The organism is Vibrio sp. 10N.261.52.C11, assembly GCF_041471405.1.
Taxonomy (GTDB): Bacteria; Pseudomonadota; Gammaproteobacteria; order Enterobacterales; family Vibrionaceae; genus Vibrio; species Vibrio crassostreae_C.
In genome coordinates this window covers 1-57528 of record NZ_JBFROI010000004.1, presented here as the reverse complement: position 1 = coordinate 57528, position 57528 = coordinate 1, and the positions used below count along the sequence as shown (strand labels likewise).

Annotated in this window: 57 protein-coding genes and 1 pseudogene (1 of these 58 only partly in view); 26 read left to right on the top strand and 32 right to left on the bottom strand. The window is 45.0% G+C overall.

Annotated features, from left to right (window positions below; translation table 11 throughout):
* The 3 genes from ulaG to AB4323_RS00300 all read left to right on the top strand — a co-directional run.
* On the top strand, positions 1–787 hold the 3' portion of the coding sequence (gene ulaG, locus AB4323_RS00310; protein WP_017060922.1) for an L-ascorbate 6-phosphate lactonase. Its footprint begins 281 nt before the window's first position; the window shows 787 of its 1068 coding nt (coding positions 282–1068); its start codon lies off the left edge, out of view; its stop codon occupies positions 785–787.
* A 68-nt stretch (positions 788–855) separates the two neighbouring features.
* Positions 856–1098 carry a hypothetical protein gene (locus AB4323_RS00305; protein ID WP_017064006.1) on the top strand — a complete coding sequence of 81 codons (243 nt, stop codon included), beginning with the start codon at positions 856–858 and terminating at the stop codon, positions 1096–1098.
* A 204-nt stretch (positions 1099–1302) separates the two neighbouring features.
* The gene (locus tag AB4323_RS00300) at positions 1303–1764 is read left to right on the top strand and encodes a hypothetical protein (RefSeq protein ID WP_372151351.1); all 462 of its coding nucleotides are present in this window, start codon (positions 1303–1305) and stop codon (positions 1762–1764) included.
* A 43-nt stretch (positions 1765–1807) separates the two neighbouring features.
* On the opposite strand, the gene AB4323_RS00295 is transcribed toward AB4323_RS00300, so the two are convergent.
* The 4 genes from AB4323_RS00295 to AB4323_RS00280 form a co-directional block, all read right to left on the bottom strand.
* Positions 1808–4039 (bottom strand): hypothetical protein, encoded by a 2232-nt coding sequence (locus tag AB4323_RS00295; RefSeq protein ID WP_372151349.1) that lies wholly within the window; start codon positions 4037–4039, stop codon positions 1808–1810.
* 431 nt (positions 4040–4470) lie between these two features.
* Positions 4471–4809 (bottom strand): Fis family transcriptional regulator, encoded by a 339-nt coding sequence (locus AB4323_RS00290; RefSeq protein ID WP_102478785.1) that lies wholly within the window; start codon positions 4807–4809, stop codon positions 4471–4473.
* A gap of 199 nt (positions 4810–5008) precedes the next feature.
* Positions 5009–5983 (bottom strand): Gfo/Idh/MocA family protein, encoded by a 975-nt coding sequence (locus tag AB4323_RS00285; protein ID WP_372151347.1) that lies wholly within the window; start codon positions 5981–5983, stop codon positions 5009–5011.
* 12 nt (positions 5984–5995) lie between these two features.
* A complete protein-coding gene (locus AB4323_RS00280; protein WP_372151346.1) occupies positions 5996–6310 on the bottom strand; it encodes a putative quinol monooxygenase in 315 nt (104 codons plus the stop codon).
* A 106-nt stretch (positions 6311–6416) separates the two neighbouring features.
* Between AB4323_RS00280 and AB4323_RS00275 the strand changes: the two genes are divergently transcribed.
* A complete protein-coding gene (locus tag AB4323_RS00275) occupies positions 6417–7274 on the top strand; it encodes a LysR substrate-binding domain-containing protein (protein WP_372151345.1) in 858 nt (285 codons plus the stop codon).
* Between the two features lie 28 nt (positions 7275–7302).
* Here the strand turns inward: AB4323_RS00275 and AB4323_RS00270 are convergent, their stop codons facing one another.
* From AB4323_RS00270 to AB4323_RS00260, 3 genes are all read right to left on the bottom strand, one after another.
* Positions 7303–8511, bottom strand: coding sequence for a winged helix-turn-helix domain-containing protein (locus tag AB4323_RS00270; RefSeq protein WP_372151344.1), 1209 nt, complete (start codon positions 8509–8511; stop codon positions 7303–7305).
* A 34-nt stretch (positions 8512–8545) separates the two neighbouring features.
* Positions 8546–9193: a DsbA family oxidoreductase gene (locus tag AB4323_RS00265; protein WP_372151342.1), complete on the bottom strand. Its 648-nt coding sequence runs from the start codon at positions 9191–9193 to the stop codon at positions 8546–8548.
* A 180-nt stretch (positions 9194–9373) separates the two neighbouring features.
* Positions 9374–10171, bottom strand: a complete 798-nt coding sequence (locus AB4323_RS00260) for a Cof-type HAD-IIB family hydrolase (protein ID WP_017069716.1) — start codon at positions 10169–10171, stop codon at positions 9374–9376.
* 262 nt (positions 10172–10433) lie between these two features.
* Here AB4323_RS00260 and AB4323_RS00255 point away from each other — a divergent pair, with 262 nt between their 5' ends.
* The 5 genes from AB4323_RS00255 (at position 10434) to arsB (ending at position 14387) form a co-directional block, all read left to right on the top strand.
* A complete protein-coding gene (locus tag AB4323_RS00255; protein ID WP_017064013.1) occupies positions 10434–11597 on the top strand; it encodes a glycosyltransferase family 2 protein in 1164 nt (387 codons plus the stop codon).
* Positions 11594–12256 (top strand): START domain-containing protein, encoded by a 663-nt coding sequence (locus AB4323_RS00250; RefSeq protein WP_017072305.1) that lies wholly within the window; start codon positions 11594–11596, stop codon positions 12254–12256. The genes AB4323_RS00255 and AB4323_RS00250 overlap by 4 nt, the downstream gene beginning before the upstream one ends.
* Before the next feature lie 31 nt (positions 12257–12287).
* On the top strand, positions 12288–12695 hold the full coding sequence (locus AB4323_RS00245; RefSeq protein WP_029235181.1) for a glycine zipper family protein: 408 nt from the start codon (positions 12288–12290) through the stop codon (positions 12693–12695).
* Between the two features lie 192 nt (positions 12696–12887).
* A complete protein-coding gene (locus tag AB4323_RS00240; protein WP_372151340.1) occupies positions 12888–13229 on the top strand; it encodes an ArsR/SmtB family transcription factor in 342 nt (113 codons plus the stop codon).
* Positions 13230–13331: 102 nt separating this feature from the next.
* Complete coding sequence (gene arsB / locus AB4323_RS00235; protein WP_108193720.1) at positions 13332–14387, top strand: ACR3 family arsenite efflux transporter; 1056 nt, start codon at positions 13332–13334, stop codon at positions 14385–14387.
* A gap of 118 nt (positions 14388–14505) precedes the next feature.
* On the opposite strand, the gene AB4323_RS00230 is transcribed toward arsB, so the two are convergent.
* On the bottom strand, positions 14506–15393 hold the full coding sequence (locus AB4323_RS00230) for a LysR family transcriptional regulator (protein ID WP_372151338.1): 888 nt from the start codon (positions 15391–15393) through the stop codon (positions 14506–14508).
* A 130-nt stretch (positions 15394–15523) separates the two neighbouring features.
* On the opposite strand from AB4323_RS00230, the gene AB4323_RS00225 reads away from it, so the two are divergent.
* The 5 genes from AB4323_RS00225 to glpD all read left to right on the top strand — a co-directional run bounded on the left by AB4323_RS00225 (position 15524) and on the right by glpD (position 21740).
* Positions 15524–15955, top strand: a complete 432-nt coding sequence (locus tag AB4323_RS00225) for a PACE efflux transporter (protein ID WP_108093043.1) — start codon at positions 15524–15526, stop codon at positions 15953–15955.
* A 448-nt stretch (positions 15956–16403) separates the two neighbouring features.
* Positions 16404–17258, top strand: coding sequence for an MIP/aquaporin family protein (locus tag AB4323_RS00220; protein ID WP_004732234.1), 855 nt, complete (start codon positions 16404–16406; stop codon positions 17256–17258).
* Positions 17259–17317: 59 nt separating this feature from the next.
* Entirely contained in the window at positions 17318–18838 is a 1521-nt protein-coding gene (glpK, locus tag AB4323_RS00215; RefSeq protein ID WP_017060940.1) for a glycerol kinase GlpK, read from the top strand.
* A gap of 260 nt (positions 18839–19098) precedes the next feature.
* A complete protein-coding gene (locus AB4323_RS00210; RefSeq protein WP_372151336.1) occupies positions 19099–19893 on the top strand; it encodes a DeoR/GlpR family transcriptional regulator in 795 nt (264 codons plus the stop codon).
* A 287-nt stretch (positions 19894–20180) separates the two neighbouring features.
* Positions 20181–21740 carry a glycerol-3-phosphate dehydrogenase gene (gene glpD / locus AB4323_RS00205; RefSeq protein ID WP_372151334.1) on the top strand — a complete coding sequence of 520 codons (1560 nt, stop codon included), beginning with the start codon at positions 20181–20183 and terminating at the stop codon, positions 21738–21740.
* Between the two features lie 253 nt (positions 21741–21993).
* On the opposite strand, the gene AB4323_RS00200 is transcribed toward glpD, so the two are convergent.
* The 6 genes from AB4323_RS00200 to AB4323_RS00175 all read right to left on the bottom strand — a co-directional run bounded on the left by AB4323_RS00200 (position 21994) and on the right by AB4323_RS00175 (position 27300).
* Positions 21994–22890 carry a LysR family transcriptional regulator gene (locus AB4323_RS00200; protein ID WP_102428071.1) on the bottom strand — a complete coding sequence of 299 codons (897 nt, stop codon included), beginning with the start codon at positions 22888–22890 and terminating at the stop codon, positions 21994–21996.
* Positions 22891–23082: 192 nt separating this feature from the next.
* On the bottom strand, positions 23083–23319 hold the full coding sequence (locus tag AB4323_RS00195) for a YdcH family protein (protein ID WP_065606862.1): 237 nt from the start codon (positions 23317–23319) through the stop codon (positions 23083–23085).
* A gap of 266 nt (positions 23320–23585) precedes the next feature.
* On the bottom strand, positions 23586–23708 hold the full coding sequence (locus AB4323_RS00190; RefSeq protein ID WP_258182976.1) for a hypothetical protein: 123 nt from the start codon (positions 23706–23708) through the stop codon (positions 23586–23588).
* A 223-nt stretch (positions 23709–23931) separates the two neighbouring features.
* Positions 23932–24627, bottom strand: coding sequence for an aspartate/glutamate racemase family protein (locus tag AB4323_RS00185; RefSeq protein WP_372057865.1), 696 nt, complete (start codon positions 24625–24627; stop codon positions 23932–23934).
* A gap of 208 nt (positions 24628–24835) precedes the next feature.
* On the bottom strand, positions 24836–25819 hold the full coding sequence (locus tag AB4323_RS00180) for an HAD family hydrolase (protein WP_372151332.1): 984 nt from the start codon (positions 25817–25819) through the stop codon (positions 24836–24838).
* Between the two features lie 236 nt (positions 25820–26055).
* A complete protein-coding gene (locus AB4323_RS00175) occupies positions 26056–27300 on the bottom strand; it encodes an NADH:flavin oxidoreductase/NADH oxidase family protein (protein ID WP_372151330.1) in 1245 nt (414 codons plus the stop codon).
* A gap of 279 nt (positions 27301–27579) precedes the next feature.
* Between AB4323_RS00175 and nfsA the strand changes: the two genes are divergently transcribed.
* Positions 27580–28302, top strand: coding sequence for an oxygen-insensitive NADPH nitroreductase (gene nfsA, locus AB4323_RS00170; protein ID WP_017094836.1), 723 nt, complete (start codon positions 27580–27582; stop codon positions 28300–28302).
* 136 nt (positions 28303–28438) lie between these two features.
* Here the strand turns inward: nfsA and AB4323_RS00165 are convergent, their stop codons facing one another.
* A complete protein-coding gene (locus AB4323_RS00165) occupies positions 28439–29971 on the bottom strand; it encodes a phospholipase D family protein (protein WP_372151328.1) in 1533 nt (510 codons plus the stop codon).
* Between the two features lie 495 nt (positions 29972–30466).
* Between AB4323_RS00165 and AB4323_RS00160 the strand changes: the two genes are divergently transcribed.
* Positions 30467–30964, top strand: a complete 498-nt coding sequence (locus tag AB4323_RS00160; RefSeq protein ID WP_017089512.1) for a hypothetical protein — start codon at positions 30467–30469, stop codon at positions 30962–30964.
* 154 nt (positions 30965–31118) lie between these two features.
* Here the strand turns inward: AB4323_RS00160 and AB4323_RS00155 are convergent, their stop codons facing one another.
* The gene (locus AB4323_RS00155) at positions 31119–32000 is read right to left on the bottom strand and encodes a LysR family transcriptional regulator (protein ID WP_017064026.1); all 882 of its coding nucleotides are present in this window, start codon (positions 31998–32000) and stop codon (positions 31119–31121) included.
* Positions 32001–32281: 281 nt separating this feature from the next.
* Here AB4323_RS00155 and AB4323_RS00150 point away from each other — a divergent pair, with 281 nt between their 5' ends.
* Positions 32282–33469 carry an MFS transporter gene (locus AB4323_RS00150; protein WP_017064027.1) on the top strand — a complete coding sequence of 396 codons (1188 nt, stop codon included), beginning with the start codon at positions 32282–32284 and terminating at the stop codon, positions 33467–33469.
* A gap of 74 nt (positions 33470–33543) precedes the next feature.
* Here AB4323_RS00150 and AB4323_RS00145 read toward each other — a convergent pair whose 3' ends face one another.
* The 5 genes from AB4323_RS00145 to AB4323_RS00125 form a co-directional block, all read right to left on the bottom strand.
* The gene (locus AB4323_RS00145; RefSeq protein ID WP_017064028.1) at positions 33544–34104 is read right to left on the bottom strand and encodes a sugar O-acetyltransferase; all 561 of its coding nucleotides are present in this window, start codon (positions 34102–34104) and stop codon (positions 33544–33546) included.
* A 202-nt stretch (positions 34105–34306) separates the two neighbouring features.
* Positions 34307–35305: a LacI family DNA-binding transcriptional regulator gene (locus AB4323_RS00140; protein ID WP_372151326.1), complete on the bottom strand. Its 999-nt coding sequence runs from the start codon at positions 35303–35305 to the stop codon at positions 34307–34309.
* 99 nt (positions 35306–35404) lie between these two features.
* Positions 35405–36844, bottom strand: coding sequence for a 6-phospho-beta-glucosidase (locus tag AB4323_RS00135; protein ID WP_372151324.1), 1440 nt, complete (start codon positions 36842–36844; stop codon positions 35405–35407).
* A gap of 169 nt (positions 36845–37013) precedes the next feature.
* Positions 37014–37538: a hypothetical protein gene (locus AB4323_RS00130; protein WP_136977973.1), complete on the bottom strand. Its 525-nt coding sequence runs from the start codon at positions 37536–37538 to the stop codon at positions 37014–37016.
* 51 nt (positions 37539–37589) lie between these two features.
* Positions 37590–37979: a VOC family protein gene (locus AB4323_RS00125; RefSeq protein WP_372151322.1), complete on the bottom strand. Its 390-nt coding sequence runs from the start codon at positions 37977–37979 to the stop codon at positions 37590–37592.
* A gap of 197 nt (positions 37980–38176) precedes the next feature.
* Here AB4323_RS00125 and AB4323_RS00120 point away from each other — a divergent pair, with 197 nt between their 5' ends.
* On the top strand, positions 38177–39076 hold the full coding sequence (locus AB4323_RS00120; RefSeq protein ID WP_017059463.1) for a DMT family transporter: 900 nt from the start codon (positions 38177–38179) through the stop codon (positions 39074–39076).
* Here AB4323_RS00120 and AB4323_RS00115 read toward each other — a convergent pair.
* Positions 39073–39975 (bottom strand): LysR family transcriptional regulator, encoded by a 903-nt coding sequence (locus tag AB4323_RS00115; RefSeq protein ID WP_017059462.1) that lies wholly within the window; start codon positions 39973–39975, stop codon positions 39073–39075. The genes AB4323_RS00120 and AB4323_RS00115 overlap by 4 nt on opposite strands.
* 188 nt (positions 39976–40163) lie before the next feature.
* Here AB4323_RS00115 and AB4323_RS00110 point away from each other — a divergent pair, with 188 nt between their 5' ends.
* Positions 40164–42236, top strand: coding sequence for an alkyl/aryl-sulfatase (locus AB4323_RS00110; protein ID WP_372134688.1), 2073 nt, complete (start codon positions 40164–40166; stop codon positions 42234–42236).
* Between the two features lie 195 nt (positions 42237–42431).
* Here the strand turns inward: AB4323_RS00110 and AB4323_RS00105 are convergent, their stop codons facing one another.
* On the bottom strand, positions 42432–42842 hold the full coding sequence (locus tag AB4323_RS00105; protein ID WP_017059460.1) for a LysR family transcriptional regulator: 411 nt from the start codon (positions 42840–42842) through the stop codon (positions 42432–42434).
* Positions 42843–42851: 9 nt separating this feature from the next.
* Complete coding sequence (locus AB4323_RS00100; protein WP_372134686.1) at positions 42852–44225, bottom strand: MATE family efflux transporter; 1374 nt, start codon at positions 44223–44225, stop codon at positions 42852–42854.
* A gap of 446 nt (positions 44226–44671) precedes the next feature.
* Here AB4323_RS00100 and AB4323_RS00095 point away from each other — a divergent pair.
* The 3 genes and pseudogenes from AB4323_RS00095 to AB4323_RS00085 all read left to right on the top strand — a co-directional run.
* Positions 44672–44830 (top strand): annotated as a pseudogene (locus tag AB4323_RS00095) (enoyl-CoA hydratase/isomerase family protein); the annotation flags it as partial.
* A gap of 210 nt (positions 44831–45040) precedes the next feature.
* Positions 45041–45862 carry an SDR family NAD(P)-dependent oxidoreductase gene (locus AB4323_RS00090; RefSeq protein WP_102428080.1) on the top strand — a complete coding sequence of 274 codons (822 nt, stop codon included), beginning with the start codon at positions 45041–45043 and terminating at the stop codon, positions 45860–45862.
* 217 nt (positions 45863–46079) lie between these two features.
* Entirely contained in the window at positions 46080–46955 is an 876-nt protein-coding gene (locus AB4323_RS00085) for a radical SAM protein (protein ID WP_102428081.1), read from the top strand.
* 90 nt (positions 46956–47045) lie between these two features.
* Here the strand turns inward: AB4323_RS00085 and AB4323_RS00080 are convergent, their stop codons facing one another.
* From AB4323_RS00080 to ascF, 3 genes are all read right to left on the bottom strand, one after another.
* The gene (locus AB4323_RS00080; RefSeq protein ID WP_065583747.1) at positions 47046–47663 is read right to left on the bottom strand and encodes a bifunctional 4-hydroxy-2-oxoglutarate aldolase/2-dehydro-3-deoxy-phosphogluconate aldolase; all 618 of its coding nucleotides are present in this window, start codon (positions 47661–47663) and stop codon (positions 47046–47048) included.
* A 31-nt stretch (positions 47664–47694) separates the two neighbouring features.
* On the bottom strand, positions 47695–49125 hold the full coding sequence (gene ascB, locus AB4323_RS00075; RefSeq protein WP_017059454.1) for a 6-phospho-beta-glucosidase: 1431 nt from the start codon (positions 49123–49125) through the stop codon (positions 47695–47697).
* Between the two features lie 71 nt (positions 49126–49196).
* Entirely contained in the window at positions 49197–50675 is a 1479-nt protein-coding gene (gene ascF / locus AB4323_RS00070) for a PTS cellobiose/arbutin/salicin transporter subunit IIBC (protein WP_017064040.1), read from the bottom strand.
* A gap of 242 nt (positions 50676–50917) precedes the next feature.
* On the opposite strand from ascF, the gene AB4323_RS00065 reads away from it, so the two are divergent.
* Positions 50918–51442 carry a gluconokinase gene (locus tag AB4323_RS00065; protein ID WP_017059452.1) on the top strand — a complete coding sequence of 175 codons (525 nt, stop codon included), beginning with the start codon at positions 50918–50920 and terminating at the stop codon, positions 51440–51442.
* Entirely contained in the window at positions 51439–53235 is a 1797-nt protein-coding gene (gene edd / locus AB4323_RS00060) for a phosphogluconate dehydratase (RefSeq protein WP_372104597.1), read from the top strand. Before AB4323_RS00065 ends, edd begins: the two co-directional genes overlap by 4 nt.
* A gap of 73 nt (positions 53236–53308) precedes the next feature.
* Here edd and AB4323_RS00055 read toward each other — a convergent pair whose 3' ends face one another.
* Together AB4323_RS00055 and AB4323_RS00050 are read right to left on the bottom strand one after the other, a co-directional pair.
* Positions 53309–54316, bottom strand: coding sequence for a LacI family DNA-binding transcriptional regulator (locus AB4323_RS00055; protein ID WP_017059450.1), 1008 nt, complete (start codon positions 54314–54316; stop codon positions 53309–53311).
* A 144-nt stretch (positions 54317–54460) separates the two neighbouring features.
* Positions 54461–55162: a lipoyl protein ligase domain-containing protein gene (locus tag AB4323_RS00050; RefSeq protein ID WP_017059449.1), complete on the bottom strand. Its 702-nt coding sequence runs from the start codon at positions 55160–55162 to the stop codon at positions 54461–54463.
* Positions 55163–55347: 185 nt separating this feature from the next.
* Between AB4323_RS00050 and AB4323_RS00045 the strand changes: the two genes are divergently transcribed.
* Both AB4323_RS00045 and AB4323_RS00040 read left to right on the top strand, forming a co-directional pair.
* On the top strand, positions 55348–55632 hold the full coding sequence (locus AB4323_RS00045; protein WP_017059448.1) for a hypothetical protein: 285 nt from the start codon (positions 55348–55350) through the stop codon (positions 55630–55632).
* Positions 55629–55907: a type II toxin-antitoxin system mRNA interferase toxin, RelE/StbE family gene (locus AB4323_RS00040; RefSeq protein ID WP_017059447.1), complete on the top strand. Its 279-nt coding sequence runs from the start codon at positions 55629–55631 to the stop codon at positions 55905–55907. The genes AB4323_RS00045 and AB4323_RS00040 overlap by 4 nt, the downstream gene beginning before the upstream one ends.
* 153 nt (positions 55908–56060) lie before the next feature.
* Here AB4323_RS00040 and AB4323_RS00035 read toward each other — a convergent pair whose 3' ends face one another.
* The 3 genes from AB4323_RS00035 to AB4323_RS00025 all read right to left on the bottom strand — a co-directional run bounded on the left by AB4323_RS00035 (position 56061) and on the right by AB4323_RS00025 (position 57383).
* A complete protein-coding gene (locus AB4323_RS00035) occupies positions 56061–56348 on the bottom strand; it encodes a type II toxin-antitoxin system RelE/ParE family toxin (protein WP_017064044.1) in 288 nt (95 codons plus the stop codon).
* Positions 56345–56626, bottom strand: a complete 282-nt coding sequence (locus AB4323_RS00030; RefSeq protein WP_011080399.1) for a type II toxin-antitoxin system Phd/YefM family antitoxin — start codon at positions 56624–56626, stop codon at positions 56345–56347. The genes AB4323_RS00035 and AB4323_RS00030 overlap by 4 nt, the downstream gene beginning before the upstream one ends.
* A gap of 163 nt (positions 56627–56789) precedes the next feature.
* Positions 56790–57383 (bottom strand): hypothetical protein, encoded by a 594-nt coding sequence (locus tag AB4323_RS00025; protein ID WP_372104594.1) that lies wholly within the window; start codon positions 57381–57383, stop codon positions 56790–56792.
* Between the last annotated feature and the right edge of the window lie 145 nt (positions 57384–57528).

The following is a 57528-nucleotide window of genomic DNA, read 5'->3' as shown; positions in this document are numbered from 1 at the left end:
CCTACGTACCGCGATCTTCCCATTGGACCCTTTCGCTATCAAAGAGATCGATGCAGTTATGGCATCTCATGACCACGGCGACCACATTGATATCAACGTTGCAGCGGCAGTTCTACAAAACTGCGGCGACCACGTTAAATTCATTGGCCCTAAAGCGTGTGTTGATTTATGGATGAAATGGGGTGTGCCAGAAGATCGGTGTGTTATTGCTAAAGTTGGCGACGAGATCAAAATCAAAGACGTGAACATCAAGGTTCTTGACGCATTCGACCGTACAGCTCTAGTGACACTTCCTGAAGGAACATCTTCCCTAGACAAAGAAATTCTAGACGGAATGGACGACCGTGCAGTGAACTACCTAGTAGAAACAACAGGCGGTTCAGTTTACCACTCTGGTGATTCTCACTACTCAAACTACTATGCTAAACACGGTAATGACCACAAGATCGACGTTGCACTGCTTTCTTACGGTGAGAACCCACGTGGCGTAACAGACAAAATGACATCTTCAGACATTCTTCGTGCTGCTGAGTCTTTGAACTGTGAAGTAGTTGTTCCGTTCCACCACGACATTTGGGCTAACTTCCAAAATGACCCGCGTGAAATCGAAATGCTGTGGAACATGAAGAAAGAACGTCTTCAATACGGCTTCGCACCTTTCTTCTGGCAAGTTGGTGGTAAATACACATACCCAACAGATAAAGGCCGCATGCACTACCAGCACTTCCGTGGCTTTGCAGACATCTTCACAAATGACCCAGAACTGCCATACCGCGCATTCTTGTAAACATTAAGAAAAGCACTAACTAGGGAGCAATGCGCTCCCTTTTTTTATCATCGAATAAGGATGTTGATATGGTATTACGTGAGTTCAAAAAACATTTCAGTCGTGGCGACCTGAAAGCAGCAATTGGTGTCGTGTCCCCTGGAGCTAATGGTTATTACTTAATGGTCAAAAGTCATAAGTGGGGAGTAAACAGCTTTCTTGAATCCGACAGAAAAATGCAACCCAGGGTATTCAAGACTCAACAAGCTTTGTTGAACGCCGCTAAAGCAATCGGTTTTTCCTACCACTCGATTGATATCCAACATTTATAATCAAGATGGTTAGATATTGGGTTGATTCTGTTATCGGTGTCGCTTCGTAAAATAACCAAACATTCAGAGCCTGAATACCACCACTCCAAAATCATCTGTTTATCTACTCGATAAAAATAATTCTTACAATTAAGCGTTTATATTCATTAATAATATTGGCGGCGGGCGGCATAATAGCCGCGAATCCTTCTAACGAGTTTGGTTATGTTCTACAAGCGTCTTTTGGTATTGGCTTTACCGCTTACTTTTGTGTTTCCCATCCATGCTGAAACGTTTGGTGAGCGAATGGCGCGTATCGAACAAGAGAATGTACTGGCGAAAACCATGAGTGAAGAACAAGTTGAGTTGATACAAAAAGTCGTACAGACCAATCACTGCGCTAAAGTGGCGTTAACCCATCACCAACGCATTTTGGGCCAATATAAGGTTGAGACATCTTCTTCTGAGTTATTCGTAAAATGGCGTCAACTCGGTAAGCAGTTAGACGCTCAATACGAGATGGATTACCCCGGCTACCCTAAGCACGCTTTTCAAGAATATCCTGCGGCTTCAAGCAAAGTCGATGGCTACCTTTTTGCTCTAATCGACAATGGTTTAAACGAGCAATCGTGGATCGCCAAAGAATTTAAGCAGTGTAAAAAGAATAAGCTCATATCCCGAACCTAAGCTCTAGTCTGCTCTGGTTCGAGAGTGCTCACTCGCATTAGTTCTAATAAAGTAAGAACAGCCCTTCATAACCGCCAATTTCTATTTCACTCACATGGTCACCAACGTTACCGTTAGCATCAACAGGTTTCATTGGAACATCCAGCGCGATGGTGAGTTTTGCCGCGTCATAAAAGCTCGGATTCTTACCGTGGAAATCCGTGCGATACAACACACGACCATTGCTGAACTCTCTCGCTAACACCATGTCCTCAGGGCCACCAGCAACCACCTGATTTTCAGATTGATACATAAAGTACGTGAACGTCGGTAGAACGTGAGTGATACCATTGGGCAGATCAGCATGCACCATTTCGTTCATCGAGGAATCGCCAACGATGGTGTAGTCAGCAGGCTGAGGTGTCGTTGTCGAAAGCATCAAAGGAATCGGCGCAAAGCCATGTGGGATTTGATGACTCGGCTCTCCCAAGTCAACGGCCAATAACGAACTGGGTTGGTAGGCGATGTTTTTAGGGACACCACTTTGCCAGAAAGTGTCAGCCGTCGTATTGCCACTTCCATAGACGTAACCATTGTTCCACTGATTAAAGTAGCTATGTTGAGCGTGTCGATTGAGGTGGTAGATCGCTAGGGTCGAGTATTGGTCTTGCTTCCAATTATCTTCACTATTTCCAAGATACTGAACTCGCCCATAACGCGTTGTCGCCTGAAAAATAACACTTTGCCCATTGTAGGCGAGCGCAGAATTATCCCAGAATTTTGAGATCCCCGAGTAACCACTAAACCCAGTAGACGGAAAAATGTAGTGCTCGCGTAAATACAGAGAGCCCGCCTCGCTAAGATGAGACTGTCCATTTCGACCCAGTAAGTTCGCGGTTCCGATATTCAACCCAATCGACGCATCACTTTCTAAAGCAGAAAAATTTTTGAGAAACGCTGAAAATTGTTGCTTGTAGAGATCATCCGCTTGATTCGAACCCGCAACAGCTCCTAACTCTTGAACATGCCCGCCAGAGTGAACATAGAACTGGTTCGAGCCAATGAGTTTATTTGTGTCGTCGTTGTACGCACCATTCAAACCTTGTCTTGCCCAGCTTTGCTTGTAGTAGCGATGAATAGCAGATAGATAATCCGCGTTTGCGACGTTCGTTAGCGACCAAGATGAGTTAGCGCTCCACATTCGACCAAATGGCACCACTCTTGATTCCCAACGAAAACGTGCTGTCGCGTTCTTATTGGTTCGATTTCGATACTCGCTTGGCGACAAGTAGTTATCACCATCTAGGTCTGCAGACACATCAAAACCACGGATTTTTCGCCATTGGCTGATAGCATTGCCGTCCGGGGTTGAAGTCGGAGCATCGGTTAACTTGACGGTTGGAAAACTGTTTTTGAGTTTTACTTCTTTTAAACGCGGCCTGTCGTCGGCATTCTCACTTTGCCAACGAACTCTCACAACGTATAAGCGCCCACCATCTCTCAAAAAGGTTGAACCAAAATACTGGCCGCCGCCATAACTCGCACCGCTCCCATCATGAGTTGTAGCTCTTAACCAGTTATCCGGAAGGTTCCAGATCACCGATTGGTTTTTGGTCATATTGAGCGTTTTGTCTTTCTTTACATCAAGCCTTTCCCATTGTGAAACCCTACCCTGAGAATCAATAGCAGTTGGGTATTCAATCCAAAATTCACCGCTGCCAGCAAACTGTGAGAACTTAAAGGTCAGCCGTTCGAACTGTTCAGCATGATAGACATACAAAGCCCCACCCTGTTCGAAATTCTCAAACACATCGGCATCCCACGGAGGCTCTTGATACAACCAAAAACCAGCATGGTCTTCACTGGCTGTATAACCCAAGATCATAGGTTTTCGGTTTAAAAGGGTCTTTTCGCCATGAGTTTTATCAACTTCGGCAATGACAGTATCTTCAGAAAAGTGCAGGAAATAGTCTTCGAAATTGAGGCCTTCTAACTCAGCTTGGTTACGGAGATCGTTCTCCAACCAACCCGAGTTCATCGCCATGACTTGGTTGTACATATAACCAATTGTCGTGGCCCGCTCATTGTCGGCTTTGTCGGCATAAGCTCCGAACACAATATCACTGTTGGAAATTTCCCAATCAATGACGGCATTCGTAGATAGTGGGGAGCCCAAAAGATCAACACCAACTTCATGTTGCCCTGGCAGCACAACCGCTGTACCAACAGCAAAAGCGTAACCAGCGATTAAACATGATGGTATGAGTGCGAGCAGCCCAGAAATGTAGGTTTTCATGATTCAAATTTCCTAATCGATACTGTCATGCCTTAAATCACAAAACGAAAAGTCAGCCAACTTACGTGTCAATTTAGGAATCAAAATACGAAAAAAGTATCGACTACATGGCTCTATTGTTCAAGTGCTCGTCTGTCTTGTTTCATCGGTGGCAAGTAAAACGAGCAAATGCCGATTCAAAATCAATGCATTAAGGAAAATATAAGTTTTTGTGATTTTAATTTTATTTGGAAACCAAGTATCTCCGGCTAACGAGAAATCAGCTCAGATTTTCTCAAAATGAGAATAATACGGTTTGGAAGATGAGAAGTTATCAGAGCCTAGAACTCAGAATAGGACTTGGATTTGCTGTATCGAATCTCAGTTTGAGCGCCACACTATTGAAACTCAATTTGGATAGGCTGTCTAAACAAGAACGATGACAACGCTCCTTAAAGCCTCTTGTTCCACTTTCCTTGATGGTCGCGGTCGCAATTTTCCTGCGTATCGTAGCTAACATGCTTGTCGATATTCTTTAATGCAATTCCAACTTGATTGAACGCTTGTTGAATAGACTCAGAGACACTCTGTTGACCTTCGCCATTTAAGAAATTCGCTCTATCCTGATTGGTATCGAATACACAGACGATTTTCAAACTTTGCGGAAATGAAGAGAAGTTGACCGAGTGAGTCACCCACAAAAAACCATCGAAGCCTTTTAGCGTGTCTTCACAAACGTCAGTTAGCACGTCTCTGATCTGATTTTCGATCTTCTTATCTGATTTACGCATACAGCAAACTTCCTATTTAACATCTTAAAAAATAAGGTTTTTCGATCAATGTAGTCTCAACCGATATTGGACACTGCGACTGTTTCAAATGCAAAGTATTTATTGAGGATAATGGGCGAGAAGGATTAGAGAAACACCTCATGCTTGATAGCTTACGAAGCTACCAAGTATGAGGCGTGTACAGGAATTAGCAAAGAAACTAGCTAGCCGCTTGTTCCCAATCCGTCAGTAACTTCATGATTACGCGAGAGTCTTGGTGAGTCGCCATCGGTGCAGCAAGTTGTGTGTCACCTTGCTCAACTGCTTGGCGGATATTACGCACTTGATAATGAAAGCCATCGCCTTGCACTTCGACTTTCACTTCACGTGTCGACGTTTCATAGATCTCAACCGTGAACGTGTTTTCTGCAGTCGGTAGCCATGGGTTGGTGTCGAGTGTGATACAGCCTTTGCTGCCTAGAATCGTGAAGCCATGCTTTAAGCCGTGGTCCTCTGCGGTATGGATTTGCGCAGTGAAGTGGTCGTTGAAGCGCATCATCGCCGATGATTCACAGATATTGCCATCTTGGCCTCGTCGACCGATTGCAGAGATCTGTACATCATCGAACACGCTCTCGCCAAATTGCTGCTGCGCAACAGAATGAATCAGCGACATTGGGTAACAACCCAGGTTGTACAACGCGCCTTTGCTCGCAGGGTTAACGAACTGATCAATCGCCGCAACGTATGAACCTTGAATTGATCGCACTTCGCCAATCTCACCGGTTGCTAATTCTTGATGAAGCTTGGCGATCAATGGATGATTCAAGTACATCAAACCTTCTGCGAAAAATACGCCCGCTTCTTTTACCGCTTGTAGAGCTTGTTCGGTTTTTTCCATATCAACCGACAGAGACTTCTCACACAAGATCGCTTTGCCTTTTTTAGCCGCTTTAATCACATACTCATGATGAACATGATTTGGCAGAGCAATGTAGATGATGTCGACCGACTCATCTTCAATCAAGGCGTCATAGCTGTTGAAGGTTTGTTTTGGTTGGTATTGGGCAGCAAACTCGTTAAGTGTTTTTTCAGTACGACCAGCAACGGCATACAGCTCGCTTTGAGCATCGCCTTTGATCGCATCCGCCATTACGCCTGAGATAAAGCTGGTTCCTAGGATTCCCCATTTCATGTCTTAGATCTCCTACTCTTGTGCTTTGATAGGTCCACGTTGCGTTTCGAATGCTTGAGCCAACTCGGTAATGCCACGCTCAATAAACGCTTTGGTATGAGGCATCACAAAGTGCTGATTGATCGCCTCGCGGTTTGCGTATTGTTCAAGCAAGATCACACGATCGCTTTGGCTTTGATCATAGGTTGCAATTGCTTGGAGGCAGCCCGGTTCGCTTTGCATGTCTAAACAAAACTGTTCGATAGCTTCGAGCGCAGCTGCTCGTTCTATGTTGGTTTTGATCTTAAGTTCGGCAGTAACAAAGATAGTTTCATTCGTTTGAGGCATTGCACGCTCTTATTTTAGTTAATTATCGGTTTGCCATTAATATAATTAACCCCTAATAATTGATAAACTCACGTTTTGTTTATTGTTTATCAACCAAAAGTGTTCAATGGATAAGTTAACCAGCATGAAAGTCTTCGTCTATGTGGTGGAACAAGGTAGCTTTCGCAGCGCCGCAAACCACTTCAACCTGTCGGCGACTATGATAAGCAAACATGTCCATTCCTTAGAAGCCAGTTTGAAGTCTCAGCTGATCCACCGCACCACGCGCAAGCAATCATTAACCGATTCAGGGCAGCTTTACTATCGAGAATGTAAGCGAATTCTCGAAGATATCAGCAATGCCGAAAACCTCATTCAAACCTTAGAAAATCAACCTCAAGGCACAGTAAAAATTAACTGCCCAGTCACTTATGGGAACAAGGTGATTGCCCCTATTGTGGCTAAGTTCCTCGCACATCACCCAACCATAAACGTCGAGCTGATGTTGAATAATGACCTTGTTGATCCTTATTCATCTGACATTGACCTGATTGTGCGAATTGGTGACCTATCCGATTCAAGCTTGGTCGCAAGGTATTTAGGGGATTATGAGATGTGTTACTGCGCGGCGCCCGCTTACCTAAACCAACATGCTGAAATCAGAGTATTGGAAGACTTGACGCAGCACCCATCGCTTGGATTCAGTTACAGCAGCCAAGCTCCTCACGCCACACCGAATAAAGAACGTGTGCGCTTGATGTCGAATAATGGTGATGTGTTGCGGTATGCCGCCCTGCAGGGTGTGGGCGCGTTGTTGCAACCGACTATCTTAGTCGCAGAAGAGATTAATCGTGGAGCGCTGTTGGAAATCCTACCCGGCATGGCGCCGTTACCAAAGCCGATTCACTTGCTCTACAAAACCAAGCAACTGTCGTTGAAGAACAGAACCTTTGTCGAGTTCTTGTTAGCTGCGTTTGCTGAGTAACTAAGCGCTTTCTAAACAACAAAGACCGCTAGACTGTTTGCCATTGGCTCATCAAGCGCTTGCCAAGATCAGAGGGCGTGGTGTTATGGACGATCATCTCATCACATTGGTTGAACACCATGAAGTGTTTTAGTTCATCGCATAAAGCATGAACCAACAACTCATGGTTTTTAATTCGCTCTTCCACAACCAAGTTACGGATATTGAGGAAACCACTCTTCCTGTCGACCTTGCAATCCATTCGTGCCACCAGCTCACCTTGCCACAGAATCGGTAAGCTAAAATAACCAAACTGACGCTTGGCCTCTGGAACATAGCATTCTAGGAGGTAATCAAAGTTGAACAATGATTGCATTCGCTTTCGTTGAATCAGCAGGTTATCAAACGGAGACAGTATCTTAAGCTTGGTTCTGGAAAGAGGTTGATTCAGCAGTTCAAAAGCACCTGGCAGGACATAGTAATCAGAGCCTTGAATATCTACTTTCAGAACCTGCTTATCTTCAAGCATCTGTTGGAGTGCTCTCTGAATCAAAGGCTTTGTGTTCTTGAGTAGGTAGCTCATTTCCGACGCTATTCCAACTCCGTTAGCCTCTAAATAACGTGTTATCAGATGCTCGATGTACTCTTGTTCTGTCGGCTCAGAGGTATCAATTCCACTCGGTAGAACTCGCTCGGTTAGGTCATACACCTTATGAAAGTTCACTCGGCTCGGCACCATTAAGTCACCTTGCATAAACAAAGTTTCTAGCGCCTGTTTGGCAGGTTTACCGCCCCATCCGCCGGGGTTTGGTCTATCCCCTTCAAAGTCTTTCGCCATCAACGGCCCTTCATTCTCAATACGTTTGAGAACATGAGCCATCAATGCATCATCCTTTTTATACCAATGCTTGAGCTTGCCGCTCGCAAACCCATTCTTTCGATGTAGGCTGAAGCGGTAATCTCGAATGGGTAAATACGCGGCGGCATGCGACCAATACTCAAATACTTCTCGACGCTCTAACAGCTTATCAAGATGGTTCAGTTGGTAATCTTGATTGCGATTCCAAAGCGTGTGGTGGTGAGCTCGCTGAATCACAGAGATGGTATCAATTTGCACATAGCCAAGGTTTTCAATCGCAGACAACGTGTTCGCCAAAGCGCCCCCATTGCGTTGCTTTTTAAGTGGCAACTTCTTAGGCGGCAGCTTTTGCGAAAGCAATACCAGTTTTTGCGCTTGAGCGAGTGACAGTGATTCCATGAAATTCAGACTCTAATTGATAGCAATGATCCGTTTATGATTCAGCAATAAGCTCTTGAAGAATCTGCTTGTAGGTTTCTACCGTCTGCGCGCCCGTTACTGCACTCTTACGGTTGAACACCACAGTAGGAACCGCAGAGATCCCCATGCGTTGCCATTCAAACTCTTGCGCTTCAATTTGCTTCAAGTTGTCGGTGTTCTTTAGGCGCTTCAGTGCCTTCGTTGAGTCTAAGCCAACCGCTTCAAGCTCTTGTGCAATGACTTCAAGATCGGACAGGTCTTTTTGCTCTGTGAAGTGAGCAGCAAAGAAGCGTAGCTTTAACTCAGTCTGTTTGCCGTGCGCTAGTGCAAAATCGAGAAGTACATGTAGATGACGTGAATTGACCATTCTCATACTGTCATAGAAATTGAAATCGAAACCAACCGCTTGGCCGCGAGCCGAAAGCTGTTCTCGTGAACGTTGGCTCTCTTCTGCGCTAGAACCGTATTTTCTCATGATATGGGCACGCAGGTTTTCGCCCTCTTGCGGCATGTCAGGGTTAAGCTCAAACGGCTGCCATTCAAGTTCAATCTTGTCTTCTAAACCAAGTTCCGCAACGGCTAGCTCTAAGTTTTTGTAACCGACTACGCACCACGGGCACATTACGTCAGAAATAATATCAAGTTGAAGTTTCTTGCTCATAATCATTCCAAATATCGTTACTAAGGCGTATCCAATTCAAAGTGAATACCCATCTTTCTGGTTAGACTACAACAAGCTGAACACTCGTTCAAATTTAACTCAATACAACAGCAGCCAACAAAAAAGCCAACTCATTTTCACGAGTTGGCTTTGATAAAAATCGAATCTAGCTCAAGAGCGTTACGCTAGCAACTTCTCAAGTACTTGGAACACACCCGCGTCAACGTTACTTGGCGCGCCAAAACGCGCGATCTCTTTTAACTTTGGATGCGCGTTTTCCATCGCGTAAGAGTGGTAGCTCTCTTTAAGCATTTCCAAGTCATTTAGGTAATCACCAAAGCTCATGGTCTGCTCGTAAGTGAAACCTAATGTGTTCTGTAGATGTTTAATCGCCGCACCTTTTGACGCTTCAGCGTTCATCACATCTAACCAAATTTTTGCGCTTACAACCACTTGGTAGTTCTCACCGAATTTGGCATCAATAGTTGGGTTCACTTTCTCTTGTGAACCGTCGAAGTGACAGATAGCCACCTTGATGAAATCGTCTTCTACCGCCAGTAAGTCTTCTACTTGCTCACGGCGATGGTAGTACTTAGAGATCTCCGCCAGAGCACGCTCATCTTTGGTTTCGATGTATGCCGATTTCTTACCGCATAGCACCACATGCGCGCCTTCAATAGCTCGAGCTTCTTTAATGATCTCTTTAATGGCATCGGTATCAAGCAAGCAGCTGTAAAGTTCTTGGCCTTTGTGCATCACTAATGTGCCGTTTTCAGCAATAAACATCATGCGATCTTTAAGCGGGGAAAATGTTTCTAGCAAGCTGTAATACTGGCGGCCAGACGCGGCAGCAAAAATAATATCTTGCGCTTCTAAGCGCTCATAAAGATTGAAAAACTCAGGGTCGAGCTTTCCATGCTCATCGAGTAAGGTGCCATCCATATCAGTCGCGATAAATTTGATGTTTTGTTGGGGCATGTCGGGCGTACCTATTATTGGATTATGATCATTCGTTATCTTGAGTAACGGTTCTGGGTTCGATTATATCGCTAGAGTCGCTGGTGAATACAATGCTTATTTTACCGCCTGTCAGTCACTGTTTCACATCTTTCCAAGGCAAACGCTAACAGAAGCGCATTCCAGTTTGAAGGGTTAAGTCCTACATACAAGATGTGCGTTAGGTCACACTCCACTATATTCTTTCCTGTCTCTCCATCACTTTATTCCGACCACAGTCATTATGATTTTAGCTATTATTACGACCTTGCTTTGCATCGTTACCGTCAAGTTTCTAATCACACTTGCGAACTTAGAGCGCCATCGTATTCACATTGAACCTAAAATATCGTTCAAAAGAACTGAGTGGCCGACTGTTTCCGTCATTATTCCTGCGCGAAATGAAGAAGACAATATTGAAATCAGCCTTGGCTCTCTATTGAAGCAGAGCTACCCAAAAGACAAGTTTGAAGTCATTGTTGTTGATGACTTTTCTACTGACTCAACCCGTGCAAAAGTAGAAGCATTGATCAGTAAGTTCGACGTTAACGCGCGCTGTATTTCAGGTAGAACGTTACCGACCGGATGGCTTGGTAAGAGCAATGCATGTATGGCTGGCGCACTCAACGCGAGCGGTGAATATGTGTATTTCATTGATGCAGATACCGATTCAGCACCCGCGATGCTACAGAGCGTTATCGACTTTGCTATCCAACAAAAAACTGATCTCTTATCGTTTAATCCAAAACAAACTTTTGCGTCTGTGGCAGAAAAAGCGACCTTGCCGGGCATCTTTCTATCGATCGCATCTTATATGAACTTTAAAAACTCGAACGACATGACTAAGGAAGAAGCGATTGCTAACGGTCAGGCGATGTTGTTTACCCGAAAATCCTACGACGCAGTCGGTGGACACGCCGCAGTAGCAAACGCGATATCGGAAGACATCGCCTTTGCAAAAGTCATGAAGGTCAATGGATTTAAGATTTTCTGGGCATTTGCAGACAAACTAATGAGTACGCACATGTATTCAGACTTCAACTCAATCTGGGCTGGCTTTTCCAAAAACATGAATCTTATTGTGAATTGTCAATCGCAAGCACAAGCTTTAAAAGTCTTCATCAAAGCCAACATCATCGCATGGGCGGGACCGCTTTTGATGCTGGTATCGGCGAACGCCTTCATCAGTGACATGTCTGCCATTCATGCTTATTCGCTCATTGTCAGCTCTGTGATGCTCTTGGTGTCGATCGTCACCTACTTCATTTTGGTTAAGGAACTGTTTGTTCCCGCAAAATTTGCGTTAACCGTACCCTTCGGTATTTGTGTTCAAAGCCTACTCGTGCTGAACAGTTACCGCTTATCTAAAACCAATAAAATCAGCTGGAAAGGGCGCTCATTAACATGATGAATAAGATTATTACTTTGCTTCTTCTTGCTTGTTCAGTTTCGGTGTTTGCATCAGACACCGATGGCTGGTCACTGGCACGCGATAAAAAAGGCATCGAGGTTTATAACCGTAAAATTGAAGGCAGTCACTTTAAAGAATTTCGAGCAGAAGGCGACATCAACGCGTCCCTCACTTCTATTATCGCACTCTTTATCGATACCTCTGTTGGCACGCAATGGGTAGAAAACATCGATGACATGGAAGAAATAGAGCATTTTAGTGCGGCGCACACGATCACCAAAACCTATACCAAGGCACCTTGGCCAGTTGCCGATCGTGAAGCTATCGTAGAGAACGTCATCACTCAAGATCCAAAGACGATGGTTGTCACCATTGATCAGCATGGTAGGCCTGATTACCTGCCAAACAATAATAAAAAAATCATCAGAGTGGCTGAATTAGAGGCGAGTTGGATCCTGACACCAATCGACGAAAACACCACCCATATCTCTTATCGAGTATTGAGTGATCCAGGTGGCGATATTCCGTATTGGCTCATTAACATGGTGGCCGTTTCTCAGCCTTACAACACGCTTCGCGGGTTATCTAAGATGTTGGATTCTGGTGAGTACACCGATCGTCGCCTTGATTTCATCGAGAACTACACGTCACTTTAACAATGCAATGAATACTCTAGAGGTCTATATTGTGAAATTTCCATTCTCTCCAATCGCAGCGATATTGCTTGTAGCATCAAGTTCAGTATTTGCTAATCAAATCATTGTCGATACTAAAGGTGTTGATGAAACACAGTATCACGCCGATCTGTATGAATGTGAGCAATACGCTCAACAAGTGAAGCCTGAAGAGGTCGATTCTCTTGGCAGCGATATTGTCGGTTCAACCGCTAAGGGTGCAGCGCTGGGTGCGGTTGGTGGAGCCGTCTCTGGCGGGAGTGGTCATGATGGTGCAAAAATTGGTGCTGGCATCGGTATTATCAGCGGCGCTTTAAAGCACGGTGCTCAAAAAAGACAATCCGCCGAGCTATCTGAGCAGCAGAAGTTTCAAGTGAATCGTAACTGTATGATCAACCGAGGCTATACCGTTCTTAACTAGCGGATAACCGAGCAAAATGGCGTTTAATCGATGTTCACGCCATTTTGCGTAGCTGAGTCAAAGCAGAGTTCAACCATAGTCCCTGAATCGCCACCTTAAAGTTCGTTCAAATAGACAGTGAGCATTGACCCCTATTTAAAATAGGCTTATCATTAATCGTCTTTTAACGATTAATGAAAGTGAGACGTCAATATGAACTCAACTTGCTCGACATCTGGTGGCTGTTCTCTGCCCATCGAACACGGTGATGCTAAAGCAGAAAAGCAAATGGCCGCACTGGCGAAAGCACTCGCTCACCCGGCAAGAGTTCGTATATTGAGTATCCTTTCAACGCTAGAAAAATCGGGCGGCTGTTTGAACAGTGACTTGGTTAGCGAATTAGGTTTAGCGCAATCGACAGTATCAGAGCACCTAAGAATCTTGAAAACCTCTGGGTTCATCACTGCTGAATCGATACCACCGAAGATGTGCTACCGCATTAATCGAGATAATATTCAGCAATTTGAGACGCTAATCGACACCATTTTGAAATAGATTAACCACGCTTAGTTTGTCGAACACAATAAACTAAGCGTATTTTTTGCCTTTAAATATCGTTTTTCGACGATTAACGATATCAACAAAAGAGAGATTATCATGAAACCAAAGTTAGGTTTTCTAGATCGCTACTTAACACTGTGGATTTTTATTGCCATGGGCCTTGGTGTATTGCTTGGTACCCTGTTCCCACAGATCGAACAGTGGAACGAATCTATGTCGGTTGGTACCACCAACATTCCACTTGCGATTGGCCTTATCTTAATGATGTACCCACCTCTGGCTAAGGTTAACTACAACCTGCTAGGCACCGTGGTAAAAGATAAGAAAGCGATCAAGCTGTCTCTGATCATGAACTGGCTTGTTGGCCCAATTCTGATGTTTGTGTTGGCGCTAACATTCTTAGGCGACCACCCAGGTTACATGGTCGGCGTCATTCTGATTGGTCTTGCTCGCTGTGTGGCGATGGTTCTGGTTTGGAACGACATCGGCGGCGGTAACAAAGAATACGGTGCGGCATTAGTTGCTCTAAACAGTGCGTTCCAAGTGGTGAGCTACAGCTTTATGGCGTGGTTGTTCATCAGCGTTCTTCCGCCAGTATTTGGTTACGAAGGCATGTTGGTTGATATCTCGATGATCGACATTGCACACAGTGTACTTATTTACCTAGGTATCCCATTCTTAGCGGGCTTCCTAAGCCGTAAGATCCTTGTGTCGATGAAAGGCGAGCAGTGGTACAACGATGTGTTTATTCCACGCATCTCTCCAATCACACTGATTGCACTACTGGCGACTATCGTTCTGATGTTCAGCCTAAAAGGCGAGATGATTGTAGAACTGCCAATGGACGTATTGTTGATTGCTGTTCCACTGACTATCTACTTCACAGCGATGTTCTTCATCAGCTTCTTCATTGGTAAGAAGATGGGTATTGAATACGACAAGAACGCATCAATTGCATTCACAGCGACAGGTAACAACTTCGAGCTAGCGATTGCCGTTGCTATCTCAGTATTCGGTATCAACTCAGACCAAGCGTTTGCCGGTGTTATCGGTCCACTGATTGAAGTACCTGTGTTGATTTACCTAGTGAACGTGGCGCTTAAGATGAAAGGCAAGTACTACAACGGTCAGACGGTTAAACCTAGCGTCTAGCATCTATATCTATATCTAGAGCTGATAAAAAGCAGCATCACGTCAAACAGAAAGGCTCACACGTTAAACGGTGAGCCTTTTCTTTATTCAGTTTGATCCAATTTAAGTCTCTTCCAGTTTACGTTTCGTCTAATAAGCCTTTCAATGCTTGTTCAAGCCAAAGTAATGCAGGACCTTTAGAGCGTGTTTTAGACAGAACAAGATCAACGGGCGGCGACCATGTTTTGTGATCGAATGAGACATTAATCTCCACTAAACGCTGCTTATTCAGCTCCTCTTCGACAAGGTGCCTAGGTAAGTAGGCCCAGCCAATATCGCTGCCGAGTACCATCTCTTTGATCACAATAAAGCTGTTTGACCACCATACCTTACCGGCAATCAGTGGAAACTGGTCCATCACCTTGCCTTTGTCTCCCCTCAACATTAACTGACGATGCGGGAGTAAATCAGAGAGTTTCGCCACACCTGTTTTTGCGAGCGAATGACTTGGATGACACACAGCAATAAACGGTAAGTGACCGATAAAGCATGGCTCAGAACCGACATCAAAAGCCAAGTTGGTAAACATCAATCCAATGTCGGCTCTTTCTTCGATAATTAACGGATTGACCTCTGTTGTGGTACACGCAACCAATTCAACTTCAGTCGCAGGGAATTGTTGACTGAACTGACTAAGGATCTTAGATAAGTTCGGAACCAGCAATGAATCATCTAATGCAATTTTGATGAGCCCCTCTTCGCCGCTACCCATCGCGTTAACCGTCACATTCAGATCTTCAACCTGAAGCACGATCGCTTTCACCTGTTTAAATAACTGCTCGCCCGCTTTGGTTAGTGAAGGCTTTCGAGTCGAACGATCAAAAAGCTCAACATTAAAATCGATTTCAAGATTACTGATGCCTTGGCTCACCGCCGACTGAACCTTACCCAAATGACGAGCACTGGCAGAAAATGACCCTAATTCAACGGCATACACAAACATTTTCAGTTGTTCAACGTTGTACATTCGGTTTCTCCCAAAACTTAATATCATAATATGTGATACTAACTATCTTTATATTATCACTTAAGTAGATATTATCTAGCCAAGTCATTAGCCCATCGGCGGCTATTTAATCGTAAAGAGAGTTAGAAAAATGTCACATAAAGAACGCATGTTGCACATGGTGCTATTTGAATTGGTTGCTTTGGTTTTGATGGCAGGGCTTGCAACCTATATTACAGGAAACGGCGCAGGTGAAATGGCAGGCTTAGCGCTCGTAATATCATTGATTGCAATGGCTTGGAACTACGCTTACAACTATGGCTACGACAAAATTTACGGAGCTGACCGAAGCAAAAGAACCAAGAAAACACGTGTTCTGCACGGATTAGGTTTTGAGCTTGGCTTGATGACAGTGACTTTGCCTGTCTTGATGTGGGTTCTACAACTCGACTTCCTAACCGTACTGATCATGGACATCGGCCTAGTTATTTTCTTCGTACTTTACGCGATTGCGTTCAACTGGGCGTATGACTCAGTTCGAGATCAATTGGTTGCGAAAGGAAAAGTGGCAGCTCTGGTTTAGAGCGGTAAGTTCATCTCGTATAACAAGAACATACACCCAAATTAAAACTGCCAAACTACAACATAGTTGGCAGTTTATTCATTTATGCATATAAGCTCATTTGTTAACGCCCTTGTTACATAGCAAAAACATCACACAGCCCTCCCTAATTAAGTCTAATAATCCGCCACTCACGAAGTAGCATCACAAATCCAAACATAAACTCCTCGTACCAGTTGCGCATTCATTTACATATAGGTAGTTTGAGCGGCTTCGCAACCTATCAATTCGAGCAATGACGTTCATGCGAGCATCTTTTTCGAGCAAAAGTGTTCGGATTAACATTTCAAGTGACTTTAATTAACAATTTTATGCTCAAACGCTCACTTTTGATGTTCGTTTATTTTCGAGTTCGCAAATATATGCACAATACACGTGCTAGATAAGCAAAACTAAAAAGGACTCGAACATGACAACAAACAAACACCCTTCTTTATTTGGGCAATGCTTGGCTGAATTTATCGGTACAGGATTACTCATATTCTTTGGCGTTGGCTGTGTGGCCGCTCTGGTATTAACTGGTGCGACATTCGGACAATGGGAAATCAGCATCATCTGGGGCTTCGGTGTTGCGATTGCAATTTACTGTACTGCCGGCGTTTCAGGCGCACACATCAACCCAGCCGTAACGATTGCACTGGCCATGTTCCATGGCTTTGATAAAGCAAAAGTGGTGCCTTACATCATTTCGCAACTGCTTGGCGCTTTCTGCTCTGCAGCATTGGTTTACAGCCTGTACAGCAACCTATTTACTGACTACGAAATTGCACACAACTTCGTTCGTAGCAGCCAAGACGCACTATCAACTGCTGGTATCTTCTCGACTTACCCACATGCTTCACTTTCTTTCTTCGGCGCTTTTGCTGTGGAATTCGTGATTACAGCAGTGTTGATGTTTGCCATTTTAGCGTTAGGTGATGAGAACAACGGCGCATCTCGCGGTGCAATGAACCCTCTACTGATCGGTATTCTTATCGCGGTTATCGGTGGTTCTTTAGGTCCACTGACGGGCTTTGCAATGAACCCTGCTCGTGACTTCGGGCCAAAACTGTTCGCTTACTTTGCAGGTTGGGATTTCGCACTAAGCGGTGCACGTGATATTCCTTACTTCATCGTTCCAATTCTTGCTCCAATTGCTGGTGCGTGTTTTGGTGGTTGGTTGTACCCACGTGTTATCGGTGCTTACCTACCAGTTGAAGGCCAAGGCTGCACAATTCCAAACCAATGTGAAACAGAAGAAGAAGCTGAACAAGCTCAAGCTTAATTCCTAAGCGACCCTACATTTACTAAAATATAAATAACAAAAGAAAAAGGACTCTTACCATGACCGAGCAAAAATACATTGTTGCCCTAGACCAAGGAACAACAAGTTCACGCGCCGTAATTCTCGACCATGATGCAAATATCGTCAGTTCTTCTCAGCGAGAGTTTACCCAGATTTATCCTAAAGCTGGCTGGGTTGAGCATGATCCAATGGAAATTTGGGCGACTCAAAGCTCTACATTGGTTGAAGCTTTGGCTAAAGCAGGCATTCGCAGCGATGAGCTAGCCGGCATTGGTATCACCAACCAACGTGAAACTACTATTGTATGGAACAAAGAAACTGGCAAACCGGTTTACAACGCAATCGTATGGCAGTGTCGCCGAACTGCCGACATCTGTGAAGACCTTAAAGCGCGTGGCCTAGAAGACTACGTACGTGACAATACTGGCTTAGTCCTTGACCCGTATTTCTCAGGTACCAAAGTAAAATGGATTCTAGACAACGTTGAAGGCGCTCGCGAAGACGCTGAAGCTGGCAAACTACTGTTCGGTACGGTTGATACTTGGTTGGTTTGGAAGATGACTCAAGGACGTGTTCACGTTACGGATTACACTAACGCGTCACGTACTATGTTGTTCAACATCAACGACCTATGCTGGGATCAAAAGCTACTTGATGAAATGGGGATCCCGTCATCAATGATGCCAGAAGTGAAGCGTTCTTCTGAAGTTTACGGTCAAACGAACCTTGGTGGTAAAGGCGGTACTCGTATTCCAATCGCGGGTATTGCGGGTGACCAACAAGCTGCACTTTACGGTCAAATGTGTGTAGAAGCAGGCCAAGCTAAGAACACTTATGGTACTGGTTGTTTCCTTCTAATGAACACAGGCCAAGAGAAAGTCACATCGAAAAACGGCCTTCTAACCACACTGGCATGTGGCCCTAAAGGCGAACCTGCATACGCACTGGAAGGTGCGGTATTCATGGGCGGCGCATCAATCCAATGGCTACGTGATGAAATGAAACTACTGGCTGGCGCAGAAGACTCTGAGTACTTCGCAACCAAAGTAGATTCTTCAAACGGCGTTTACGTAGTCCCTGCGTTTACTGGTTTAGGCGCACCATACTGGGATGCTTACGCTCGCGGTACGATTGTTGGCCTGACTCGTGGTGTTAACTCTAACCACATCATCCGTGCAACCTTGGAAGGTATTGCTTACCAAACGCGTGACGTACTAGACGCGATGCAAGCGGACTCTGGCATCAAGCTAGCAAACCTACGTGTTGATGGCGGCGCAGTAGCGAACAACTTCCTAATGCAATTCCAATCAGACGTGCTTGATACTGAGGTTCACCGCCCTGAAGTAACGGAAGTAACCGCTCTGGGCGCCGCTTACCTTGCCGGCCTAGCGGTTGGTTTCTGGGACAGTATTGATGAGCTTCAAGACAAAGCAGTACTAGACCGTACGTTCTTGCCACACCACGATGAAGAAAAGCGTAACCGCCGTTACAAAGGTTGGAAGCGTGCTATCAAGTGTGCACAAGTTTGGTCTGAACTGCACGATGACGACGAAGAGTAAAATCGAGCGTTCGAATAATCACTCTCTTATCGATTGAATTGTTCGTTCCTCAGTAAACGAAACTAAAAAGAGCACTATTTTGTGCTCTTTTTTGCGTTTGGAGCCAATTTTTCATGTTTTGATCAACGTTTTTGCGGTTTGGACATAATTCCTTACTATCATTACTTCTCTCTCCTCATCAATTCGAGCACAATAGCGCGAGTTAATATTTTCGATTGTGACGCGCTAGAGCCCATAGCGTGCAGGGAGTGGTAAGTTAAGTGAAGCAGATACCAAGACACCAGCAGATTGTAGATCTGGTAAAAACACAAGGATATGTGAGCACCGAAGAGCTCGTTGAAAAGTTCGATGTCAGCCCACAAACCATCAGACGAGACCTCAATGAACTTGCCGATAGAAGCAAAATTCGTCGCTATCATGGTGGTGCAACCATTCCTTTAAGCTCGGAAAACACCTCTTATAACACGCGTAAAGCGCTTAACTTCAACGAAAAAGACGTGATCGCCGACGAACTGGTTAAACACATTCCAGATGGTGCAACCCTGTTCGTTGATATCGGCACCACACCAGAATCCGTGGCACGCGCGCTGAACAAAAACCACAAACAACTCAGAGTCGTGACTAACAACATCAACGTTGCCAGTATCCTGCTACCAAACCCAGAGATAAAGGTTATCTTGGCAGGTGGCGAAGTGAGAAACCGTGATGGCGGTATCGTGGGTGAAGCAACACTCGATTTCGTGAAGCAGTTCCGCCTCGATTTCGGCATTCTAGGGATCAGCGGCATCGACTTTGACGGCTCACTGCTTGATTTTGACTACCATGAAGTTCGAGTGAAGCAAGCTATCATCGAAAACAGCCGCAGCATCTTCCTGGCAGTCGACCACAGTAAGTTTGGTCGCAACGCAATGGTTAAGCTGGGTAACATCTCTCAAGCACACATGGTGTTTACTAATAAACAGCCACCAGAAGAGATCCTGAACATCCTCAAGGATTCATCGATCCCATTGGAAGTGATCGAGACCGCGTCTCAACCACTAGCGTCGGACGAATAAAAAAACGCTCAGAAATCATGTTCATTAAAAGAGCCCATTATTGATAGATCACTTTATCGATAATGGGCTTTTTTGTTACTTGGAAAGTCGCACTTGAACATGATTAATATCACTTCTATGCTCGAATGAGAGTTATTTGGAACCTTCGCTGTCATAAGCGAAGGTTTTTTATGCGCAAATCACATAAAACGCGCATAAACGAAAATAATAAATGACCGCAAACGAAAGTTAATATACGATTCAATTATGTTCTAAAATGCTCGTTCGCTCAGAAAGAGGTCAAAACCATGAGTGCTCAACAAACTAATTCAAACAATAGTACATCTTCAACTCTAGACTTAATCGTTATTGGCGGCGGCATCAATGGTGCGGGTATCGCGGCAGACGCTGCTGGTCGTGGTCTAAACGTTGGTTTATACGAAGCAAATGATTTCGCCTCTGCGACGTCTTCTGCAAGTTCAAAGCTAATCCACGGTGGCTTACGTTACCTTGAACATTATGAGTTTCGTTTAGTTTCAGAAGCACTTGCAGAGCGTGAAGTGTTGCTGAGAAAAGCACCTCATGTTGCACAACCAATGCGTTTCCGTTTACCGCACCGACCATTTTTACGCCCGGCTTGGATGATCCGCTGTGGCCTATTCCTTTACGATAACTTAGGTAAACGTACGACGCTTCCTGGAAGTAAAACGGTGAACTTGGCTCAATCAGGTTTACTGAAGCCAGAAATGAAAACAGGTTTCGAATACTCAGACTGCTGGGTCGATGATGCGCGTATGGTATTGCTGAACGTATTAGCGGCGAAAGAAAACAACGCAGAAATACGCAACTACTGCCGAGTTGAAAAAGCGCACCGCGAAGGCGACATTTGGCACGTAACGATTCTTGATGTGATGACAAACCAACGTTTCGAGCGCAAAGCGAAAGCATTGGTCAACGCAGCTGGCCCTTGGGTGAAACAGTTCTTTGATGATGGTTTAGAGCAGGCTTCGCCTCGTAATATTCGTCTGATCAAAGGCTCGCACATTGTTGTGCCACGCATTCACGACGAACCACAAGCGTACATTCTGCAAAACAAAGACAATCGTATTGTGTTCATGATCCCTTACCTAGATAAGTTCTCGATCATCGGCACTACCGACCTTGAATACAAAGGCGATCCTCGCGAAGTGGCTATCGACGATGTAGAAGTGGATTACTTGATTGATATCGTTAACCAGCATTTTGTTAAGCAACTAGAGCGTGACGATGTTGTGTGGACATACAGTGGCGTAAGACCGCTTTGTGATGATGAATCTGACTCGCCACAAGCGATCACTCGTGACTACACACTGGAGCTGGATGCAGAAATGGATCAAGCACCACTGCTATCTATCTTTGGTGGCAAGTTAACGACTTATCGTAAACTCGGCGAAGCGGCACTGAACAAGCTAGAACCTTACCTGAAACACATGGGCGCACCTTGGACAGCTAACGACACACTACCGGGTGGTAACTTCAGCTGCAGCAGAGAACAGCTCGCTAAGATGATCCACACCAAGTACCCTTGGATATCAGAAGCACTGTTACTACGTTATGTGACTCAATTTGGTACTTACACTTGGAAGCTGCTGGAAGGTGCAACGAGCGAAGCTGATCTTGGTACCCAATTCTCAAGCGAAGCACACGGCGTTTATCAAGCTGAGATCGATTACTTGATCAATGAAGAGATGGCGATGACTGACGAAGACATCTTGTGGCGCAGAACCAAGCTTGGCCTGTACTTAAGTGAAACAGAGCAGCATGCAGTTTCTAGCTACTTAAAAGAGAATCTTGAAAGCACTGTGGTGAACTTTTCTCAAGTCGGTTAGTTCTTCTAGCAAAACCATCCGCTCCTGAATATAAATAATGACAAAGCTTAGCGCTCCCCACGCTAAGCTTTTTTATTGTCTACTATTCCGCTCAGCCTGAGACTTTATTCACACCTCTATTTTCAACAAAAACTAAATAGTGTTTTATTAATCCGGTTGATTATCAACTTCACAAAAGGTTGCTATTCTTTATCTCAACGAAACAACACATTTAAAAACGCTCACCATGTCAGCGCTTTAATAACGTTTGTCTCTATGTTTTCTCCCAATACGGCGGATTACCATAATATTCAGAGAAGTAGTCAATGAAGGCTCTCACCTTTGGTGCAAGTAACCTTGTGCTTGGGTACACAGCCCAAATTGCAGGCTCTGATGTTAATGGGTAATCTTCTAATATTTGAACCAGCTGACCGCTTTTCAGTTGTTCATAGGCACACCAATTCGATGTCACCGTGATACCCATACCACCTGAGGCTGCGTCACGCAGTGCTTCTCCGTTATCTGCCCTGAACGACCCAGATGCCTTAATCGTCTTAGGCCCGCTTTCAGTATTGAACGTCCAGTTTTCTAAACCAATTAAGCTAATACACTGATGATCATTAAGATCTCGAGGTGTGGCTGGCTTACCATATTTGATTAAGTAATCAGGCGATACACACACAATACGCTTGTCTGTCGCAAGTTTTCGGGCAATCAGTGTCGAGTCTTTCAGCTCCGAGATGCGAATCGCGATATCAAAGCCACCTTCAACAACATCCACCATCGAATCTGATAGTCTGAGATCGACTTTTAACCCAGGGTAGCGCTCTAAGAATCCAGGTAAAGCAGGGACAAGATGCAAACGCCCAAAAGACGCAGATGCGGTAACTCTCAGCGTTCCGGTTGGAGAGTCACAGCCCACACCAACCGCCGATTTGGCAGCATCGACGCTCGATAACACCTCTTCAGCATGAGGCAAGAACGCTTCCCCCTCTTCGGTTAAAGAGACCTTACGAGTGGTTCTATGCACCAAGCGAACGCCTAAATTGTCTTCCAGTTTACTAATGTGCGAGCTTGCAACAGCAGGAGACAAACCAAGCTCTTGCCCAGCCATGCTGATGTTATGTGTGGAAGCTAAACGAACAAACAATTTGAGGTGTTCAATATTCATGAGATTACCAATAAAATCTTAAAAATCGTGTACCAGTAACCCTCATTATGCGTCATTAACATAACAATACAACGTATTAACTCAGTTGAATTGTGAAGAAGTGATTGAGCCAAAACGAAAAAAAACTCCCGAAGGAGTTTTTGTCTAAGTCTGTAATTCGCCATTTAGCTAGTCAGCAAAATTGCCAACTCACTAGCCAGTTAAACGAGCATGCAGTGAATCTTTAAGTTCAGAACGATCATGTTTCAATTGGTGCATCGAGCCGTCATCAATGGGTGAATCTTTCAGCTCTAGTTTACGAATCTCTTTATCAAGGTTGTCGTATGTCTTCATATCTTCTGCAAAGCCATCGTCAGTTTTAGCAAGCTCAGCAATTTTGTCTTTCATTTCAGGAAATTCGTGAACAAGAGAGTGATTTTCACCTAGCATAGAAACCTCTTAAGTTGAGTAAAGTGATTGGTATTACGCATTCATTATTAACTTTAGCAAGGGAGTCAAATAACAAATGAGATCCAGTACACAGCATAGAATATAGACAATTCAGATTCACAAATTTACAACATCCACCTAAAAAAATAAGATGCTTTACATAGAAGAAAGCCTTGTAAGAACACAAGGCTTTATAAGGTAGATCTATATACAAGTAGAGTTAACAATCGTTATCGAAGCAGCTGAAAAATGTTTCTACAAAGAGATTAGCTGCTGCACCCTTGGGTATGAACTCGATTCATGTCGTCACCGACTTGTGCTTCTTGAGACCCCGTCGATTGGCATCCTGCCACGAATAACAGCGTTACAGATAAGATAAGCCATTTCATAATAAATCCTCTTTCGGTCATGACTAAAGCATAGTGCTTAAAAGCGCGGATACCTCAGTCATTAACTAAAACCTTACCTACCGATAAGGCCTTGGTTAATGAACAAAGCATCGCTTCTTTAACTAACGACCTGCTTTTGTACAAAAAACTTTCACTTCAACGAATGAAAATCGTACAAGAGCGAAAATAGGACAGCTATGGAACTAAGAATAAGAACTAGAAGTCAGTCACTCGTCGCCAAACGTACAGCCGCTTCTGCATGAATGGCTGTGGTATCAAACAAGGGAACATCAGTGTGTTGCTGCTGAATCAGGAGGGCGATTTCAGTACAGCCCAGAATAACGGCTTCTGCACCTTGTTGGCCTAGCTTCTCAATGATTTGACGGTATACATCTCGAGATTCTTCTTTTACTTGGCCTCGACACAGCTCTTGATAAATGATGTTGTGGACTTTCTCTCGGTCACTCTCATCAGGAATCACCACATCGATACCGAATTTGTTAGTCAGACGGCCTTTATAGAAATCTTGTTCCATGGTGAAAGCGGTACCGAGTAATCCAACTTTCTTTACACCCTGTTCAAGCAACTTCTGCGCTGTGGTATCAGCGATGTGCAAGATAGGAATCGTGACCTTCTCTTCGATCTCAGGAACGATCTTATGCATGGTATTGGTACAGATCAGGATGAAGTCCGCTCCGGCTTTCTCTACCGATAAAGCCGCGTCCGATAAGATATCCGCCGTCTCAGCCCAGCGACCTTGATGTTGAAGCTTTTCTATCTCATCGAAGTTCACGCTGTACATACAAACCTTTGCAGAATTGAGCCCGCCGAGTGTGGCTTTAACGCCCTCGTTGATGGATTTGTAGTAGCTCACTGTCGACTCCCAACTCATACCGCCGAGCAAACCGATCGTTTTCATTTTGCTATTCCTTTAATTTCCGACTAACTCGATTAAACCGTCATGCATTGAAAATTTGTAGTACGTTCTTGCTTAAAGCGAACCCATAACACCTTATTCCTTTCAAACGATTGCTTTCAAACCGTTCATTCCCAAAACCTCCGCTCACAAAAAAGGCTCGAATTTAAAATCCGAGCCTTTGAAGTTTTGACCAAGGGTATACTTGGCGTTAGTACACCTCACACCAATCGGATTTCATGTCGATCAGTGTCCAATCCTCTCTGGAATTCGCCTCATCTAGCGCTTTATCAAGCTTGCCAACGTGAGACTCACGATCGTACTGCCACTCGCGCTCAGCATCAGTGTGATGAACAATCATCGCCATTGAGTTGGGTTGGCTCGTAGCCCATTGCATCATCGCTTGGTCACCGTCTGAGTTGCCGACCGCTAGAATAGGTTTCTTGCCGATAATATGCTGAATGTTAGTGACCTTTCCGGCTTTGTCATCAATGGTCAAAATGGACGAGTCTTTAGTAACGGTTGGCTTACCATCGTTGTAGCTGTAGTTGTATTTAAGCGCGCTACCGATGATTTGCTCTGTAGGAATATTATAAGCTTGTGGAGCCCACGCTCTCATGAAATCAACGCCTCCGCCCGACACAATATAAGTCTTAAAGTCATGCTCTTGCAGGTAAGTCAGCATCTCTTTCATTGGCTGATAAGTAAGGTCTGTGTAGGCTTTGTTGAAGCGTTTATCTTTTGTTACCGTCAGCCATTGCTCAACGTCTTGCTGGTATTGCTCAACAGTCATACCAGAATGTGTCGCCATGATGATTTTCAATAGCCCTTCTTCACCGCTGCCCAGAACGCTCTCAATATCATCTTCGAGTACAAACTTAAACGGTGCTTCGGTTTTCCATTCAGGGTGGTCAGGCGCCATCTCTTTTACACGATCTAGTGCAAAGGCTAATTGGAAGTAATAAGGCTTTTCCGACCAAAGCGTACCGTCGTTATCGAACACGGCAATGCGATCTTCAATTGCCACGAACGTATCAGACTCAGCTTTAGTGGCTTGCCCAACAAAGTCGACGATAGCGGATTTGCTCTCGCTGTCCTTCCAAGAAGGCAACAAGTTGGGATCACAATCTTTAGCAAAAGATGAGAAAGAGAGACTGGATAAGATCGCGACAGATAAGAGGGTTATTTTCTTCATAGCAACTACCATGTTGTTGAATTAATTGTAGGGTTTAATTCAATTCATCCTAGTTGGTCTACTCTGATTTGCCACTTATGAACACTATAACCAATGCTCATGTTGGTATTAGATTAGTACCACAGCTAAGCTGGCTGAGGGTGCTCTGCGATGTATTTATCGAGAACTTAAAAGGAGACAAACAAAAAAGCAGAACTTCAATTCCTCAAAGTTCTGCTTTATCAATCCATGACTGCTTACACTCTGCGCTTTTTGAAAGCGTGCCAGCCAGCGCTGAGAATTGTTTTTACCACCACGCTTAATGCGCTAAGTTTAGGGTCAGCATTCTTGCCAGAGGCAATGCGCCACATCTGATGTTCATACCAAACCAGCCCGACCATCGCCACCTTGTCTAATGCGGGTTTTCCTGTGGTTGGCACCGTTAGTGGCATGCCGTGGCTAGGGTTTTCAATTAACTTGTTAGGGAAATCAGGATCAACCGCCATTGTTCGCGCAATACCAATAAAATCGGTCGCCGAGGTGTTTAATGCTTCATTCATTGCTTGCGCGGTTCGAAAACCACCCGTGACCACCAGCGGTGTACTCACGAGTTTTCTCGCCTTAACCATGTAATCCATAAAATACGCTTCACGTTTTACTGTGCTGGACTTGATTGATTCAGCTTTGCTCTTTGAACCCATCATTGATGGACTTTCATAGGTGCCGCCAGAGATCTCAATCAGGTCGATACCGTTATCACTCAGTGTTTGCACAACCTGCATCGACTCTTCTTCAGTGAAGCCACCTTTCATGAAGTCGGCGCTGTTGAGCTTAATTCCGACAGGGAAATCTTCACCAACCTCTTTTCGAATCGCGCGATAAACCTCAAGCACGAAACGAAGTCTGTTTTCGAGTGACTCACCCCATTTGTCTTGGCGTTGATTGTGTCTAGAAGACAAAAACTGACTGACAAGATAACCATGAGCACCGTGAATCTGTACACCAGTAAAACCCGCTTGTTTTGCAAGCTTTGCACTCAGCGCGAATTTATCAATGATTGCGATTATTTCCTTCTCAGTCAGAGCTCGTGGCGTATTAAAGCCTTTTTCTAATCCACGCTCTAAAGAGATAGCCGAAGGAGCAACCGGGCTATCACATAAGAATTTAGGAATTTGCTTACCTGGGTGATTCAGCTGCATCCATATCTGCGAACCATTCTGTGTTCCGGCACTCGCCCACTCACGAAATACGCTTAAATCACTTTGCTCATCCAACACCACGTTTTTAGGTTCACCAAGCGCACCTCTATCGACCATCACGTTACCCGTCATGGATAGACCAATTCCTCCTTGAGCCCAACGCTGGTAAAGCGTGACTAAACCTTGCTTAGGGTTATGATGTTTATCACCTAGCTGTTCACTCATTGCCGATTTGAACAGGCGATTTTTGATCACTTGGCCATTAGGAAGAAAAAAAGGGTCGTTGAGGCAGATTGGATTCATGCGCGTGGTTACTTTCTTGGGTTTATATATTGAGTCCAGTATGCCCTATTTTATCCGACAGTTCTGAGCATTTGGTGCCTATTTCGAAGCAAGTTTCACTCAATAATAAAATGCCAGCGGCATAGCAGCTGGCATTAATCGATTATAAATAGAATCTCAAAAACTGGGCTGACGCTGCTGAAATATGTCAACCAGAAAGGCTCTAATGCCCTTTACGCTCATGGTAATTGTCGTTATTGTGATTCTCTACGCCATCATCACAAGGACTGTCTGAGAGTTATGAACAGCACGATTGAAACTATTCTGGGGCACCGCTCCATTCGTCAATATACAAATCAACCGATTGAAAAAGCACAACTTGATGTGATTATTCAGGCTGGTCTCGCGGCTTCGTCATCGAGCTTACTGCAGGCTGTTTCTATCGTGAGAGTGACAAACAAAGAGAAGCGTAAACTGCTAGCCGAATACGCAGGTAATCAAGCTTACGTTGAGAATGCGGCTGAGTTTTTAGTGTTCTGTATCGACTATCAGCGCCACGCTCAAATTAACCCGGAAGTGAAAACCGACTTTACTGAACTGACCCTGATTGGAGCGGTAGATTCTGGCATCATGGCGCAAAACTGCATGCTGGCTGCTGAGTCTCTAGGTTTGGGTGGCGTGTACATTGGCGGGCTGCGTAACAGCGCACAACAAGTCGATGAACTGTTAGAACTACCACAACATACCGCCGTGTTGTTTGGGATGTGCTTAGGTCACCCGGCACAGCAACCAGAGGTTAAGCCTCGCCTTCCTGCTCATGTGGTGATGCACGAAAACCAATACCAACCGCTGAGTCTAGATGAAATTGCCAGCTACGATGATTCGATGCAAAGCTACTACGCAAGCCGTTCAAGCAACCAAAAGCAGAGCAGTTGGTCACAACAGATCACTCAAAAGCTGTCTGGCGAATCTCGCCCACATATTCTGCCTTACTTAAACAGCAAGCAGCTGACCAAGCGTTAAGCCGTTAAGCCGTTAAGCCGTTAAGCCGTTAAGCCGTTAAGCCGTTAAGCGATTAGAGCTAGCAGCAAACAGCAGTACAAACAAAAATGTCAGCGTAATATACGCTGACATTTTTATTTATCCGGAGGCGGCTAGCTTACAGATATTTCTCAATCGGTAGCAATTGCAAAAAGCCTGACTGCATTCGTTCCCACTTACCCGTTTCTGGTTCGCTGTCCCAGCTTTGATCGCCTGAATACCAATACACATCACCGTCTTCAAGCTCTAATCGCCAGCTGTTTTCTTCGCTCATTGCTTGCTCAATGGTTTCTGCTAATGTTTCAGCAATCTCTTTATTCTCGATGATCAAAACCGATTCCGTGTTCAAGTAGGTAGAACGCAAGTTGAAGTTAAATGAGCCGATGCTCGCGATGCTGCGGTCGAATACGACTGATTTAGCGTGCAAGCCATAGGCCGTCTCAGGTGCACATTTCGACAAGTCCTGAGTCGATGCTTCACACAACTTAGATTCTGGTTTTAGCTCAAACAGATCGATGCCATGCTCCAACATATCGTAACGTCTGCCCGCATAAGCAGAATGATTAGTCACCAGATCATTAGAGGCCATAGAGTTAGTTAGCGCTTTTATCTCAACGCCCTTATTGTTCAACACTTGCCACTCTTCAAGCTGACCATCATCGAATACAAGGTAAGCCGATTCCAATAAGATCTCTTGTTTCGATTCACTCGCTAACTTACCTAGAAGAATCGCGGTCGCTTTCGGTTCATCGGTATTGTCTGAATCATCAGGAACAGGCTGATCGTAAACAAAACGCGCATTCACCCATGCCATCTCACCAATCACCTCTTTCAGCAAACTATCAGCAGCCTTACGATCTAGTGGCAATTCCGGGTAATTTTGATAATGCGGAACGACAATATTATCTATCTTCGAGAGATCAGGTTGTTCGTCATCATCCAGCATATCGACAGGGTAAGACCAACGGCTGTTCCAGTATTCAACAAAACTGGTTTGGATGGTGTTAACTACCGAGCCCATGACTAATACATCGCGGTCTCGGAAATTGATTTCATCAGAAAGGTCAAAGTATTCATCACCGATATTACGGCCACCCACCACAGACAAAGTACCATCGACGGTAAACGACTTATTGTGCATACGGCGATTTAAACGAGAAAAGTCGCCGACAAAGCTCAGCCATTTACTGAAACCGCGGCGTGTTGGTGTTGGATTGAAGATACGAATCTCGACGTTCGGGTGTGCATCCAGTGCCGACAGCAACCCTTCACGTTCGTTGAGGTTGATATCATCCAGCATTACGCGAACCTTCACACCGCGCTCGGCCGCTGCTAATAAACGGCTAGCGAGATAGCTGCCCGATTCGTCAGAGTTCCAGATGTAATATTGAATGTCGATGGTGTGCTCGGCACTTTCGACCAGCGCTAATCGCTGTGCCAAGGCATCCCAACCAGACTCTTGCAGACGAACCGCAGTGGTGCCTTGCTCTAAAGCTTCAGGCTGAAATTCATTGGTTAGAACCGATAAAGAACTAGGTGCAGGAGAGGTTGGCGGTTCTGTTGGATGATCGATGCCTTCAGGAAGTGAAGAACACCCACCTAAAACGGCGATTAAGATTAACGTTAAACTGATGCGTTGGAGCACAGGCATGTATCTGACTTCCTTTTCACGATGGCGTCTTTAGAAACTTTCCGTACAGCTTTTCAATGAACAAGCTATTCCGATCTATTCATTGATTATTACTGCTAAAGCCTGAAATTTATAGGTAATTATCCAGTATAAATTTAAAGGTCGGTAAATTGGCCCACAAATCACTTAAGTTGGGTGAGTGCCAAACAGTATAAACTCAGCGGCTTTTCGACCATGTCAATGGTGAGCTCTATTCGGTCTGGGTGATGCTTCACCATTGTTTGGAGATCTAGTTTCACCGCTTGATTTCACACTAACAGGCGTGTCGACTTACTTATATGAGATTGTGCAAACGCATTACTTACGTAAGCGCTAAAGCTGTTGTTCATCTAAGGGACATGTAAGGATCAACACCGAAAACATTGTTCACGCTGCATAACCTTTATCGTCTCTACACAAGCCTTCCTTATAGTAGTACCCTTTATCGTATTTCATTCTTAATGGTATTTATGTCTTATGAAGCTTTTGGTCGATCGCACTGGTGAACAGTTTTTAGAAATTCTGCAAGAATCGGGAGACACGCTGACGGTTCAATTCATTACCAATGAAGGCAATCGAAAGGGTAAGCCGTTCCAAGATAACTTGAGTGGATTGTTCCTCACAGGGTGGAAGCCGCGCACCACTTCAACCGCCATCGGATTAGAACGCTTTAAGCAAGGCAAACTTGAAGATCCCAAAGTGAGTTTCGCATTGCACCAGCTCTATCCACTCGGTCGAGACGTAAAATTACCTTCCGGTGATATCGCAACTATCGCGAGTTACGCCAATACCCATGCCGATGGCTACTATATGTTTGTGCGCCTCAACGATGAGTTAACCCGACTCAAGATTACACCCGATTGGGAGCTGCAACCTTCCGTTCAAAGGTTAGCCTTGCCTTATTACCCTGCGCCAAGAAGCCAGCAAGAACTCGACAATATTGATGACTTCGATGCTTGGGCGGGTGGGTTTTAAACAGTAAAAGTTGGTAAACAATATTGAGATCACATCCACCTATCGAATCTCAATACAACAATATGTGCTCTCTAAACATTGATACGAATACCCGCTCTCAAACGATTCAAATAACGGTTTGGCTGTGTGCTGCTAAAGAGTATTTCATTCTTCCCTACAAGCTCAAACGGGGCTGAATAAAGTCGATAAACGCCGAGATACGTTTAGAGACCGATGACGACTTGTAGTAAACCGCATTCACTCGCTCTCGGTCTGTGTTGGCAAGTTTGTCTTGTTCCAGAATAGGGATTAGGCGACCTGCTGCCATATCTTCCTGCACCATAAACCCCGATAAACAAGCAATCCCATTTCCAGCTAAGACTAGTTGACGCACGGTTTCACCATTACTGGCTGTCACAGTAGGCGCGACATCACTTTGGTTTGGTAAAGGCCAATGGTTAAGCACTTTGTTACCCGCAAACCCCACAATTTGATGCGAACTCAAATCTTCAGGTTTGGTGGGCAGCCCACGCTTAGCGAGATAATCAGGTGACGCCACAATATGGAGTAAACTTTTTCCTAACGGGCGAGCGTGCAGTGTTGAATCGGACAACTTACCGATTCGAATCGCAACATCAGTTCTCTTTTCGAGAAGATCAACGAAGCCTTCGTTGGAAGTGAGTTCCAACTCAATGTCTGGGTAAGCCTCTTTGAATGACTGCACCAACGGCACTAGCTGATGGAATACGAATGGACTGGCGGCATCGACTCTTAAACGACCTTTTGGCAACTCTCCGCGCGACACGATTTCTTCTTCCGCGCTCTGAATCATCTGTAATCCCACCCTGACTGAATCGACAAACTGCCGCCCTTCCTCCGTCAATTCCACGCGTCTCGTTGTTCGGTTGAATATTGAGACGCCGAGTTGCGACTCAACCTTACTCACCGAACGAGACACCTTGGCGACCTGCACATCCAGCGCCTCTGCCGCCGCAGAAAAACCACCAGCATCGACAACGGTGAGTACCATTTCTAAATCATCTGAACGGGTTAACATGAGGCTCCTTCGCTATCTTCATTTTGTTTAATGTCATCTCGCTTGTGCTCATCACAGCTCAAATCATCTGAGTCTTTGCGATCTCATCAGCTTAATCCAATGATCGGTTAACTCTCCAATTATTGCAAATAACACAAAGGTTATTTGTTAATGATGGCATTTTTCACAAATATATTTTGCTAGATAATCCTCGCCATCAAACGAAGCGCTCCTATTGCAGTCACAAGCTGCCCCATTTTATCGCGCTCGGTATTTAACAAAGAACAGTAAGAGAGATGATTATGCCATTAGCATTACTTGCATTGACGCTCAGCGCCTTTGCCATCGGAACCACAGAATTTGTCATCGTAGGCTTGATTCCTACCATGGCGAGCGACTTGAATGTATCTCTGCCATCGGCAGGCCTATTAGTCAGTTTATACGCGCTTGGCGTTGCCATTGGCGCACCAGTAATAACGGCATTAACCGGCAAATGGAATCGTAAGGCGGTGTTGCTGACCGTGATGGCATTGTTTGTCATTGGTAACTTATTGGCGTGGCAAGCTCCGGGTTATAACACGCTGATCGCCGCACGAATTTTGACTGGCCTTGCCCATGGCGTGTTCTTCTCGATTGGATCGACCATCGCGACAGGTTTGGTTTCAAAAGATAAAGCAGCCAGTGCCATTGCGATCATGTTTACAGGTTTAACGGTTGCATTGGTAACCGGCGTACCACTGGGCACTTATATCGGGCAAACCTTTGGCTGGCAAGCGACCTTCTTGATAGTGGCTCTGCTTGGTCTTATTGCTCTTATCGGTAGCGCTATCTTGGTTCCAAGCAACCTTAAGCAACCACCAGCGGCGAAGATTTCGGCACAACTAAAGGTTCTAACTCAACCACGCTTACTGTTGGTTTACGCTATCACAGCACTAGGTTATGGCGGCACATTCACAGCGTTTACGTTCCTTGCTCCAATACTGGAAAATGTATCAGGATTTGATTCGAGCTCAATCAGCTTAATCATGTTGGTTTACGGTGTGTCAGTGGCGGTCGGTAACATCTGGGGCGGAAAAATGGCCGACAAGATGGGCCCAATTAAAGCACTGACCGTTATCTTCTCTGGTTTAGCCGCAGTACTGGTGGTATTCAACTTTACCGCAGTAAACCCTTACGCAGCTGTTGCTACCATTTTGGTTTGGGGTGCATTCGCATTCGGTAACGTTCCAGGACTACAAGTGTATGTTGTGAAACTGGCTGAGAAATACACACCAGACGCCGTCGATGTCGCTTCTGGATTGAACATTGCAGCCTTCAACGTCGGTATTGCATTAGGCTCATGGGGCGGTGGTTTGATTGTCGCGAAATCTGGATTAATGAACACCCCTTGGGTAGGTGCTGTGATCGTTTTGATCGCTCTTGTTCTGACTCGATTCAGTGGTGCGTTAGATAAAAAGCAAGCACAACAAGCTGTTCCATCTAGCATCTAGCATCTAGCATCTAGCAAGAATAGAAAAAACAAAGCCCGAACCTAGGTTCGGGCTTTATCAATTCAATCTGATTATTACTCGTTATCGATCGCTTTCAGCACTTTACATGGATTACCGACTGCAACCACATTGGCTGGGATGTCTTTGGTTACGACACTGCCCGCGCCAATCACGCTGTTTTCGCCAATGGTGACACCGGGGCAGATAATTACACCACCGCCAAGCCAAACATTGTTGCCAACATTAATCGGTGTGCCAAACTCAACGCCTTCTTCTACACGGCCTTTCACATCGAGTGGGTGACCTGCAGTCAGGATTTGAACGTTCGGACCAAGCAGCACATTGTCGCCAATAGTCACTTCAGCCACATCCAAAATCACGCAGTTAAAGTTAGCGTAGAAGTTCTTGCCTAGCTTGATGTTCGAGCCGTAGTCACAACGAAATGGAGGTTCTAAATGCGCATTTTCACAGTCCGGAATGAGCTCTTGCGTTGCTGCTTCCCATTCAGATGTGCCAGGAATACTGTTATTGAGTTTTTGAAGCACCTTGCGACATTCGATACGAGCTGCATAAAGCTCTTTATCCCAAGCCTGATAAGGTTCACCTGCTAGCATTTTTTGTTTTTCTGTTTTCACGTTACTTACCTGTTCTCACATCAATTAGCTATTTTCATATTACTTATCTAGCTCCACATTACTTAACTAATGGTGGTCAATTCATCGACCAAAAACGCAATATCGCACATCTAAATAACAGTGAATAAGGAGTGTTTGAGCTTGGTTTAAGAGATGCGCAGCTCGTCACTTTTTGTAGGTAAAATATGAAATTCGAACAGTGCTAATTTAGCTTCGCTATCGAATCACGTAACACCAAACTACCAGTGGTATTGATGGTGGTCGCTTGCTCTGTTTCACCGACAATTTGCAGGATCGCCTTTTGCGTCATTTGCTCTAATGGCACACTCACAGACGTTAAGCTTGGCGTTAAAAACGCCCCCACTTTGCTGTTATCAAAGCCGACGATCGAAACATCTTGAGGCAATGAGTACCCAAGTTCGGTTAACGCCTTAATCGCACCAATCGCCATATCATCGTTTTCAGACAAGATAGCAGTGAATGTGGTTCTGCTTTTTGCCAAAGCTTGAGTCGCGTGATAACCGCTCTCCATCGTCCAATCACCTTGAACAACGTTGGACTCATCCAATGCAACACCATGTTTAGTTAACACATCTTGATAGGCTTGGTAACGCAGCTCATCGGTCGAAGAACCGGCTTTACCACGAATCACTGCAATATCGGTATGACCCTGCTCGATGATGTGTTCAACCATCAAACAAGCGCTCTGATAATGGTCGGTGGTAATAGCATGATTGGGCTTCGACGGCATTTCTCGGTTGAGTACCAGAATCGGAGTGTCAGTGCTTTCGATGATCTGAGCTATCTCGCTTTCGGTTAAACATTGCGGATAGATGATGATGCCCGCGCACTTCATATCCAGCAGGAAATTGATCGCCTTTCTTTCGTCTTCAGCGCTGTGTTTGCCATCGGTGATCACCAATTGGTGATTCGACTTTTCGCTATAAGAAGCCGCGTGATACATCAAGGAAGAGAAGTAAGGGCCATTGAACAACTCATTGGTAATTACAAAGCCGATGAAATTGGTCTTCTTGGTCGCCAATTGCTGAGCCAACAAGTTCGGTCGATAACCTGTTTCTTGAATCGCATCAAATACCTTTTTCACCACATCTGGGCGCACGATGTTCTTGCCATTTAAGACACGAGAAACGGTCGATTTAGATACGCCTGCGCGGTTTGCGACATCAAGCATGGTTACCATTCGCTTCTTTTCCTTTATAAAAAATTAGCCGACATAGGCCGACTAATTCATTGCAAAATGACAGCTCACAGTTCACATAACTGCGCTGGGGAATGCATTCTAAATAGTGGCACCGTTAGATGCAATCACACCTTTATACCACTCGAAAGACTTCTTGCGCTTGCGTTCTAGTGAGCCAGATTGATCGTTGTGCTTATCTACGTAAATGAATCCGTAGCGTTTTTTCATCTCGCCCGTGGTGAACGAAACTAAGTCGATACAGCCCCAAGGGGTGTAACCCATCAAATCAACACCATCAATCGCAACGGCTTTTTTCATCTCTTTGATGTGGTCGCCAAGGTAAGCAATGCGGTAATCGTCATTAATGCTGCCATCTTCTTCAATGGTATCAACCGCGCCAAAACCGTTCTCAACGATGAACAATGGCACTTCATAACGTTCATACAGAGACGCTAAACAGAAACGCAAACCCGTCGGATCAATTGGCCAGCCCCAATCGCTAGACTGGATGAACGGATTATCGACCGAATTTTCATGACCGCCGTCCATCGCTTCTTCTGTAGATTGGTGAGAAGAAGAATCCAAGGTATTCGACATGTAGTAGCTAAAGCCTAAGTAATCAGCCTTACCTTCTTTTAGGATCTGCTCATCTTCAGGCTGCATCTTAATGTTGAAGCCTTTGATTGCCCAGTCACGCGTAGCGTAATTTGGGTAATGACCGCGAACCATCACATCTGAGAAGAAGTAACGGTCACGCATCGCTTGTTGTGCCACCATAATGTCTTCCGGTTTAGAAGAACGAGGATAGAAAGGCACCATCGCACACATTGCGCCGATTTGAAGATCTGGATTGATCTCGTGACCTTTCTTAACCACCAAAGCACTTGCAACAAACTGATGGTGAACCGCTTGATACATCGCCTCTTGCGGCTTTTCGCATTGTGGAAACTTCACGCCTGAGCATAACCAACCGAAAATATCTGCCGAGGTGTTCATCTGGTTGTTGATCTCGTTAAACGTCATCCAGTATTTCACTTTGTGCTGGTAACGCTCCATCACCGTAGTTGAGTACTTAACGAAGAAGTCGATCACTTTACGGTTCATCCAGCCACCATATTCGTTAGCTAGATGGTAAGGCATTTCAAAGTGGCTCAGTGTTACCACAGGCTGAATGTCGTATTTCAACAGCTCGTCAAACAGATCATCGTAAAACGCTAATCCCGCTTCACACGGTTCAGCTTCATCGCCATTTGGGAAGATACGCGTCCACGCGATACTGGTACGGAAACACTTAAAGCCCATCTCAGCGAATAACTTAATGTCTTCTTTGTAGCGATGGTAGAAATCCACTGCGACTTGGTTAGGATAGTTTTCGCCATCAATCACGCCATCGGTGATTCGACGTTGTACACCATGAGCGCCCGCTGTTAATACATCAACAACACTGACACCTTTACCATTCGCATCCCAGCCGCCTTCTAGTTGATGCGCTGCTACTGCACCGCCCCATAAAAAATCGTTCGAAAATTCGTTGTTCATACCATTACTCACTACAAGTTATTCGTGAAAAAGATCAGAATTTGAGCTGCAATTACAACTCTGAAATCGATTTCAATAAAAGCAAAGATACAGATTGAAACCGGTTTCAGCAATAGTTAAAAGATCTTTTTTGATCGATCTAAAGACTAATCAACAGTCAGCATTACGATCAATGCTGCTCAAAATACTGATCATGCAGTGATTTGCCGGATAGGTCTTGAGTTCCCGGGTAGAACTGGACGAGTGTCTGATCGGCTAAAGTGAGGTGAATCCAACCCTCTTTGACTTTCAACCAGTTGGTGCCGTTGGTCTCATAGACGGCAGGAAACTTGCCCCAGCCAGACTCTGATACCTGCAGCTCTTGAAATAGGTTAATCGGGGCTAGCTTATTGCTGTCGAAGTTTGCGTCGGCATAGACAGATAAAGGCTCGATGGCATCGTTTGGCTTAAACGTATAACAGCTCACAGAGGCTGAAGTGCGATCAAACCACTGGTAAGGTTGTGCACCGATTAAATCGTAGACCGTGCAATCATTGAATTGAATCGCCCACTCTTGGTGAGCTTTAAAACCGAGGTAACCTATGGGTTGTGATGGTTCAGGCTTTGAGTCCGCCTCCTGCTCATACACCGGTTCTGAGGTAGCACATCCCATAAGCCCAAGACTAAAAAGGAAAGTCACAGCAAGCTTCATCATTGTCATACCTCAGTTCCGTTAGTAGATGAGTAACTCAATTAAGTCTCTACATTAAACGGTAAGTTCCAAACGATTACCATCCGGATCGAGTACACAGCTCTCATAATAGCCATCGCCTGTTCTTCTTGGGCCATCTAAGCGCTCATAGCCGTCTTCGACCAAGTGTTGAGTCAGTTGATCGACCGCCTGTTCCGAACCTAATGATATCGCCATGTGAATGAAGCCTGTGAACTGGTCATAGATGTCGTCTTTCGATTCAGGGACAGAGTCCATTTCCATGATCTCTAGTCGGCTTCCAGTCTCAAATGAGAGGAAGTATGAAGAAAACCCTTTGGTTGGGTTGTGATATTTTGAGTTCAATGTCGCGCCGAAATAATCTTCATAAAATCGCTTCAGTACTTCGAGTTGTTTGGTCCAAATTGCGATGTGTTCAATCTTCATTTTGTTTGCCTAAGTTTGATGTCTAACGCTAGATTACTCATCAAATAAGGAACAATAAACAGAACGAAATTCATCGAAATTGTTCCTGATTAACGGGCTCGATTTTATGTCCATAACTGCACAGTATTGGCATCTATGTTTGTGTAATAGTTATCTTTCCTCCATAGTCAGGTTTTACACAATCTGAGATTCAAACTGTGAGCTTTTTAAAACTGATACTACTTGCGGCTATATGGGGAGGCTCGTTTCTTTTCATGAGAATGGCCGCCAATCCATTAGGGCCCGCAGTCTTAATTGAAGCGCGAGTTCTGTTTGCAGCACTTACTCTGCTTTTAGTTTCTTTCTATTTAAAAAAGAAGCTCTCTTTTCATGATCACGCAAAACACTTCTTCATTCTCGGCCTGTTTAACACCACACTTCCTTTTTTGCTTTTCGCTTATGCCGCGCAGACACTTAACGCCTCGACACTCGCCATCTTGAACTCTACCGCGCCAATATGGGCGGCAATCATTGGTGCAATATGGACCAAAACAGCACTCGAGGCGAAAGTTCTATTGGGACTTGGGATTGGGGTAACAGGAGTTGGCGTGTTAGTCGGTTGGGATGCGATGAACATTGGCCGTGAGGCTATGCTTCCTATCTTTGCAGCAGTGATGGCGGCCTTTAGCTACGGAATAGCGTCAAACTATACCAAACAAGCCCCTAAAGTTGAGGCATTCAACAATGCTCATGGCAGCATGTGGGCTGCGGTATTGCTGGTTTTGCCGTTTGTATTCTTTATTCCGATGAGAGAAACACCCGACGTTACGATCACTACATCGGTTGTCTTATTAGGCGCGGTATGTACTGGGTTAGCGTATCTACTTTACTTCAATCTCGTCTCTGAACTCGGCGCACCTTCAGCCCTGTCCGTGACCTTCATCATTCCGGTATTTGGTATTCTATGGGGTAACTTATTCTTAGATGAAGCAATTGGCATCAATACGATTGTTGGTTCAATTCTGGTTATCACCGGCACCATGTTGGTGACAGGAATGACGCCTTCTAAGATGATAGAGAGCGCCAAACAGAAACGAGCAGCAAGAGCGGCTCGTTAATCAGCCATATATTGCTGAATCTTGTTTCTCAGCCACTGATGAGCAGGGTTCAAATCGGTTCTTTTATGCCAAATCATGTATTGCTGCATCGGTAAGATTTCAAACGGCTGATCAAGGACTTGAAGCTGGAAGGATTCGGAAAATTGATTGGCAAAATCACGCGATGTACTGCCGACACAATCTGAGCCCGATACCAGCACACACATGGTCATCAGCGAGTCACACTCGGCACTCACTTTTCTCTGTTTCAGTGGCGACTTGGTAAAATAATCTGCCGTGTATAAACGGGTTCGACGCATTCTAAAAGTAACATGCTTTTCGTTGTAATATTGCTCTTGCGTCACAGAGCCATTGATTCTCGGATGCCCCTTTCGAGCTATCAGCACCAACTCATCTTCAATCATCGGCTGCTTCATGTAGCCGTTAACTTGCGGGTAATGGATATCAATCGCTAAATCAGCTTGTTGCATGCTCAAGCCTTGCAATAATTCTTCTTCGTTGTTCGGCACCATATTGAATTCAATCGAGATATTGCCCAACGTCTCATCTTGCTCGACGAGAGGTTGAAGCTTGGTTAATCCAATCTCATTCACCAGGATACGAAACACATGATGCTGCTGATTATCAAATGTCTTTAAAGTGCTTACTGCGCTGCTTATCCCTTCTAGAGCAGGCTCTACTCGGTCTGCCAATTGCACCGCAGCGTTAGTCGGAATAATCCCACGCCCTTCACGAATAAACAGGTCGGTATCAAGCTGAGATTGCAATCGCTTCAATGCCCCACTAACCCCAGGCTGAGTCATACCAAGCGATTCTGATGCAAGCGTGATCGACTTTAATCGATACACTTCTAAGAACACGCTCAATAGATTTAAATCCAACTTTTCCACGTCGCTCACCGTTACTCTCCCTGTCAATGTGGTCTTAATCAATCATAGGTCAGGATTCGTCTTCGTCGCCCAACCATTGCATGATTCAATACATAGCCAATCGTGATGTATTAAATAAAGCTTACTTTATTTTTTGCTATATGTCTTATTCCTATAATCGCCTCAACGAAACAAAATTCTGAAATGAAGAGGCTCTTATGACAACTTCTCGCACGTTCAAAAATGCATCACTGTTCCTGGCTATCTCGCTCGCATTCCCGGCAATTGCAGCTAACCATGACCACGCACACTTCAGCGAAATTGGCGACCAAGGTGGCAAAAGCGCAACCGAGATGACGACTAAGGCAAACCAAGAGTTCGCAAAAACACTTAACTTTGCCGACACTCGCGCTTTCGACAATAACAACAAGGGCCTTATTGCTAGCTTCGACCAAGAGACGGGCGACATCATTCGCAATAGCTTTAACTTTATCGACCCAAGTGTGACGAATGCAGACCAAGCACCAGATTCAGTAAACCCTTCACTGTGGCGCCAAGCGGTATTGAACCAAGCAGCAGAAGGCTTATATGAAGTTGTTCCGGGTAAAGTTTACCAAGTTCGAGGCGCGGATTTAGCGTCTATCTCTTTCATTCGTAGTGACAACGGTTGGATCGCTTATGACGTACTTCTTACCAAAGAAGCGGCCGCTAAATCTCTAAAATTCTTCAAAAACAATGTGCCTGATGGCGGCGAACTGCCAGTCGTAGCAATGATTTACTCTCACTCGCACGCTGATCACTTTGGTGGCGCAAGAGCAATCAAAGACGCATACCCAGATGTAAAAGTGTACGGTTCGAAAAACATTACTAAAGAGATCGTCGACGAAAACGTATTGGCGGGTAATGCAATGTCTCGTCGTACCGCTTATCAATATGGCGCAACGCTGAACCGACATGAACACGGTATTGTGGATGCAGCACTGTCGAAAGGCCTATCAACCGGTAGCATTACTTACGTCCTGCCAGACTACGAGCTGAACCATAACGAAGAAATTGAAACTCTGGTTATCGACGGCCTAGAAATGCAATTCATGGATGCTTCAGGTACCGAAGCGGCCTCTGAAATGGTGACGTATATTCCCAGCATGAAAGCACTTTGGACTGGCGAACTGACCTACCAAGGCATGCACAACCTGTACACGCTGCGTGGCGCTAAAGTACGTGACGGCTTGAAATGGTCTAAGAAGATCAACGAGATGTTAGTCACTTGGGGCGAAGAAACAGAGGTGTTGTTTGCGTCTCACTCATCGCCAATTTGGGGTGAACAAGAGATCTCTGATTACCTAAAAATGCAGCGTGACGCTTACGGTTTTACTCATAACCAAACGCTTCGCTTAGCCAATAACGGTGTGGTTCTACAAGACATCGGGGACGAGATTTACAAGGTAATGCCAGACAGTATTCAACAGTCTTGGCACACCAACGGTTACCACGGTACTTACTCTCACAACGCTCGCGCTGTGTACAACATGTACCTTGGTTACTTCGACATGAACCCAGCTAACCTAAACCCATTACCAATCAAGCCAGAGTCAGTGAAGTTTGTTGAGTACATGGGCGGCAGCGACGCTGTGATTGAAAAAGCGCAGCAAGATTTCCAAGAAGGTGAATACCGCTTCGTTGCAACTGCACTGAATAAGGTGATTCAAGCTGAACCAGAGAACAAAGTTGCACGCGGCTTATTGGCTGATACTTACGAGCAGTTGGGTTATCAATCAGAAGGTGCAGGTTGGAGAAACATCTATCTAACCGGCGCTCAAGAGCTTCGCATTGGAACACAACCGGGCGCACCAAAGACTGCATCTCCGGATGTGTTAGCGAACATGACCATTGAGAACTTGTTGGATTACTTAGCAGTTAAAGTGGATTCGCTAAAAGCACAAGAAACACCATTTACGTTGAATATTCAGCTACCAGACGTGCAAGAGTTCTACTACGTTGAAATGTCTAACGGTAACCTGAACAATATTCAAGTGAGCGAGCTACAAGACGCCGATACAACACTGATCATCAATAAGTCTGACGTGTCTGACATCGTGCTTAAGAAAACAAGCCTTGGAAAACTGTTAGAAGACGGACAAGCAGGCGTGAAAGGTGATAAGACATCACTTAACAAACTGCTGTCTTCACTGACAGAAGCTGACACCTCTTTTGAGATTGTACCGCGTCCAAACAAAGGCGAAGAAGTTGATGCAGAGCTATACCAAGATTCAGCGGTACACGCTCATTAAACGCCAGATACACTAAATAAAAACAACAGCAGTTAGCTAGAAAAACGTTCTATAAAGAACATAAAAACAAGCCCCTACCTTTTGGTCGGGGCTTTCTTATTTGTTATCAATGAGTGCTTCTTGAACGCTACTGCGTTTGCTCTATTACTGAGACTGAGAGCTTAATAAAACTGATAATTTGTTGAAGCTGATAGATTACTGAGTTTGCCCGTTTACGTCGCAATCCCAATAAGAAGGTGAACCATAATATTGAACAAAGTAATCGATAAATACGCGCACCTTTGGTGCAAGTAACTGAGCACTCGGGTATACCGCCCAGATAGCCGCCTCATCCTTTAAAGGGTAATCCGGCAACACCTCAACCAGCGAACCTTCCGCGAGCTGCTTGTATGCTATCCAACTCGCGCACATGGCAATGCCCAAGCCATCGACACATACATCCCTTACCGCTTCACCGTGATCGACGCGGATAGCACCTAGGCTCTCTTCGAGTTTTCCGATATGAATACTGGCTACCGGAGGTGACAACCCAAGCTCTTGTCCTGCTTGACCTATATTGTGCGTAGACGCGAGTCGCACAAACAATTTTAGATGTTCAATGTTCATCAATAATGGCTAGCCTGCGCTGAGTACACGCTGCTTATTGGCCGCAGCGGCACGGGGAATAATGTGAGTTTTAATATAGGCATTAAGCTTAAACCATGCAAAAGCGCCCGCTAAAACATTGGCGACTGTCGCAGCAATAACCGCATTGACCATGTCTCCGGTTATCGAGCCGATCCATAAAGCGGGAATGTAGAAAACAAACAAGCGTAGGAAAGAGACATTCAAAGCTTTACGCGGCACACCCAAGGCATTAAAGACCGACGCAACCAACATGCAAAGCCCAAGCGGCCCATAGCTGAACGGTATCAATAACAAGGTCACTTCAAACCAGCTGCGTATGCTTTGTTCTTCCGAGATAACAGGAATAATCCAGCCACTAAACAGCGCCAACAATGTTGCCATCACGGTGTGGAAAACCAATAAGAACTTCGCTGTTGTATTCAATAGCTCTGGGATTTTGCATCGCTGCTGCGCCCCTAGGTAACGACCAATCATAGGCGGGATAGACATCGTCAGAGCAAGAGAAAACACCAGCATAAAACTTTCAACACGGGCGAGTAAGCTCCAAAAAGCCATCTCATCGGTTCCGATTCTCGCAATCAATAGCATTGAGAAGAACGCGCTGACCGCAGGTAATATCTGATTCGCAGTGGTTGGCATTACCGTCTTGAATAACTCAAAACTGTAGCCTTTGATTCGGTTACTGCACGCGCCATTGAAGCCAAACCAACCTTTGCCGCGAGACTTGATTAGCATGTAGATTGCGCCGAAAGCGTAGCCAATGCTCGATGCGATCGCCGCCCCTGCGATGCCCATATCCAATCCAAAGATCAGAATAGGGTCGAGAATTAGGTTAATCACGCTAGCAGCCAAGAACATGCTTCCGGTTGTTTTGGTATCGCCATTGGCACGATAAACGCAGGTGGCCAGATAAAGCACCGCCACCATCAATGCACTGAACAACCACAGTGGCCAGTACACATTAAAAATAGACAGCATGGATTGGTATTGAGCGTCAGAGACATCATTCACAAACGACGCAAAAACAGAATCGCTAAAAACAATCAGCCCTATGCAGATCAAAGCAATCACCAACACTCCAAATCCAACCGACAGCGTCGCAATTGAAGTAGATTTACGTTGTTCTTTTGCCCCTACCGCTTGAGAAATAATGGACGTTGCCGCCACACCGATGCCCACTTGAACCCCGGTAAACGCTGCTTGAAATGGCAAGGTGATACCGTGAACCGCCAATTCATTCACCCCTAGCTGACCAATAAAGATCGAATCGACCAATTGAACCATCATGATCGCAAACACACCCAGCGTCAGTGGCAGCGTTTTCTCAATAATGGTTTTCAAAGTCGCGGATCTCATCTGCATAAGTCGGTTCACTCTTGTCTGTACCTTGGGGCTAATTACCTAGTTGAGCAGTATACGAAGCTAAATGAAAAGGATAAGAGCGCCAGACAAGGAATGAGTTTTTAGATTTCGTTGACAATCGAATTAGCAAGATACCTTCAACGTTAAAATATCCATCTAAGACACTGAATAAATTGAAATTATCAAACGCGCCAACACTCTTAATAATTCGTTAATAGTGTTTCGTTTAATGGTTAATTGTTGGTTCGAACATTCCTCGCTAGCCTGAATTTAGGTCGCATTCACACTGAATAGGCTGAAATGAAATCTCTCAGAAGGAATATGGAAATGGTATATCAAGGTTATACAACGTTTAAAGCTCAAGCCGAGGATGGGATTCTTACCGTCACTTTTGACTTCGGTACTGTGAATGTTCAAGGGCAAGAGACTTTGATGCTGACGAAGCCGAAGCACTCAAAGCGGAAGCTTATTGGTTGTATCAAGCTACGAGCAAAACCCCTGCGGTTAAGCGCTTCCAAATTGCCGATGAGCAAGGCCTAGAGCACGATATGGAAAACCAACGTAACTGGGAAACTCTGGTTATGAACGTTCAAGACATCAAGTAACTCGGTCACTTCTCTTAATTTGGGTCAGTCACAAACTGACCCATTGTCTTACTTAATCGTTAAACGCCAACGGTTAACCACCAAGTGTTAAAATGGTCATTATTTGCCCCATAGACTCACATTTGAGTCTTCAGCTTGTGAGCCAAATGCAACTATGTGTCATTAATCTTTGTTATAACGTTGTTCAAACTATTTTTTGAAGGACGGAATATGCAAAAAATAATTCTGATCACAGGTGCCACGGATGGCATTGGTTTAGAGACCGCAAAAGCACTAACGCAGCAAGGGCACCATGTTCTAATTCATGGCCGCAACCCAGCTAAGGTCAATAAAGTCGTGACCGCTCTGTCTCGCCTGTCTAAGAATGCAATCATCGAAAGCTACATCGCAGACCTATCGACGCTCTCCGAAGTTGAGGCGCTCGCAACCCAAATCAAAAGCGATCACAAACGACTCGATATACTCATTAACAACGCAGGTGTGTATAAAGTGTCGGACATCACCACTCCAGACAATCTTGATGTGCGTTTTGTCGTAAACACCATTGCGCCGTATCTCCTGACACAAAAGCTGCTTCCTCTTTTTGATGCGACAGGTCGTATCGTCAACCTATCTTCAGCAGCCCAAGCACCCGTAGATTTAGATGCATTAATCAGTCCGAATGCAGGTGAACTGGATGGTCCGGTTTACGCACAAAGTAAGCTCGCGCTAACGATGTGGTCCATCGAATTAGCCAATACTCTTTTAGACAAAGGCACTGCAATTATCCCTGTAAACCCAGCCTCTTTCCTTGGCAGTAAATTAGTAAAAGATGCTTATGGCGTTGATGGCAACGACCTTGCGATTGGAGCCGATATTCTTTGTCGTGCTGCGCTCAGTGATGAGTTTGCCAACGCTTCTGGTCAATATTTTGATAATGATTCTGGGTTGTTCAAAGACCCGCACGCCGACGCATTAGACAACACCAAGAACCACAAGCTGGTGACCGTGCTTGATCAATTGCTCGAAGAAAAGCTGTGCGTTACGCACTGATCATTCATTAGTAAAAAACGACCACTAACACTCCCCCCCACCACCACACACACAATCCAAGCCGCAGTTCTATCCATACAGACAAAGAACTGCGCGCTCTTTCGATTATTAAGATTTCTTTAATACTGATTCCCCGCTTTGCCCAATTATCACCCAAGATGCAGATTGCTAAACTTGCCCCCGTCGAAACAACACAGGCTACGGCCGAGGAGCATTTATGCGTTTTGAAGGTAAAGTTTATCGTCCTTGGATGGAAGCAGAGAGCGTACTCATCCAGACAACATTGGGGTGCAGTAATAACCAGTGTACCTTCTGCACGATGTTTGATGATAAGCGTTTCAAAGTAAGAGACATCAAAGACATCTTTGAAGATATTGATGCGGCGAGAAAAATCTACCCGCATGTTGAATCTATCTTTTTGGTCGATGGTAACGTGATGGCTATTAGAACCGAGATGCTGATTTCGATTCTGGATTACATCAAGATCACCTTCCCAGAGAGCAAGAACATTTCTCTGTATTCGGGGTTCAATGACTTCCGTCGTAAGAGCTTGTCTGAATTAAAAGAGATTAAGTCGGCAGGTTTAAGCATGGCCTATTCTGGCTTGGAGTCCGGTGACCCAATTGTGCTTGAACACATTCAAAAGCGCATGACGCGTGAGCATGCAATTGAAGGTATGAACCTAGCCCGTGAAGCAGACATCAAGGTGCTGGCTTCATTTATCTTTGGCCTTGGCGGCAAAGAGCGTTCTATAGAGCATGCGATTAATACCACCAGCTTGCTGAACATCATGCAGCCGGATGCGATTGCACCAATGGCTTTAGCCGTTCAACCGGGATCGGTATTGGAAAAAGAAGTAAACCGTGGCGAGTTTGTTTTACCAACGCCATTGCAGATTCTGGAAGAAGAAAAATACTTGCTCGAAAACCTAGAAGATTTCGATTGCTACTACTGGGGTGACCACGGCAATAACATCTCACCAATGCGTGGCATGTTGCCTCAGGCTCGTAAGCCGTTTCTTGATAAGATAAATCAAGACATCGCGCATAACCCAATCACTAAGCAAAACGTCATTAAAACCTTTGCTTGGTAACGAGTAACCTCTACATCGTTTGAAGCAGCCACAAAAAGGGCCAGTGTCAGCTGGCCCTTTCATTTTCTAGCTATGTATCTCTCTATCGAACTATCTGGAGCCGACCGCTCGGACTAATTCTGCGATTCCATCCCAATCACCCTTGTCCATTTTGTCTGTCGGTACCATCCAAGTTCCACCGCAGGCAACGACTGATTTCAGTGCTAAGTAAGACTCAACGTTCGCTGGGCTTACACCGCCTGTAGGCATAAAGTTAACCGGGTAAACAGCCGTCAACGCTTTCAACATTGCGACACCGCCAGATGGCTCGGCAGGGAAGAACTTTAGTGTCTTAAGCCCCATTTCCATTGCTTGTTCAACCAAGCTTGGGTTACTCACTCCAGGAACAATCGTAACCCCTCTTTGCTGACAGTATTTGACTGTGGTTGGATTCAAACCTGGGCTGACAATGAAATCAACACCCGCATTAATGGCAGTATCCACCTGCTCTGTAGTCAGCACAGTACCTGCGCCAATCAGTAACTCAGGGTAAGCTTCACGCATCAAACGAATCGACTCTGCTGCCGCTTCTGTACGAAATGTCACTTCAGCACAAGGCAAGCCATTTTCAACCAGTACTTTCGCAAGCGGCACAGCCTGAGCAACGTCATTAATGGCGATCACCGGAACGATGCGAATATCTCTGAGTCGCTGTTCAATTGTTTTCATTGTTCATTTCTCTCATTATCAAACAGACAAATTAAGCCAAGTCGCTGCCGTTGCTTGCGATCACTTTTTTGTACCAGTGGAATGACTTTTTAGGAATACGATTTAACGTACCATTGCCTAGGTTGTCTCTGTCCACGTAGATAAACCCATAGCGCTTGCTCATCTCTCCGGTCGACGCCGCAACAAGATCGATACAACCCCAAGGTGTGTAACCCATCAATGGTACACCGTCTTCCATTGCTTCATGCATCGCAACAATGTGCTGACGAAGGTAATCAATGCGGTAATCATCGTTCACTTCTCCATTGTCATCCAAGGTATCACGAGCACCTAAGCCATTTTCTACCAAGAAAAGTGGTTTCTGGTAACGGTCATAGAGTGTGTTCATCGTAATTCGAAGACCTGTAGGGTCAATGACCCAGCCCCAATCACTTGCTGGAAGATGAGGGTTTTTGATGGACTTAACGACGTTCGCTGCACTCGTATTTCCTGCATTCATATCAGCGGAAGCACAGCGTGAAGCGTAATAACTGAAAGAAATGAAATCGACAGTATTTTTCAGAATCTCGAAATCTTCTTCTTGTGTTTCAAGCACCACACCTTTGTTATCAAACACTTTTTGAGCATAAGATGGGTAGTAACCACGCGATTGAACATCGATAAAGAACAGGTTCTCGCGGTCTTTTTCCATAGCCATCAGCACATCTTCTGGCTTACATGAATATGGATAGAAGTTACCGCCCGCCAGCATACAACCCACTTGGTTTTGCTCATCAACTTCATGGGCAATCTTGGTTACCAAAGCGCTTGCTACTAGCTCATGGTGAGCTGCTTGGTACTTCACTTGATCGTGATTTTCGCCTTCCTGAAACAACAATCCAGCACCAGAAAACGGGCTCGCTAGTAAAATATTGATTTCGTTGAAAGTTAACCAGTATTTCACCAAGCCTTTGTAGTTTTCGAAACAGGTTCTCGCGTAACGGCTAAAGAACTCAATCATCTTACGATTACGCCACGAACCATACTCGTTGACCAAGTGCATAGGCACATCGAAATGGCACAAGGTAACGAGCGGCTCAATACCGTATTTCTTACACTCTTCAAAAACATCACGGTAAAAATCTAAGCCAGCTTGGTTCGGCTCTAGCTCGTCACCTTTTGGAAAGATTCGGCTCCAAGCGATGGATACGCGGAAGACTTTAAATCCCATCTCTGCCAGCAAGGCGATGTCTTCTTTGTAACGGTGATAAAAGTCTATCGCGTTATGGCTTGGGTAGAACTCGTCTTCGCTGAGCGTCACCTTATCAACCTGACCAAGCTTAATTGGCATGCGGTTCTCACCATAAGGGATCATATCTACGGTTGTTAGGCCTTTACCACCCGCTAAGTGAGCGCCTTCAGACTGGTTTGCAGCAATAGCGCCGCCCCATAAGAAATCTTCGGGAAATTGAATGTTTGACATCGAATACCTCGGAAACAATAAAAGTCACCTTACGCTGAAGTAAGGTGACTGAATAAATTAATCAATTCTAATTAAGACGCGGACACTACTGTCGGCTTGTCTTCTGCCTTACCAGCTTCTTTGTTTGCTGACTCTGAAGTTGCTTTCTCATCGGCATCATCTTCTGGAACATCTTCAAAGCCTAAAACTAGGGTTAGAACAAATGACAGAACAATAGACAATGCGATCAGACCGAACACCCAAACGATACTCATTGGGTCATTCACATCGAAGAACTGAACACTCGTAAACAAGCTTGGTGCTGCCATCGAGTGACTCGCAAGGCCACCCATGCCCGCTAATGCACCTACGATAAAACCAGTAATCATTGTTGCGATAAGTGGACGTTTCAGACGAACAAGCACGCCGTACAATGCAGGCTCAGAGATACCGGCGAAGATAGCTGAAGCACCTGCGGCTAATGATGTCTGCTTTAGTGCGCTGTTTTTGGTTTTGTAAGCAACAGCCAGACACGCACCACCCATACCGAGGTTGGCACCGATTTCTGAAGGCATAACCATACCTTCACGACCCGTCTCAGCAATGGTTTGAATAATCGTTGGAGTAAATACACGGTGCATACCAGTAAGAACAAGTAGAGGCCACAGTGCGCCCATGATAGCAACCGACAACCAACCTAATGTGTCATGAATTGTGTAAACAAGCGCTGAAAGTGCAGTACCAACCCAAATACCAAATGGACCGATAAGTACGATAGCAACCGGAGCTGCAATCAATACGATAAGCATAGGTTTCAGGAAGTTTTTAGTCACAGCAGGGGTAATGCTATCTACCCAACGTTCTATGTAAGAAAGAGCCCAAGTCATCACAAGTACAGGAATAACCGTGTAGGTGTATTTCACTGACGTGATTGGGATACCGAAGAAATCAACGTGCTTGCCTTCTGCTGCTTGCGCCATCAATTCCATAAAGTTCGGGTGGATTAAGACACCGGCAATCGCAATGGAAAGAGACATATTGGTCTTGAATTTGATCGATGCGGAAGCGGCAACCATAACCGGTAGGAAGAAGAAGGCGCCATCGCCAATCGCTTTCAAGATAATCAAGGTAGGTGCATTTGGCTCAACCCAGCCCAGCATCTCAAGTACCATGGCGAGCAGTTTGACCATTGAAGCGCCAATGATTGCTGGGATAAGAGGCGACATGGTACCAACCAGTGCGTCCAACATTTTCGCACCAATTGACTTAGCCGTTAGCTTCTCTTTTTTAGCAGGAACCTCTGACTCAGATACAGTGGATAGCTCACAAAGCGCCATCACTTCTTTGTATGCATACGATACCTCGTTACCAATGATAACTTGTACTTTGTCTCCATTATCAACAACACCCATCACACCTTTCAGTGCTTTTAGCTTGTTAATATCGACGCCATCTTGGCTGTGTAAAACGAATCGTAGTCGAGTCATACAGTGTGTTAGGGCAGCCACATTTGTCTTGCCCCCAAGATGCTCAACAACAGATTTCGCAATTGCGCGGTAATCGTTGGCCATTTTATCCCCCAAAGATCTCTTTCCAGTGATTTTTAAACGCGAATATAGTGAGATGTGACTAATTTTCCGTCAGTAGGATGCAAAAACAATCACACTTGTTGTGAATTGTTGTTTTGTGTCCTTCATCACACTTCCTTAAGTTACCGGTAACATGTTACCGGTAACGCTTATAAGATAAAGCCATATTTACAAGCGATGTTCAAAATTGAGATCACGCGCAAATTTGTTAAGAGGATTGAGTTATGGCTGGTAGTAGTGTCATCGTCATGGGTGTCAGTGCTTGTGGGAAAAGCACGATAGGCGAGCAGTTGGCAAAAAAACTTGGGCGTAAGTTCATTGATGGTGACGACCTTCATCCTCGAGCAAACATTCAAAAAATGGCGTCAGGCCAACCTCTTAATGATGATGATCGCATTCCATGGCTGGAACGCGTTCGTGATGCAGCGTACAGCCTAGAAAGTAAAAATGAGCACGGCATTATTGTGTGTTCTGCGTTGAAGAAGAAGTACCGCGACCAAATTCGCGAAGGGAACAAAAACCTCACCTTTCTCTTTTTAGATGGCAACATTGACCTGATCTTGCATCGAATGCGTCAGCGCCAAGGCCACTTCATGAAAGAGAACATGATTAAAAGCCAGTTCGAAACATTAGAAAGACCCGATCACGAGCCAGATACGGTTGTCATCAGCATTGATGGCGATATTGATGACGTTGTGGACTGTGCTGCGATTGTGCTTTCAATGACTGATGAGGCAGAAACAGCATGACCCTTCCAACCATCCAAGCGGTGACTCAACGATTAATTGAACGAAGCAAAGAGACTCATAAAGCGTTTCTAAACCGAACCCAACACCAAGCCTCTGCTGGCAAAGGTGGTAAAGGGCTTTCTTGCGGCAACTTGGCTCATGCTGTCGCAGCTTCTTGCTCCGATGAGAAACGCTCGATTCTTGATCTCACTAAATCCAATGTGGCGTTAATCAGCTCTTACAACGATATGTTAAGCGCTCACCAGCCGTATCAACACTATCCAGATCAGATCAAAAAGGCGTTAGCTAAGTTCGGCCACACCTCTCAAGTAGCAGGCTGTGTTCCTGCGATGTGCGACGGGGTAACTCAAGGGCAACCAGGCATGGATATGTCTTTGTTTTCAAGGGACTTGATTGCTCAATCGACCGCTCTTTCACTGAGTCACAACGTGTTTGATTCAACCCTATTACTTGGTATTTGCGACAAGATAGCTCCAGGACAACTGATGGGCGCGCTCTCTTTTGCACATCTACCCACCGCTTTTGTTCCGGCGGGCTTGATGGCAACGGGCATCAGCAATGATGAGAAAGTACATATTCGCCAAGAATACGCGGCTGGTAAGGTAGGAAAAAGTGCCTTACTGGATATGGAGTGCAACGCTTATCACTCAGCAGGCACCTGCACTTTTTACGGCACAGCCAATACCAATCAGCTGGTATTTGAAGCGATGGGGCTGATGCTTCCGGGCTCAGCGTTTATTCACCCTGACTCTGAATTGCGCGCATCACTCACTCAGCATGCCGCCATTGAAATTGCTTCAATGACACCACAAGCCGCAAACTTCCGCCCACTTTCTGAAGTCTTTACCGCTAAAAGCTTAATCAATGGCATTGTTGCCCTACTCGCATCAGGTGGCAGTACCAACCACAGCATTCACATGGTCGCGGTAGCACGCGCAGCAGGATTTATTCTGACTTGGCAAGACATCAGCGATCTATCCGATGTGGTGCCTTTAATTGCTCGAGTTTATCCCAACGGCCCAGCAGATATGAATGCGTTCCAAGCGGCAGGAGGAGTTCCCGCGCTGTTACGCCGTTTAGATCAAGCCAACTTACTGCACCGAGATGTCACACCTACCTTTGGCTCGTTTGAAGATCAAATGAGTATTCCAGAGCTTGAAAATGGAAAGCTAACGTGGAAAAAATGCAAACAGTCGGCAGATGCAGAGGTAATTGCAGGCCAAGAACAGGTATTCCAAAGCACAGGCGGAACGCGAGTCCTTTCAGGGAACCTTGGCAACGCAGTGATTAAGGTGTCAGCGGTTGCAGAAGAGCAACGTGTAATAGAAGCACCTGCGGCAGTTTTTGATTGCCAACATAAGGTAGAAGCCGCGTATCAACGAGGTGAACTCAACAAAGATTGCATTGTTGTGGTAATAAACAATGGCCCAGCTGCGAACGGTATGCCTGAACTGCACAAGCTTATGCCGATTCTAGGTAATGTTCAGAAACAAGGGTTTAAAGTGGCTCTGGTTACTGATGGGCGCCTTTCTGGAGCCTCAGGAAAGATCCCATCCGCGATTCATGTCTCACCAGAGGCCATTCGAGGAGGAACTATTGGGCTTGTTCGCGAAGGCGATATCCTGCGCTTAGATTGCGCGAGTGGCGAACTCAATAACCTCAACGACATGCAGTCTCGCCAAGCGAAGGTGTTTGAGGTAGACGCTAACCAGCAAACCATGGGGCGCAACCTATTTAGCGTGATGCGCCAAAGCGTTTCGAGTGCAGAACAAGGGGCGAGTTTTATCGTCTAACTGTGTCATCGCTTAAATGTAAAAGCAAAAGGGGCATCATTTCGATGCCCCTTTCCGTTTCCACCATACTTGGTTAAACGCTTTCGCCATCCGTGATGCGATAGCCCATATCCACTACCGTTTCCGTGACTGGCTCACCTTTCAATCGGGCAAGCAGTAGCTCGGCACTTTTCTTACCTATTTCATAACGTGGCGTATCCACGCTAGTCAGTTTTGGGCGTATGGTTTGACCGATATCTAACGCGTTATAGCCCACCACAGATAGCTGTTGCGGCACTTGGATTCCACGTTGCTGGGCAATGAGCAAGGTACCTATCGCGATGTCATCATTGGTGCAGAACACGCCATCTAGATCTGGGTAATCCGCAAGAGCGCGATCAAGCAGATCTTCAGCCAAAGAGAAGTTAGAGTGCTGTTCAGTCAACACGTGTTTAGGCTCTAATCCAGCCTCATACATCGCTTTGTCATAGCCTTGCAAACGCAACTTGGTTCGCGCATCCAATCGAGCGCCAAAGTAAGCAATAGAGCGTTTACCAGCTTCAATCATTCGCTTCACGACATGGTAAGAAGCATCAATATGGTCCAAGCCAACAACCATATCGATCGGATTGGTTGGGAGTTCCATCGTTTCAACAACAGAAACACCTGAATTCTTGATCATCTGTAACGTGCGGGGGGTGTGGTGGCTTTCCGTCAATATCAACCCATCAACTTGATACGAAAGCAGCGAAGCAATCTTTTCCTCTTCTTCCACAGCATCATAGCTAAAGTGAGCAAGCAACGTCTCGTAGCCATTCTCTTTAGTAACCGTTTCGATACCTTGAACAAACGCGGCAAAGATTTGGTTTGATAACGAAGGGAGCAAGATACCGATCGCTTTACTCGACGATTTAGAAAGCATAGCTGGCGCTTTGTTTTCGATGTATCCCATCTCTTCAATAACCGCTGCAATTTTAACGCGAGTTTTGGCTGCGACTGAATCGGGATTGCGCATGTAACGAGAGACGGTCATCTTTGTGACCCCCACTTTGTCTGCAACATCTTGAAGTGTGGTTCGAGTTTTCTTCTGCTGTTCTGTCATAACTATTTGAACTCTTTATTATGTTACAAGTAACATTATAAAGTTCTCACCGCCTCAAGTTCAACCCATTCGTTGTCATCGACACATAGTATTGAAATCGTTCTACCATCGGCAAATTAGTTTGGCGTTAACGAAAGGTTGGTATCACGCATGCTTGATGAAAGCTTGGCTTAACTGCTGAAAGAGTGAGTCTACGTTGGGTAGAGTTGTCAGATGTGCGGACAACGGAGTATGAACTTGCGCGTCCACCACGGTTGGATTGCCACAAACTTGATTATAAAAATTTACGGGTGCAACGATGTTCTCTAGGTCGACATCCAACAAGATACAAGCTTGCGAAAGTACGATTTGGCCGCCCCCTTGTTTAAGCAAAACACGCTGCGCCGTGCCCACTATTTTTTGTTTATTGATATTGAGGTTGTAGTCACCATCACAATAAGAACCGGGAGTCGCGTGTACATCCACATCGATGCCCAGTTCTTTAAAAAACAGGGTTAAGACATTGCACAGATGTAGATACGCTTTTTGGATGTTGTAGGCTTCATCACGAGGCCAATGGTAAATGTGCGATAAGTTAATGATCCCCGGCAGTTGGGGAACGGGAGCGCCGCCTGTTTTACGTGAGGTGAGTTGCCAACCTTGTGCCGCGAGTTGTTTTCTAGACTCTACGGTCACAGGCCACTTTTTACCTGCGGGCAAAACAAGTGTCGGCGCTTTTGCTTGCCACAACATTAAGGCTTGCCCAATCTCACCCGCCTGAATTTGCTGCAATAATTCAGCTTCTTTTTCAAACGCACGATCAACATCAATGTGCGGGTAACGTACGAGTTTATTGGTTAACTTCAATGCACTTTCCTCTACAGATTGTGGTGACCTATCATTTAACGTTCTGCAATGGTTGATGAGATATGGGACTATGTGCGATGAAACATAGCACCAAAAGTTAGTTATTGGCGCCATAGTAGCTTGTCAGTTGCCCATCTCAAAGGTGAGTGCTAACATTTGTACACACACCAATAAAGGAATACATCATGGACACTAGAATTCAATTTCGTGTTGATGAAGAAACAAAACGCCTAGCTCAACAGATGGCTGAGAGCCAAGGTCGCACACTGAGTGGTGCTTGCCGTGAGCTTACTGAGCAACTCGCTGAGCAACAAAGACAGACATTATCTCACGATGCATGGCTAACTGAACAAGTAAACCTAGCATTTGAGAAGTTTGACTCAGGAGAATCCGTTTTCGTTGAACACCAAACTGCTAAATCTCGAATGGAAGAACGCAAAGCCAGAATACGTAATCGAGGTAAGCAATGATTTTATGGGAAGAAGAATCACTCAATGATCGTGAAAGGATCTTTGAGTTTATCTATGACTTCAACCCTGATGCGGCAGAAAACGCTGACAACCTCATTGAAACAAAAGTAGAAAACTTGCTTGAGCAGCCTCTAATGGGTGTACAGAGAGACGGCATTCGTGGGCGATTACTTATAATTCCTGAGATTTCAATGATCGTCTCCTATTGGATCGAAGGCGACATTATCCGAATTATGCGCGTACTCCACCAGAAACAAAAGTTCCCAATGGATTGATTACTTCCTCTGGGCAACTAACTAGCCCAATTAAGGGGTGAACAACGCCTCCACCCAACCTAAAGCATTGTGCCATAAACACTAAATTTGAAGTAGAAGCAAAAATGCCAAGCGTTGGGAATCCCTCTTAAATTGATTGTTATAACACAATTGCTACACGTCACTTTCCGTTAGTATCTGACGACAATTTCGTACTGTGAGGACGCGAATTTCATGGCTAAGGCTATATATGATGCGATAGTGACCAAACAAAATTTCACGGTAATTGGTATGAGGCAGCTCAGGAACCATTCGCCCCATGTCAGGCATACTTGAGAGTAAATCAGTTTTATCAAAAACCTCATTAACCCAGTTTTCTGCCGCCACTGGATTATCCAGTGAAATAAACTCGGCTGCATCACCTAACTTTTGTAATGCTAGTGGTGACCAGACTACTTTCATTTCTTAATGCGCCCCAATACTTGAGCACGAGCGTCTTCATTGGAAACACCTAAACCTGAAGCTAATTGTGCTTCAGCAGTACGCATTTCTTCCAGTAACTCGATCTTCTCTTGCATTGCTTCATATTCTGCAACATCAAGGACAACCGCAACACCCTTACCACGTTGTGTGATAACTAGTGGTCTGCGAGTTTCGTTAATCTGTTTAATAAATGACGTCACGCCAGCACGAAATTCAGACAAAGGCTGAATATCTTGATCAAAATGGATGCGGCTCATGTTGAACTCCCTATAGTACAATTTAATGTACAAATAATAGTTCAAATAGCAATTTTGAGCAATAGCCTGATTTTGTGTAGCCGCATTAAGGTGTGAGCGACGCTTGGCTATACTTGAGCGAAGCGAAACTGCCAAGCGTTGCGAATCACTCTTAAATGCTTTGTTATGTTTTTGTTTTCTTGAGCTTTTTGTACGATTCAGACCATTCAAATGAGATATGTATCATAGCCAACGGACTAAACAAAGCAGAAATAAAACCAAAGCTAGTATCACCTGTTAATTCATCAACAATTGGGGCACACAAGAAGCAAAGATAGACCCAACCGTAATGTTTACGAAAGTGCTTGCTGTTAGTGAAAACAACTCGGAAATGATTTGAGAACAAAGAAAAACTAGCAACGATACCCAACACACCAACCACTATATTTCCTTGTATCACAGCTAAGGAAAGAAGGGCAGCACCATAAACTGAAAACCCAATTAGACCCGCTTTATGAGTTATTGAGTAAACTTCCCATTGTAACCTGTCTTTCTCAACGTTACTGCAAGGACCCAAAACGTCAAAACCAGAGTCATTACTTTTCGACAAGTTAACACTTAGAACGCACAATACTGCGCCACATATGAACATCAATAATGGTGGCACTATCACCCCAAAGAAATTAGTATTAATCAAATCTAAAGAAGCAAACAAAGCACAAAAAACCAGCACCATACCCGTCCATAGAGCTAGATTTCTAAGCAGTATTCTCATCATTCCTCCTCGGAAACATAGCCCTGTTAAGGGGTGAGCAACGCAATACCGAAGCCGCCGCATACCTCCTTAATCACTTAAACCAACGCATAGTGAAAATGCCACGCGTTGCGAATTCCTCTTGAACAGTTTGTTGAACGAAGCCGCT

Bases quoted from the DNA above. Each gene is read 5' to 3' on its own strand.
- AB4323_RS00065 (WP_017059452.1), top strand. From the start codon at position 50,918: ATGGCTGGTAGTAGTGTCATCGTCATGGGTGTCAGTGCTTGTGGGAAA.
- AB4323_RS00085 (WP_102428081.1), top strand. From the start codon at position 46,080: ATGCGTTTTGAAGGTAAAGTTTATCGTCCTTGGATGGAAGCAGAGAGC.
- AB4323_RS00125 (WP_372151322.1), bottom strand. From the start codon at position 37,979: ATGAAGATTGAACACATCGCAATTTGGACCAAACAACTCGAAGTACTG.
- AB4323_RS00130 (WP_136977973.1), bottom strand. From the start codon at position 37,538: ATGATGAAGCTTGCTGTGACTTTCCTTTTTAGTCTTGGGCTTATGGGA.
- AB4323_RS00025 (WP_372104594.1), bottom strand. From the start codon at position 57,383: ATGATGAGAATACTGCTTAGAAATCTAGCTCTATGGACGGGTATGGTG.
- AB4323_RS00255 (WP_017064013.1), top strand. From the start codon at position 10,434: ATGATTTTAGCTATTATTACGACCTTGCTTTGCATCGTTACCGTCAAG.
- AB4323_RS00150 (WP_017064027.1), top strand. From the start codon at position 32,282: ATGCCATTAGCATTACTTGCATTGACGCTCAGCGCCTTTGCCATCGGA.
- AB4323_RS00090 (WP_102428080.1), top strand. From the start codon at position 45,041: ATGCAAAAAATAATTCTGATCACAGGTGCCACGGATGGCATTGGTTTA.
- AB4323_RS00300 (WP_372151351.1), top strand. From the start codon at position 1,303: ATGTTCTACAAGCGTCTTTTGGTATTGGCTTTACCGCTTACTTTTGTG.
- AB4323_RS00135 (WP_372151324.1), bottom strand. From the start codon at position 36,844: ATGAACAACGAATTTTCGAACGATTTTTTATGGGGCGGTGCAGTAGCA.
- AB4323_RS00140 (WP_372151326.1), bottom strand. From the start codon at position 35,305: ATGGTAACCATGCTTGATGTCGCAAACCGCGCAGGCGTATCTAAATCG.
- AB4323_RS00260 (WP_017069716.1), bottom strand. From the start codon at position 10,171: ATGCCCCAACAAAACATCAAATTTATCGCGACTGATATGGATGGCACC.
- AB4323_RS00290 (WP_102478785.1), bottom strand. From the start codon at position 4,809: ATGCGTAAATCAGATAAGAAGATCGAAAATCAGATCAGAGACGTGCTA.
- AB4323_RS00035 (WP_017064044.1), bottom strand. From the start codon at position 56,348: ATGAAAGTAGTCTGGTCACCACTAGCATTACAAAAGTTAGGTGATGCA.
- AB4323_RS00285 (WP_372151347.1), bottom strand. From the start codon at position 5,983: ATGAAATGGGGAATCCTAGGAACCAGCTTTATCTCAGGCGTAATGGCG.
- nfsA (WP_017094836.1), top strand. From the start codon at position 27,580: ATGAACAGCACGATTGAAACTATTCTGGGGCACCGCTCCATTCGTCAA.
- glpK (WP_017060940.1), top strand. From the start codon at position 17,318: ATGACCGAGCAAAAATACATTGTTGCCCTAGACCAAGGAACAACAAGT.
- arsB (WP_108193720.1), top strand. From the start codon at position 13,332: ATGAAACCAAAGTTAGGTTTTCTAGATCGCTACTTAACACTGTGGATT.
- AB4323_RS00230 (WP_372151338.1), bottom strand. From the start codon at position 15,393: ATGTACAACGTTGAACAACTGAAAATGTTTGTGTATGCCGTTGAATTA.
- AB4323_RS00175 (WP_372151330.1), bottom strand. From the start codon at position 27,300: ATGAATCCAATCTGCCTCAACGACCCTTTTTTTCTTCCTAATGGCCAA.
- AB4323_RS00155 (WP_017064026.1), bottom strand. From the start codon at position 32,000: ATGTTAACCCGTTCAGATGATTTAGAAATGGTACTCACCGTTGTCGAT.
- AB4323_RS00265 (WP_372151342.1), bottom strand. From the start codon at position 9,193: ATGAGCAAGAAACTTCAACTTGATATTATTTCTGACGTAATGTGCCCG.
- AB4323_RS00185 (WP_372057865.1), bottom strand. From the start codon at position 24,627: ATGAAAACGATCGGTTTGCTCGGCGGTATGAGTTGGGAGTCGACAGTG.
- AB4323_RS00040 (WP_017059447.1), top strand. From the start codon at position 55,629: ATGATTTTATGGGAAGAAGAATCACTCAATGATCGTGAAAGGATCTTT.
- AB4323_RS00250 (WP_017072305.1), top strand. From the start codon at position 11,594: ATGATGAATAAGATTATTACTTTGCTTCTTCTTGCTTGTTCAGTTTCG.
- AB4323_RS00295 (WP_372151349.1), bottom strand. From the start codon at position 4,039: ATGAAAACCTACATTTCTGGGCTGCTCGCACTCATACCATCATGTTTA.
- AB4323_RS00195 (WP_065606862.1), bottom strand. From the start codon at position 23,319: ATGCTAGGTGAAAATCACTCTCTTGTTCACGAATTTCCTGAAATGAAA.
- AB4323_RS00110 (WP_372134688.1), top strand. From the start codon at position 40,164: ATGACAACTTCTCGCACGTTCAAAAATGCATCACTGTTCCTGGCTATC.
- AB4323_RS00305 (WP_017064006.1), top strand. From the start codon at position 856: ATGGTATTACGTGAGTTCAAAAAACATTTCAGTCGTGGCGACCTGAAA.
- AB4323_RS00165 (WP_372151328.1), bottom strand. From the start codon at position 29,971: ATGCCTGTGCTCCAACGCATCAGTTTAACGTTAATCTTAATCGCCGTT.
- AB4323_RS00225 (WP_108093043.1), top strand. From the start codon at position 15,524: ATGTCACATAAAGAACGCATGTTGCACATGGTGCTATTTGAATTGGTT.
- AB4323_RS00180 (WP_372151332.1), bottom strand. From the start codon at position 25,819: ATGAAGAAAATAACCCTCTTATCTGTCGCGATCTTATCCAGTCTCTCT.
- AB4323_RS00240 (WP_372151340.1), top strand. From the start codon at position 12,888: ATGAACTCAACTTGCTCGACATCTGGTGGCTGTTCTCTGCCCATCGAA.
- AB4323_RS00200 (WP_102428071.1), bottom strand. From the start codon at position 22,890: ATGAATATTGAACACCTCAAATTGTTTGTTCGTTTAGCTTCCACACAT.
- AB4323_RS00160 (WP_017089512.1), top strand. From the start codon at position 30,467: ATGAAGCTTTTGGTCGATCGCACTGGTGAACAGTTTTTAGAAATTCTG.
- edd (WP_372104597.1), top strand. From the start codon at position 51,439: ATGACCCTTCCAACCATCCAAGCGGTGACTCAACGATTAATTGAACGA.
- AB4323_RS00100 (WP_372134686.1), bottom strand. From the start codon at position 44,225: ATGCAGATGAGATCCGCGACTTTGAAAACCATTATTGAGAAAACGCTG.
- AB4323_RS00270 (WP_372151344.1), bottom strand. From the start codon at position 8,511: ATGGAATCACTGTCACTCGCTCAAGCGCAAAAACTGGTATTGCTTTCG.
- AB4323_RS00105 (WP_017059460.1), bottom strand. From the start codon at position 42,842: ATGAACATTGAACATCTAAAATTGTTTGTGCGACTCGCGTCTACGCAC.
- AB4323_RS00275 (WP_372151345.1), top strand. From the start codon at position 6,417: ATGGATAAGTTAACCAGCATGAAAGTCTTCGTCTATGTGGTGGAACAA.
- AB4323_RS00220 (WP_004732234.1), top strand. From the start codon at position 16,404: ATGACAACAAACAAACACCCTTCTTTATTTGGGCAATGCTTGGCTGAA.
- AB4323_RS00280 (WP_372151346.1), bottom strand. From the start codon at position 6,310: ATGCCTCAAACGAATGAAACTATCTTTGTTACTGCCGAACTTAAGATC.
- ascB (WP_017059454.1), bottom strand. From the start codon at position 49,125: ATGTCAAACATTCAATTTCCCGAAGATTTCTTATGGGGCGGCGCTATT.
- ascF (WP_017064040.1), bottom strand. From the start codon at position 50,675: ATGGCCAACGATTACCGCGCAATTGCGAAATCTGTTGTTGAGCATCTT.
- AB4323_RS00190 (WP_258182976.1), bottom strand. From the start codon at position 23,708: ATGAAATGGCTTATCTTATCTGTAACGCTGTTATTCGTGGCAGGATGC.
- glpD (WP_372151334.1), top strand. From the start codon at position 20,181: ATGAGTGCTCAACAAACTAATTCAAACAATAGTACATCTTCAACTCTA.
- AB4323_RS00080 (WP_065583747.1), bottom strand. From the start codon at position 47,663: ATGAAAACAATTGAACAGCGACTCAGAGATATTCGCATCGTTCCGGTG.
- AB4323_RS00030 (WP_011080399.1), bottom strand. From the start codon at position 56,626: ATGAGCCGCATCCATTTTGATCAAGATATTCAGCCTTTGTCTGAATTT.
- AB4323_RS00045 (WP_017059448.1), top strand. From the start codon at position 55,348: ATGGACACTAGAATTCAATTTCGTGTTGATGAAGAAACAAAACGCCTA.
- AB4323_RS00055 (WP_017059450.1), bottom strand. From the start codon at position 54,316: ATGACAGAACAGCAGAAGAAAACTCGAACCACACTTCAAGATGTTGCA.